This is a genomic window from Pseudomonas sp. SB113 (assembly GCF_040754745.1).
Lineage (GTDB): Bacteria > Pseudomonadota > Gammaproteobacteria > Pseudomonadales > Pseudomonadaceae > Aquipseudomonas > Aquipseudomonas grimontii.
Window position 1 is genome coordinate 113427 of the sequence record NZ_JBFMHW010000012.1, and the last position, 56440, is coordinate 169866.

General features: G+C 57.7%; 49 protein-coding genes, 6 tRNA genes and 4 pseudogenes (2 of these 59 only partly in view). 38 read left to right on the top strand and 21 right to left on the bottom strand.

Annotation, left to right across the window (positions count from 1 at the left end):
* The 5 genes from ribF to ispH all read left to right on the top strand — a co-directional run.
* Nucleotides 1–214: the end of a bifunctional riboflavin kinase/FAD synthetase gene (gene ribF / locus AB1462_RS17460; RefSeq protein WP_167361135.1), read on the top strand. The gene continues 725 nt to the left of window position 1, outside the view; 214 of the gene's 939 nt are visible here — the last part of the coding sequence; its start codon lies off the left edge, out of view; its stop codon occupies nt 212–214.
* A 14-nt stretch (nt 215–228) separates the two neighbouring features.
* A complete protein-coding gene (gene ileS, locus AB1462_RS17465) occupies nt 229–3060 on the top strand; it encodes an isoleucine--tRNA ligase (RefSeq protein ID WP_367247471.1) in 2832 nt (943 codons plus the stop codon).
* Entirely contained in the window at nt 3053–3565 is a 513-nt protein-coding gene (gene lspA, locus AB1462_RS17470; protein ID WP_027606854.1) for a signal peptidase II, read from the top strand. Before ileS ends, lspA begins: the two co-directional genes overlap by 8 nt.
* A 7-nt stretch (nt 3566–3572) precedes the next feature.
* Nucleotides 3573–4010, top strand: coding sequence for an FKBP-type peptidyl-prolyl cis-trans isomerase (fkpB, locus tag AB1462_RS17475; protein WP_186731498.1), 438 nt, complete (start codon nt 3573–3575; stop codon nt 4008–4010).
* Nucleotides 4011–4136: 126 nt separating this feature from the next.
* Nucleotides 4137–5084 carry a 4-hydroxy-3-methylbut-2-enyl diphosphate reductase gene (gene ispH / locus AB1462_RS17480; RefSeq protein WP_090409581.1) on the top strand — a complete coding sequence of 316 codons (948 nt, stop codon included), beginning with the start codon at nt 4137–4139 and terminating at the stop codon, nt 5082–5084.
* Here the strand turns inward: ispH and AB1462_RS17485 are convergent.
* Nucleotides 5038–5619, bottom strand: a complete 582-nt coding sequence (locus AB1462_RS17485; RefSeq protein WP_315337490.1) for a GspH/FimT family pseudopilin — start codon at nt 5617–5619, stop codon at nt 5038–5040. The genes ispH and AB1462_RS17485 overlap by 47 nt on opposite strands.
* A 204-nt stretch (nt 5620–5823) precedes the next feature.
* On the opposite strand from AB1462_RS17485, the gene pilV reads away from it, so the two are divergent.
* The 5 genes from pilV to thiO all read left to right on the top strand — a co-directional run bounded on the left by pilV (nt 5824) and on the right by thiO (nt 9136).
* Entirely contained in the window at nt 5824–6309 is a 486-nt protein-coding gene (gene pilV, locus AB1462_RS17490) for a type IV pilus modification protein PilV (RefSeq protein WP_259192556.1), read from the top strand.
* Nucleotides 6306–7013: a prepilin-type N-terminal cleavage/methylation domain-containing protein gene (locus tag AB1462_RS17495; protein ID WP_367247473.1), complete on the top strand. Its 708-nt coding sequence runs from the start codon at nt 6306–6308 to the stop codon at nt 7011–7013. The genes pilV and AB1462_RS17495 overlap by 4 nt, the downstream gene beginning before the upstream one ends.
* Nucleotides 7014–7020: 7 nt before the next feature.
* Nucleotides 7021–7551 (top strand): PilX N-terminal domain-containing pilus assembly protein, encoded by a 531-nt coding sequence (locus AB1462_RS17500; RefSeq protein ID WP_259192555.1) that lies wholly within the window; start codon nt 7021–7023, stop codon nt 7549–7551.
* Between the two features lie 11 nt (nt 7552–7562).
* Nucleotides 7563–7964 (top strand): type IV pilin protein, encoded by a 402-nt coding sequence (locus tag AB1462_RS17505; protein ID WP_090409572.1) that lies wholly within the window; start codon nt 7563–7565, stop codon nt 7962–7964.
* A gap of 62 nt (nt 7965–8026) precedes the next feature.
* Complete coding sequence (thiO, locus tag AB1462_RS17510) at nt 8027–9136, top strand: glycine oxidase ThiO (protein WP_090409570.1); 1110 nt, start codon at nt 8027–8029, stop codon at nt 9134–9136.
* On the opposite strand, the gene AB1462_RS17515 is transcribed toward thiO, so the two are convergent.
* Both AB1462_RS17515 and AB1462_RS17520 read right to left on the bottom strand, forming a co-directional pair.
* Nucleotides 9123–9356 carry a PP0621 family protein gene (locus AB1462_RS17515; RefSeq protein ID WP_090409568.1) on the bottom strand — a complete coding sequence of 78 codons (234 nt, stop codon included), beginning with the start codon at nt 9354–9356 and terminating at the stop codon, nt 9123–9125. The two genes, thiO and AB1462_RS17515, sit on opposite strands and share 14 nt — an antisense overlap.
* Nucleotides 9357–9482: 126 nt before the next feature.
* Nucleotides 9483–10508, bottom strand: a complete 1026-nt coding sequence (locus AB1462_RS17520) for an outer membrane protein assembly factor BamD (RefSeq protein ID WP_090409566.1) — start codon at nt 10506–10508, stop codon at nt 9483–9485.
* Between the two features lie 149 nt (nt 10509–10657).
* Here AB1462_RS17520 and rluD point away from each other — a divergent pair, with 149 nt between their 5' ends.
* The 7 genes from rluD to AB1462_RS17555 all read left to right on the top strand — a co-directional run bounded on the left by rluD (nt 10658) and on the right by AB1462_RS17555 (nt 15865).
* Nucleotides 10658–11620, top strand: coding sequence for a 23S rRNA pseudouridine(1911/1915/1917) synthase RluD (gene rluD / locus AB1462_RS17525; protein WP_090409564.1), 963 nt, complete (start codon nt 10658–10660; stop codon nt 11618–11620).
* Nucleotides 11617–12342, top strand: a complete 726-nt coding sequence (pgeF, locus tag AB1462_RS17530; protein ID WP_259192548.1) for a peptidoglycan editing factor PgeF — start codon at nt 11617–11619, stop codon at nt 12340–12342. The genes rluD and pgeF overlap by 4 nt, the downstream gene beginning before the upstream one ends.
* Before the next feature lie 146 nt (nt 12343–12488).
* Nucleotides 12489–15053, top strand: coding sequence for an ATP-dependent chaperone ClpB (gene clpB / locus AB1462_RS17535; RefSeq protein ID WP_259192547.1), 2565 nt, complete (start codon nt 12489–12491; stop codon nt 15051–15053).
* A 304-nt stretch (nt 15054–15357) separates the two neighbouring features.
* Nucleotides 15358–15433: transfer RNA gene (locus AB1462_RS17540), tRNA-Asn, on the top strand.
* A gap of 9 nt (nt 15434–15442) precedes the next feature.
* Nucleotides 15443–15519 (top strand) — tRNA-Pro (locus AB1462_RS17545).
* Nucleotides 15520–15524: 5 nt separating this feature from the next.
* Nucleotides 15525–15600 (top strand) — tRNA-Lys (locus AB1462_RS17550).
* A gap of 188 nt (nt 15601–15788) precedes the next feature.
* Nucleotides 15789–15865: transfer RNA gene (locus AB1462_RS17555), tRNA-Pro, on the top strand.
* A gap of 169 nt (nt 15866–16034) precedes the next feature.
* Here AB1462_RS17555 and xerC read toward each other — a convergent pair.
* Nucleotides 16035–17354 (bottom strand): annotated as a pseudogene (gene xerC, locus AB1462_RS17560) (tyrosine recombinase XerC).
* Nucleotides 17355–17451: 97 nt separating this feature from the next.
* Here xerC and AB1462_RS17565 point away from each other — a divergent pair.
* Nucleotides 17452–18075, top strand: a pseudogene (locus tag AB1462_RS17565) (DUF4113 domain-containing protein); the annotation flags it as partial.
* 154 nt (nt 18076–18229) lie between these two features.
* Here the strand turns inward: AB1462_RS17565 and AB1462_RS17570 are convergent.
* From AB1462_RS17570 to AB1462_RS17590, 5 genes and pseudogenes are all read right to left on the bottom strand, one after another.
* On the bottom strand, nt 18230–20224 hold the full coding sequence (locus tag AB1462_RS17570) for a methyl-accepting chemotaxis protein (protein ID WP_367247504.1): 1995 nt from the start codon (nt 20222–20224) through the stop codon (nt 18230–18232).
* A gap of 484 nt (nt 20225–20708) precedes the next feature.
* Nucleotides 20709–20993, bottom strand: a pseudogene (locus AB1462_RS17575) (lytic transglycosylase domain-containing protein); the annotation flags it as partial.
* 26 nt (nt 20994–21019) lie between these two features.
* Entirely contained in the window at nt 21020–21772 is a 753-nt protein-coding gene (locus AB1462_RS17580) for a TIGR03759 family integrating conjugative element protein (RefSeq protein ID WP_367247506.1), read from the bottom strand.
* A 40-nt stretch (nt 21773–21812) separates the two neighbouring features.
* Nucleotides 21813–22529 carry a methyl-accepting chemotaxis protein gene (locus AB1462_RS17585; RefSeq protein ID WP_367247475.1) on the bottom strand — a complete coding sequence of 239 codons (717 nt, stop codon included), beginning with the start codon at nt 22527–22529 and terminating at the stop codon, nt 21813–21815.
* Between the two features lie 389 nt (nt 22530–22918).
* Nucleotides 22919–23899: a helix-turn-helix domain-containing protein gene (locus AB1462_RS17590; RefSeq protein WP_367247477.1), complete on the bottom strand. Its 981-nt coding sequence runs from the start codon at nt 23897–23899 to the stop codon at nt 22919–22921.
* A 518-nt stretch (nt 23900–24417) separates the two neighbouring features.
* Here AB1462_RS17590 and AB1462_RS17595 point away from each other — a divergent pair.
* From AB1462_RS17595 to AB1462_RS17605, 3 genes are all read left to right on the top strand, one after another.
* Nucleotides 24418–24873 (top strand): hypothetical protein, encoded by a 456-nt coding sequence (locus tag AB1462_RS17595; protein WP_367247478.1) that lies wholly within the window; start codon nt 24418–24420, stop codon nt 24871–24873.
* Between the two features lie 76 nt (nt 24874–24949).
* Complete coding sequence (locus AB1462_RS17600) at nt 24950–26590, top strand: methyl-accepting chemotaxis protein (protein ID WP_367247508.1); 1641 nt, start codon at nt 24950–24952, stop codon at nt 26588–26590.
* A 435-nt stretch (nt 26591–27025) separates the two neighbouring features.
* Nucleotides 27026–27577, top strand: a complete 552-nt coding sequence (locus tag AB1462_RS17605; protein WP_367247480.1) for a GNAT family N-acetyltransferase — start codon at nt 27026–27028, stop codon at nt 27575–27577.
* 498 nt (nt 27578–28075) lie between these two features.
* Here AB1462_RS17605 and AB1462_RS17610 read toward each other — a convergent pair.
* A pseudogene (locus AB1462_RS17610) lies at nt 28076–29121 on the bottom strand (helicase-related protein); the annotation flags it as partial.
* 722 nt (nt 29122–29843) lie between these two features.
* Nucleotides 29844–30704 carry a ParA family protein gene (locus AB1462_RS17615; RefSeq protein ID WP_367247481.1) on the bottom strand — a complete coding sequence of 287 codons (861 nt, stop codon included), beginning with the start codon at nt 30702–30704 and terminating at the stop codon, nt 29844–29846.
* Nucleotides 30705–30945: 241 nt separating this feature from the next.
* Between AB1462_RS17615 and AB1462_RS17620 the strand changes: the two genes are divergently transcribed.
* Nucleotides 30946–31022: transfer RNA gene (locus AB1462_RS17620), tRNA-Pro, on the top strand.
* A gap of 132 nt (nt 31023–31154) precedes the next feature.
* Here the strand turns inward: AB1462_RS17620 and AB1462_RS17625 are convergent.
* Genes AB1462_RS17625 through AB1462_RS17635 form a run of 3 tightly spaced genes read right to left on the bottom strand, consistent with a single transcriptional unit; the run spans nt 31155 to nt 33371 of the window.
* Entirely contained in the window at nt 31155–32453 is a 1299-nt protein-coding gene (locus AB1462_RS17625; protein WP_367247483.1) for an NAD(P)/FAD-dependent oxidoreductase, read from the bottom strand.
* Nucleotides 32454–32513: 60 nt separating this feature from the next.
* The gene (locus AB1462_RS17630) at nt 32514–32687 is read right to left on the bottom strand and encodes a DUF3094 family protein (RefSeq protein WP_367247485.1); all 174 of its coding nucleotides are present in this window, start codon (nt 32685–32687) and stop codon (nt 32514–32516) included.
* Nucleotides 32688–32741: 54 nt separating this feature from the next.
* Nucleotides 32742–33371, bottom strand: a complete 630-nt coding sequence (locus tag AB1462_RS17635) for a DUF1780 domain-containing protein (protein WP_032886189.1) — start codon at nt 33369–33371, stop codon at nt 32742–32744.
* A 105-nt stretch (nt 33372–33476) separates the two neighbouring features.
* Between AB1462_RS17635 and AB1462_RS17640 the strand changes: the two genes are divergently transcribed.
* The 3 genes from AB1462_RS17640 to AB1462_RS17650 all read left to right on the top strand — a co-directional run bounded on the left by AB1462_RS17640 (nt 33477) and on the right by AB1462_RS17650 (nt 34921).
* Nucleotides 33477–33944, top strand: coding sequence for an FAD/FMN-containing dehydrogenase (locus tag AB1462_RS17640; protein ID WP_090409553.1), 468 nt, complete (start codon nt 33477–33479; stop codon nt 33942–33944).
* Nucleotides 33941–34630 carry an energy-coupling factor ABC transporter permease gene (locus AB1462_RS17645; protein ID WP_259192543.1) on the top strand — a complete coding sequence of 230 codons (690 nt, stop codon included), beginning with the start codon at nt 33941–33943 and terminating at the stop codon, nt 34628–34630. The genes AB1462_RS17640 and AB1462_RS17645 overlap by 4 nt, the downstream gene beginning before the upstream one ends.
* A gap of 75 nt (nt 34631–34705) precedes the next feature.
* The gene (locus tag AB1462_RS17650; protein ID WP_003171680.1) at nt 34706–34921 is read left to right on the top strand and encodes a hypothetical protein; all 216 of its coding nucleotides are present in this window, start codon (nt 34706–34708) and stop codon (nt 34919–34921) included.
* Here AB1462_RS17650 and yacG read toward each other — a convergent pair.
* The 4 genes from yacG to AB1462_RS17670 are packed head-to-tail and all read right to left on the bottom strand — an operon-like array spanning nt 34918 to nt 37806.
* Nucleotides 34918–35118 carry a DNA gyrase inhibitor YacG gene (gene yacG / locus AB1462_RS17655; RefSeq protein ID WP_027604888.1) on the bottom strand — a complete coding sequence of 67 codons (201 nt, stop codon included), beginning with the start codon at nt 35116–35118 and terminating at the stop codon, nt 34918–34920. The two genes, AB1462_RS17650 and yacG, sit on opposite strands and share 4 nt — an antisense overlap.
* Entirely contained in the window at nt 35115–35738 is a 624-nt protein-coding gene (gene coaE, locus AB1462_RS17660; protein WP_090409548.1) for a dephospho-CoA kinase, read from the bottom strand. The genes yacG and coaE overlap by 4 nt, the downstream gene beginning before the upstream one ends.
* Nucleotides 35735–36601 (bottom strand): A24 family peptidase, encoded by an 867-nt coding sequence (locus AB1462_RS17665; protein ID WP_367247487.1) that lies wholly within the window; start codon nt 36599–36601, stop codon nt 35735–35737. Before AB1462_RS17665 ends, coaE begins: the two co-directional genes overlap by 4 nt.
* Nucleotides 36598–37806 (bottom strand): type II secretion system F family protein, encoded by a 1209-nt coding sequence (locus tag AB1462_RS17670; protein WP_367247489.1) that lies wholly within the window; start codon nt 37804–37806, stop codon nt 36598–36600. Before AB1462_RS17670 ends, AB1462_RS17665 begins: the two co-directional genes overlap by 4 nt.
* A 202-nt stretch (nt 37807–38008) precedes the next feature.
* Here AB1462_RS17670 and AB1462_RS17675 point away from each other — a divergent pair, with 202 nt between their 5' ends.
* The 4 genes from AB1462_RS17675 to AB1462_RS17690 all read left to right on the top strand — a co-directional run bounded on the left by AB1462_RS17675 (nt 38009) and on the right by AB1462_RS17690 (nt 40488).
* Nucleotides 38009–38419: a pilin gene (locus AB1462_RS17675; RefSeq protein ID WP_090410148.1), complete on the top strand. Its 411-nt coding sequence runs from the start codon at nt 38009–38011 to the stop codon at nt 38417–38419.
* Between the two features lie 35 nt (nt 38420–38454).
* On the top strand, nt 38455–39855 hold the full coding sequence (locus AB1462_RS17680) for an O-antigen ligase (protein WP_259192538.1): 1401 nt from the start codon (nt 38455–38457) through the stop codon (nt 39853–39855).
* Between the two features lie 48 nt (nt 39856–39903).
* A tRNA-Thr gene (locus AB1462_RS17685) sits at nt 39904–39976 on the top strand.
* A gap of 206 nt (nt 39977–40182) precedes the next feature.
* Complete coding sequence (locus AB1462_RS17690; RefSeq protein ID WP_027604882.1) at nt 40183–40488, top strand: DUF6388 family protein; 306 nt, start codon at nt 40183–40185, stop codon at nt 40486–40488.
* Between the two features lie 81 nt (nt 40489–40569).
* Here AB1462_RS17690 and nadC read toward each other — a convergent pair whose 3' ends face one another.
* The gene (gene nadC / locus AB1462_RS17695) at nt 40570–41418 is read right to left on the bottom strand and encodes a carboxylating nicotinate-nucleotide diphosphorylase (RefSeq protein ID WP_090409540.1); all 849 of its coding nucleotides are present in this window, start codon (nt 41416–41418) and stop codon (nt 40570–40572) included.
* A gap of 245 nt (nt 41419–41663) precedes the next feature.
* On the opposite strand from nadC, the gene AB1462_RS17700 reads away from it, so the two are divergent.
* From AB1462_RS17700 to AB1462_RS17720, 5 genes are all read left to right on the top strand, one after another.
* Nucleotides 41664–43814, top strand: coding sequence for a DUF1631 domain-containing protein (locus tag AB1462_RS17700; protein WP_090409537.1), 2151 nt, complete (start codon nt 41664–41666; stop codon nt 43812–43814).
* 61 nt (nt 43815–43875) lie between these two features.
* On the top strand, nt 43876–44439 hold the full coding sequence (gene ampD / locus AB1462_RS17705) for a 1,6-anhydro-N-acetylmuramyl-L-alanine amidase AmpD (RefSeq protein ID WP_090409534.1): 564 nt from the start codon (nt 43876–43878) through the stop codon (nt 44437–44439).
* The gene (gene ampE / locus AB1462_RS17710) at nt 44436–45272 is read left to right on the top strand and encodes a regulatory signaling modulator protein AmpE (RefSeq protein ID WP_090409533.1); all 837 of its coding nucleotides are present in this window, start codon (nt 44436–44438) and stop codon (nt 45270–45272) included. The genes ampD and ampE overlap by 4 nt, the downstream gene beginning before the upstream one ends.
* A gap of 181 nt (nt 45273–45453) precedes the next feature.
* On the top strand, nt 45454–47484 hold the full coding sequence (locus AB1462_RS17715) for a methyl-accepting chemotaxis protein (RefSeq protein ID WP_259192534.1): 2031 nt from the start codon (nt 45454–45456) through the stop codon (nt 47482–47484).
* Nucleotides 47485–47610: 126 nt separating this feature from the next.
* Nucleotides 47611–48042 carry a hypothetical protein gene (locus AB1462_RS17720; protein ID WP_259192532.1) on the top strand — a complete coding sequence of 144 codons (432 nt, stop codon included), beginning with the start codon at nt 47611–47613 and terminating at the stop codon, nt 48040–48042.
* Here the strand turns inward: AB1462_RS17720 and AB1462_RS17725 are convergent.
* Both AB1462_RS17725 and cra read right to left on the bottom strand, forming a co-directional pair.
* The gene (locus AB1462_RS17725; RefSeq protein WP_259192531.1) at nt 47989–48765 is read right to left on the bottom strand and encodes a TatD family hydrolase; all 777 of its coding nucleotides are present in this window, start codon (nt 48763–48765) and stop codon (nt 47989–47991) included. The two genes, AB1462_RS17720 and AB1462_RS17725, sit on opposite strands and share 54 nt — an antisense overlap.
* 2 nt (nt 48766–48767) lie before the next feature.
* Nucleotides 48768–49763, bottom strand: coding sequence for a catabolite repressor/activator (gene cra, locus AB1462_RS17730; protein ID WP_090409526.1), 996 nt, complete (start codon nt 49761–49763; stop codon nt 48768–48770).
* A 294-nt stretch (nt 49764–50057) separates the two neighbouring features.
* On the opposite strand from cra, the gene ptsP reads away from it, so the two are divergent.
* The 4 genes from ptsP to AB1462_RS17750 all read left to right on the top strand — a co-directional run.
* Nucleotides 50058–52916, top strand: coding sequence for a phosphoenolpyruvate--protein phosphotransferase (gene ptsP, locus AB1462_RS17735; protein ID WP_090409524.1), 2859 nt, complete (start codon nt 50058–50060; stop codon nt 52914–52916).
* Nucleotides 52917–53837 carry a 1-phosphofructokinase gene (pfkB, locus tag AB1462_RS17740; protein ID WP_367247493.1) on the top strand — a complete coding sequence of 307 codons (921 nt, stop codon included), beginning with the start codon at nt 52917–52919 and terminating at the stop codon, nt 53835–53837.
* A gap of 11 nt (nt 53838–53848) precedes the next feature.
* Nucleotides 53849–55567, top strand: a complete 1719-nt coding sequence (locus tag AB1462_RS17745) for a PTS fructose-like transporter subunit IIB (RefSeq protein WP_315336884.1) — start codon at nt 53849–53851, stop codon at nt 55565–55567.
* A gap of 175 nt (nt 55568–55742) precedes the next feature.
* Nucleotides 55743–56440, top strand: the 5' portion of a protein-coding gene (locus tag AB1462_RS17750; RefSeq protein ID WP_315336882.1) for an aldolase/citrate lyase family protein. Its footprint extends 85 nt past the window's final position; 698 of the gene's 783 nt are visible here — the first part of the coding sequence; its start codon is at nt 55743–55745; its stop codon lies off the right edge, out of view.

Below are 56440 nucleotides of genomic sequence, written 5' to 3' on the forward strand. Positions count from 1 at the left end.
CGTCAGACCCACGGTTGCAGGTGATGGCAAGGCCCACCTGGAAGTTCACCTTTTGGATTTTGCCGGTGATCTGTATGACCGGCGTTTGACGGTGGTTTTCCACCAGAAGCTGCGTGAAGAGCAGCGTTTCGCCTCGCTTGAGGCGTTGAAAACGGCGATCAATGCGGATGTCGCCGCCGCCCGTGCACTAGCCGCACCTAGCGCCCATCGCTAACCGAAGAGCCTTAAATGACCGACTATAAAGCCACGCTAAACCTTCCGGACACCGCCTTCCCAATGAAGGCCGGCCTGCCACAGCGCGAACCGCAGATCCTGCAGCGCTGGGACAGTATTGGCCTGTACGGAAAGTTGCGCGAAATTGGCAAGGATCGTCCGAAATTCGTCCTGCACGACGGCCCTCCTTATGCCAACGGCACGATTCACATCGGTCATGCGCTGAACAAGATTCTCAAGGACATGATCCTGCGCTCGAAAACCCTTTCGGGCTTCGATGCGCCTTATGTCCCGGGCTGGGACTGTCACGGCCTGCCGATCGAACACAAGGTCGAAGTGACCTACGGCAAGAACCTGGGCGCCGATAAAACCCGCGAACTGTGCCGTGCCTACGCTGCCGAGCAGATCGAAGGGCAGAAGTCCGAGTTCATCCGCCTGGGTGTGCTGGGCGAGTGGGACAACCCCTACAAAACCATGAACTTCAAGAACGAGGCCGGTGAAATCCGTGCCTTGGCCGAAATCGTCAAGGGCGGTTTCGTGTTCAAGGGCCTCAAGCCCGTGAACTGGTGCTTCGATTGCGGCTCGGCCCTGGCTGAAGCGGAAGTCGAATACGAAGACAAGAAGTCTTCCACCATCGACGTAGCCTTCCCGATTGCCGACGACGCCAAGCTGGCCCAGGCGTTCGGCCTGGCAAGCCTGAGCAAACCGGCTGCCATCGTGATCTGGACCACCACCCCGTGGACTATCCCCGCCAACCAGGCGCTGAACGTGCACCCGGAATTCACCTACGCCCTGGTGGACGTCGGTGATCGCCTGCTGGTGCTCGCCGAGGAAATGGTCGAAGCGTGCCTCGCTCGCTACGAACTGCAAGGTTCGGTGATCGCCACCACCACCGGTTCCGCGCTGGAGCTGATCAACTTCCGTCATCCGTTCTATGAGCGTCTGTCGCCGGTGTACCTGGCTGACTACGTTGAATTGGGTTCGGGTACTGGCGTGGTTCACTGCTCGCCCGCCTATGGCGTGGACGACTTTGTGATCTGCAAGAAGTACGGCCTGGTCAACGATGACATCATCAACCCGGTGCAAAGCAATGGCGTTTATGTGCCTTCGTTGGAGTTCTTCGGCGGCCAGTTCATCTTCAAGGCCGACCAGCCGATCATCGACAAGCTGCGTGAAGTCGGTGCGCTGATGCAAACCGACACCATCAAGCACAGCTACATGCACTGCTGGCGCCACAAGACTCCGCTGATCTACCGTGCCACGGCGCAGTGGTTCATCGGCATGGACAAAGCGCCAACCAGCGGCGACACCCTGCGTGTGCGCTCGCTCAAGGCCATCGAAGACACCAAGTTCGTCCCGGCCTGGGGCCAGGCGCGCCTGCACTCGATGATCGCCAACCGTCCGGACTGGTGCATCTCCCGTCAACGCAACTGGGGTGTGCCGATCCCGTTCTTCCTTAACAAGGAAAGCGGCGAGCTGCACCCACGCACCGTCGAGCTGATGGAAGTGGTGGCCCAGCGTGTTGAACAGGAAGGCATCGAAGCCTGGTTCAAGCTGGACGCCGCCGAGCTGCTGGGCGACGAAGCACCGCTGTACGACAAGATCAGCGACACCCTCGACGTGTGGTTCGACTCGGGCACCACCCATTGGCACGTACTGCGCGGCTCGCACCCAATGGGACACGAGACCGGCCCACGTGCCGACCTGTACCTGGAAGGCTCCGACCAACACCGTGGCTGGTTCCATTCCTCGTTGCTGACCGGTTGCGCCATCGACGACCACGCCCCGTACCGCGAGCTGCTGACCCACGGCTTCACCGTCGATGAGACGGGCCGCAAGATGTCCAAGTCGCTGAAGAACGTGATCGAGCCGAAAAAGATCAACGACACGCTGGGCGCCGACATCATGCGCCTGTGGGTGGCCTCGACCGACTACTCGGGCGAGATCGCTGTGTCGGACCAGATCCTGGCCCGTAGCGCCGATGCCTACCGCCGTATCCGTAATACCGCGCGCTTCCTGCTGTCGAACCTGACTGGTTTCAACCCGGCCACCGATATCCTGCCGGCCGAGGACATGCTCGCCCTGGACCGTTGGGCCGTGGACCGTACCCTGTTGCTGCAGCGCGAGTTGCAAGAGCACTACGGCGAATACCGCTTCTGGAACGTGTACTCGAAGATCCACAACTTCTGCGTGCAGGAACTGGGTGGTTTCTACCTCGACATCATCAAGGACCGCCAGTACACCACCGGCGCGAACAGCAAGGCCCGCCGTTCGGCGCAGACCGCGCTGTACCATATCTCCGAAGCGCTGGTGCGCTGGATCGCCCCGATCCTGGCCTTCACCGCCGACGAACTGTGGGAATACCTGCCGGGCGAGCGTAACGAGTCCGTCATGCTTAACACCTGGTACGAAGGCTTGACCGAACTGCCGGCCGACTTCGAACTGGGCCGCGAGTACTGGGAAGGCGTCATGGCCGTCAAGGTTGCGGTGAACAAGGAGCTGGAAGTTCAGCGTGCGGCCAAGGCCGTCGGTGGCAACCTCCAGGCCGAAGTCACCCTGTTTGCGGAGGAAGGCCTGACTGCCGACCTGACCAAGCTGAGCAACGAGCTGCGCTTCGTGTTGATCACGTCCACTGCGAGCCTGGCACCGTTTGCCCAGGCACCGGTGGACGCCGTGGCCACCGAAGTACCGGGCCTCAAGCTCAAAGTGGTCAAGTCGGCCTTCCCTAAGTGCGCCCGCTGCTGGCACTGCCGTGAAGACGTCGGGGTGAACCCTGAGCATCCGGAAATCTGCGGTCGTTGCGTCGACAACATCTCCGGTGAAGGCGAGGTTCGCCACTATGCCTAATGCCGCCAGTCGTTTCGGACGTCTGGGCTGGCTCGTACTGAGCGTGCTGGTCCTGGTCATCGACCAGGTCAGCAAGGCTCACTTCGAGGGCTCCCTGGAAATGTTCCAGCAAATCGTGGTGATCCCGGATTATTTCAGCTGGACCCTGGCCTATAACACCGGCGCCGCTTTCAGCTTCCTGGCTGACGGTGGTGGCTGGCAGCGCTGGCTGTTCGCCCTGATCGCCGTGGTGGTCAGTGCGGTGCTCGTGGTCTGGCTCAAGCGCCTGGGCCGCGATGACACCTGGCTGGCCATCGCCTTGGCCTTGGTGCTGGGCGGCGCGCTGGGCAACCTGTACGACCGCATTGCCCTGGGCCATGTGATCGACTTCATCCTGGTGCATTGGCAGAACCGCCATTACTTCCCGGCGTTCAATTTTGCCGACAGCGCCATCACCGTCGGCGCAATCATGCTGGCGCTGGACATGTTCAAAAGTAAGAAAACCGGAGAGACCGTCAATGACTGATCAGGTATTGGCTGAGCAACGCATCGGCCAGAACACGGAAGTCACCTTGCATTTCGCACTGCGCCTGGAGAATGGCGACACGGTCGACAGCACGTTCGACAAAGCCCCGGCGACCTTCAAGGTCGGCGACGGCAACCTGCTGCCGGGTTTCGAAGCGGCCCTGTTCGGTTTCAAGGCCGGCGACAAGCGCAACCTGCAGATCCTGCCGGAAAACGCTTTCGGCCAGCCCAACCCGCAAAACGTGCAGATCATCCCGCGTTCGCAGTTCCAGGACATGGACCTGTCGGAAGGCTTGCTGGTGATTTTCAACGATGCGGCGAATACCGAGCTGCCCGGTGTGGTCAAAACCTTCGATGACGCGCAAGTGACCATCGACTTCAATCACCCGTTGGCCGGTAAAACCTTGACGTTCGACGTTGAAATCATCGACGTTAAAGCACTTTGATCAACGCCCCGATCTAAAATGTGGGAGCGGGCTAGTGTGGGAGGGGGCAAGCCCCTCCCACCTTCGATCTCTATTGTCAGTTCAGAAGCATCAACTCTGACCCAAGCGCCAGACACGAGGCACAGCATGCAAATCAAACTCGCCAACCCCCGTGGCTTCTGCGCCGGCGTGGACCGGGCGATCGAAATCGTCAACCGCGCCCTGGAAGTCTTCGGGCCGCCGATTTATGTGCGCCATGAAGTCGTCCACAACAAGTTCGTGGTCGAAGACCTGCGTGCACGTGGCGCCATCTTTGTCGAAGAGCTGGAGCAGGTGCCGGACGACGTTATCGTTATCTTCAGCGCCCACGGTGTTTCCCAGGCCGTGCGGACCGAAGCGGCTGGGCGCGGCCTGAAAGTATTCGACGCCACCTGTCCGCTGGTTACCAAGGTACATATCGAAGTCGCGCGCTACAGCCGTGACGGTCGTGAATGCATCCTGATCGGCCATGCCGGGCACCCGGAAGTCGAAGGCACCATGGGCCAATACGACGGCAGCAATGGTGGCGCCATCTACCTTGTGGAAGACGAAAAAGACGTCGCCAGCTTGCATGTGCACAACCCTGAGCGTTTGGCGTTCGTGACCCAGACCACCTTGTCCATGGACGACACCAGCCGCGTCATCGACGCGCTGCGCAGCCGCTTCCCTGCCATCGGCGGGCCACGCAAGGACGACATCTGCTATGCCACCCAAAACCGCCAGGATGCAGTCAAGCAACTGGCCGATGAATGCGATGTAGTGCTGGTGGTCGGCAGCCCTAACAGCTCCAACTCCAACCGTTTGCGCGAGTTGGCCGAACGCATGGCTACACCGGCGTACCTGATCGACGGTGCTGAAGATATGCAGCGCAGCTGGTTCGATGGCGTCGAGCGTATTGGCATCACGGCGGGCGCTTCGGCCCCGGAAGTCCTGGTGCGCGGCGTCATCCAGCAGTTGCATGCGTGGGGGGCTACGGGCGCCGATGAGTTGGCCGGTCGTGAAGAGAACATCACTTTCTCCATGCCCAAGGAGCTGCGGGTTCGCTCGCTGCTCTGAATGCCAGGGTGCCGGAGTAACTCCGGCACAACGCCTGTTCGGTTCTATCGCTGCGCAGGCTGATGCGTCCACTGGGCGCCAGCACCACCTGGTGCAGGCTCTGTACCGAGTCCGTGGCGCATATGTGTACAGTGCCAGCACGAAAACCTCCCCCAGCAAATACCGGCTCTCCCAGCCCGCTGAAGCGTACCTGGCTTTTGACCGGTCCATTTCCGACTATCGCTACGCGACCGCTGCCCTGGCGCTCCAGTAACACCGGGTTGTCGTCGTCCAGATGGCCGCGCCCGCTTACATCCAATACGACCCGCCAACCCTGGCTCCAGTCATCGTCCAGTGCGTGGATGACCACCGCTCGGTTACGCGTGATGGCTTCAGTGCGTGCGAAGCGAAGCCCGTTCGTCAGTGATTGCGCCGCGCTTTGTTGCTGCTGTGACTCCAGCAGTCCCATGAAGTTGGGTGTGGCCAGGTGCGCCAGGATGCCGCTCACGATCAGCCCGAGCAGCAGTTCGATCAGGGTGAAACCTCGTTGTTCCATAGGCCGTCCCTCCGTGGACGTGCGTAGATAGCAGGTTGAGACATAGGTATAGCGTCCGGCTCGGAGTGTCGAATGATGGCCTTTATGTCCAAAGTATTTCCCTTTGTTCCGTGACCAGCGCCGGATAAAAACCGCCGCTAGTCTTGGGTCGCCCCGCAGGGTTTTCCTGCTTTTTTTCGGCCTTCGACACGGATGACGCCGGTAATGCTTGTTTGCCTGAAAACCTGTTTCCCCCCGACTTTTCCTCGGTACCAAATCGGCATGACGTTGATCGAAGTGCTGGTGGCGGTGCTGATTCTCGCCGTCGGCCTGTTAGGCGCGGTGACGCTCCAACTCAACGCCCTCAAGTACACCGACAGTTCGAGGATGACCAGCCAGGCCAGTTTCATCGCCTACGATATGCTCGACCGAATTCGCGCCAATTCCGGTGCCGACTACTCATTGCTCCGTGGCGCTCGGGCGCCGGTCGGTACCACGACCACCAGCGTACGTGACCAGGACCTGCATGATTTCGAGGCCAATATTCGCGGTTTTGCCGGGGAGAGCGCCAAAGGCTCGGTGGCGGTCAGTGCAGATGAAGTAACTGTCAGTATCAGTTGGGATGACAGCCGGGGTGCAAACATGCCTGGCGCGCGGGAAACCTTCACCCTGACCAGTCGCATCGACAATGAACCTGGGGTGACGCAATGAAGCATCGGGGTAGAGGTTTCAGCCTGGTGGAATTGTTGCTGGCCCTGGCCGTTGGTTTGGTGCTGGTGCTTGGTGGGAGTCAGGTGCTGATCAGCTCCCGCACGACCCACGCCAGCCAGCAGGCGGCCATGTTGCTGCAGGATGATGCGCGGTTTGTGCTGGGCAAGATGATTCAGGACATTCGCCAGGCGGGTATGTTTGGCTGCTTGGCCACGGCCTTTATCGAGAACGCCCCGCCCGCCTTTGAAAGACCTGTCAGTTGGAATGCCGGGGGCAGTTCAAAGTCGCTGACGCTGGTCACTACCGATGTCGGCGTAGGGGGTGGCAAGCCTGATTGGACAGTGCTCTCCGACTGCACTTCTACCGCTCAAGCCTATGCAGGTAACTCACCTTCGCCTGCTCCTGGGCAGATTCGTTTTGCGATTCGGCAACTGACCTACACCTTCGAGGCGGGCCAGTTGAAGGTCAGCACGCTTGCCGCGCCGGCCAGGACTGTGTTGGTGGATAACGTACGTGCTTTCGATGTCAGTTTCGGCGTGGCTGCCAGGCCGGCATCAGCACAGGTTGTGCGCTATGACGCCATCCCAACCGATGCATCCTTGATCCGCAGCGTACGCATCCGCATGACGCTGCAAGACCCGACGGGACGTGTAAAAGATCAAACCTACAGCGTCGTGGCGGCGTTGCGAAACCGTGTGGGGTAGGGCGGACATGGTGCTTGCTCAGGGTGTTTTTCTGCGGCAGAGGGGGATGGTCCTGCTGATAAGCCTGGTGTTTTTGCTGCTGTTGTCGTTGATCGGCCTGTCTTCGATACAGGGGGCTGTAAGCCAGCAAAAGATCGCCGCTAGCCTGTGGCATCGCAACCAGTCGCTGCAAACCGCAGAAAGTGGTTTGAGGCTGGGAGAGCAAGGTGTGAGGCGAAAGGGGGCTGCTCTGCCGCAATGCCATTCGATCGTCGCCTGTGGGCCACCGGATGAGGCGTCTTCGGTGGTGGGCGCCGGTACCAATCCGGTGTCATCGGTTAACTGGGTTGCCATCAAGGGTGGGCTCTACGGTATCCAATCCCTGGGTCCTGGCGTAGGGCTGCCGCATGTGCCACCGCAAAGCCTGGCAACGTTGTACCGGGTGACAGCGGTCGGGCTCAGTGGCCAATCGCGCACAGTTTTGGAGAGCGTGTATGTGCGGGTAGAGGAGGAAAGTGGCTCGCGTTTTCGGCGGGTTTCGTGGCGGCAACTTCAATAAGGAGCAATGGAATGGGCATGGACAGCCAGGGTTTTACCCTGATCGAGCTATTGATCGCCGTGGCGATTATCGCGTTTCTGGCCGGAATCGCTTACCCCGGGTACACCGGCCATGTGAAAAAGGTCTATCGCGCGGAAATTGTCGCGCTGTTGACTGAGCAAGCTCAGCACCTGGAGCGGTTTTATATGAGGAACGGCACTTTTATTGACGCCAGCGGCGTCAGTACGGGCAATGATCGCTATAGAATCACCGCAGCGTTGAACCCTCAGGATTTCTACCTGGTCGCTACGCCGGGTGCTGATTCGACGATGGCCGGTGACCCTTGCGGTGACTTCAGCTTGGGCAGCAGCGGTGCGCGTGGCAATCCGGGGGCGGCCCCCGAAATGTCGCGCCAGGCATGCTGGGGTCAATGATGAGGGTGCTGGATGATTGGGCGCCCGGTGCGCTTGTTCCTATTTATCGACTGGATCAAATGATGGCTAAGCAACAGCAAGTGGTGATTGTCGGTGGCGGAGTCATCGGCTTGTTGACGGCGTTCAACCTGGCGACCCAGGGGCAGGCTGTGATCCTGTTGGAGCGCGCCGGTGTCGGGCAGGAGTCGTCATGGGCGGGCGGAGGCATTGTTTCGCCACTGTATCCGTGGCGCTATAGCCCGGCGGTCACAGCGTTGGCCCATTGGTCCCAGGATTTTTATCCGCAATTGGCTGAGCGGCTGTTTGCCGCCACCGGTGTCGACCCGGAGGTTCATACCACGGGCTTGTACTGGCTGGACCTGGACGACGAAACCGAGGCGCTGGAGTGGGCCGCTCGTGAAGGCCGGCCTCTGAGCAAAGTGGATGTGTCTGCCGCCCATGATGCGGTTCCTGTCTTGGGGCGTGGGTATTCCCAGGCGATCTATATGGCCAACGTGGCCAACGTGCGCAACCCGCGCCTGGTCAAATCCCTGAAGGCCGCGCTATTGGCTCTGCCTGCCGTGACCGTTCACGAACAGTGCGAAGTGACCGGTTTTATCCTGGATGGCGGCAATGTAGTGGGCGTGGATACGGCCGAGGGGCCGATTCTGGGGGATCAGGTGGTGCTCGCAGCGGGGGCGTGGAGCGGCGAGTTGCTCGGTACGTTGGGCCTGGCGCTGCCGGTGGAGCCGGTCAAGGGGCAGATGATTTTGTACAAATGCGCCTCGGACTTTCTGTCGAGCATGGTCCTGGCCAAAGGGCGTTATGCGATCCCCCGGCGCGACGGCCACATCCTCATCGGCAGCACCCTGGAACATGAGGGGTTCGACAAGACGCCCACCGAAACTGCGCTGGAAAGCCTCAAGGCCTCGGCTGTGGAATTGATTCCCGCCCTGGCCGACGCTGAAGTGGTGGGGCATTGGGCCGGTCTGCGGCCCGGTTCGCCGGAAGGCATTCCCTACATCGGCCGGGTACCCGGCCTCAACGGGCTGTGGCTCAACTGCGGGCATTACCGCAACGGGCTGGTCCTGGCCCCGGCATCGTGTCAGTTATTTGCCGATTTGCTACTGGAGCGTGCGCCGATTATCGACCCGGCACCCTATGCGCCCGAAGGTCGGATCAACGCTGGATAGACTTCGGTCCTTGCTCCAGATGCGCCTGGGTGCAATACCACTCCTCGCGCGAACTTAAGGCGCGATCCTGTGGCAAGTGCACGCCGCAGTGTGCACAACGCACCATCAATGCCGCACCGGGCTCGCTGGTGCGTTGTTGCCTGGCGGTCGGGCTTTTGAATTTGCGCCAGAACCATACCGCGGCAGCAATAACGGCAATCCAGAACAGAAGACGAAGCATGATGGGCGGTTTCTCGATAAGTAATGCGCCAGTTTAGCCAAGGACGTGGCAGGCGCACAGCGCAATAATGCCTACCCATAAAAAAGGAGCCCCGAGGGGCTCCTTTTTTGCGTTGCGTCGGCAGACTCAGTCGAACACGCCGAAGGTCATATAGCTGAACCACGAGCGGTCCTGGTTGTTGCCCAGGGCCTGTGGCTCTTCCTCTTCGATCACGTCGCCGTTCTCGTCGTGCGGCTTGAGGTCCGAAGGAATGGCTTCCTTGGCATCCTGGAATTGCTTCATCACGTCCTGGTTGGCGCGGGTTTCGCCCGGCGGCAACGGTGGGCGCGACTCGATCAGGCCCAGGGTGTACTTGCTCAGCCACGAACGGTTGTCCGCTTCGGCAACCTGAGGCACGAACTGGCCGTCTTTGAGGCTCGGGTGATCAGGGTAGTTGAGCTTCAGGGTTTCCAGGCTGGTGGTGGCCAGCTCGTCCAGGTGCAGACGCTGGTAAGCCTCGGTCATCACCGCCAGGCCGTCACCCACCGAAGGGGTTTCCTGGAAGTTTTCTACGACATAACGACCACGGTTGGCGGCCGCTACATACGCCTGACGCGTCAGGTAGTAGTGGGCCACGTGGATTTCGTAGGAAGCCAGCAGGTTGCGCAGGTAGATCATGCGCTGCTTGGCGTCCGGCGCGTAACGGCTGTTTGGGTAGCGGCTGGTCAGCTGGGCGAACTCGTTGTAGGAGTCGCGGGCAGCGCCCGGGTCACGCTTGGTCATGTCCAGCGGCAGGAAGCGCGCCAGCAGGCCAACATCCTGGTCGAACGAGGTCAGGCCCTTCAAATAGTAGGCATAGTCGACGTTCGGGTGTTGCGGGTGCAGGCGGATGAAACGCTCGGCGGCGGACTTGGCAGCTTCCGGTTCGGCGTTCTTGTAGTTGGCATAGATCAGCTCAAGCTGGGCCTGGTCGGCGTAGCGCCCGAACGGATAGCGCGACTCCAGTGCCTTCAGCTTCGCTGTGGCGCTGGTGTAGCTATTATTGTCCAAGTCTTTCTGTGCCAGTTGGTACAGCTCGACTTCGCTCAGGTTTTCGTCGACGACTTCCTTTGTTGACGAGCAAGCAGCAGTCATGGCGAGGATGGCGATCAGCAGCAGGTGTTTCACTTGCATGGCGGCTTGCGTCCCTATGACGGCCGCTGTCTTGGGCGGGGCCGTCCTGTTATGATGAGCGCCCCGTTGAAAGCCTCGGGGCAAAAGACGCCGTATTTAACCACAAGCGCGCAGCCGAAACCAAAGGCTGTGCCACGCCTAGTCTGAGCATGTCCGATAAAATTGAACTTCGCGCAGAGGTGCCGTCCGAATTGGGCGGCCAACGCCTCGATCAAGTCGCCGCACAATTATTCGCTGAGCACTCGCGCTCGCGCCTTTCCGCCTGGATCAAAGACGGCCGCCTGACTGTGGATGGAGCGGTTATCCGCCCGCGAGACACAGTCCATGGCGGTGCGATTCTTGAGCTGACTGCCGAGCAGGAAGCCCAGGGAGAATGGGTCGCACAGGACATCGAGCTGGACATCGTCTATGAAGACGACGACATCCTGGTCATCAACAAACCCGCAGGCCTGGTGGTTCACCCGGCGGCCGGGCACGCTGATGGCACCTTGCTCAATGCCCTGTTGCACCACATCCCCGACATTATCAACGTACCGCGTTGCGGCATCGTGCACCGTCTGGACAAGGACACCACCGGCTTGATGGTGGTGGCCAAGACCATTCAGGCGCAGACGCAACTGGTTACGCAATTGCAGAGCCGCAGCGTCAGCCGTATCTACGAATGCATCGTGATCGGCGTGGTCGTGGCGGGTGGCAAGATCAACGCCCCGATCGGTCGCCACGGCCAGCAGCGCCAGCGTATGGCGGTGATGGAAGGCGGTAAGCAGGCGGTGAGCCACTACCGTGTGCTCGAGCGTTTCCGTTCCCACACCCATGTGCGGGTCAAGCTGGAAACCGGTCGTACCCACCAGATTCGTGTGCATATGGCCCACATCAACTTCCCGTTGGTGGGCGATCCTGCCTACGGTGGCCGTTTCCGCATTCCTCCAGCGGCGAGCCAGACCATGGTCGAGTCGCTCAAGACGTTCCCGCGCCAGGCGTTGCATGCACGTTTCCTGGAACTGGACCATCCGACGAGCGGTAAGCGCATGAGCTGGGAATCGCCGCTTCCAGACGATTTTGTCTGGCTGCTGTCGCTGCTCAAGCAGGATCGCGAGGCGTTTGTCGGATGAATGACTGGCTGATTCCTGACTGGCCCGCGCCTGTCGGGGTGAAAGCCTGTGTGACTACCCGTACGGGCGGTGTCAGTCTGGCGCCGTTCGACAGTCTCAACTTGGGCGATCACGTCGAGGACAGCCTTGAGGCCGTCCTTGAGAATCGCCGTCGTCTTACCGAAGCCTTCGATATTCAGCCGGCCTGGTTGAGCCAGGTCCATGGTGTGGCCGTGGTCGAGGCCGACCCTGGCCGCGTGGCTGAAGCCGATGGCAGCTGGACCAGCACCCCCGGCATTGCCTGCACCGCGATGACCGCCGATTGCTTGCCCGCATTGTTCTGCAATCGTGTCGGCACGCGGGTCGCCGCAGCCCATGCCGGTTGGCGTGGGCTGGCGGCTGGTGTGTTGGAAGCCGCTTTTGAACGCCTGGATGCCGAGCCTGCCGACGTACTGGTCTGGCTGGGCCCGGCGATCGGCCCGCAAGCCTTCGAAGTCGGCCCGGAAGTGCGTGAAGCCTTCATGCAGCAACTGCCGACAACTGCCGAAGCCTTTGTGCCAAGCCGCAATCCCGGCAAGTTCATGGCCGACATCTATCAGTTGGCACGCCTGCGCCTTGCAGCGCGCGGCATCACCGCTGTTTATGGTGGTGGCTTCTGTACCGTGACCGACCCACGCTTCTTTTCGTACCGGCGCAGCCCTCGCACCGGACGTTTTGCCTCCCTTATCTGGCTTGAGCGCTAGACTCTGCTGATCTGGGTCAATGCTGATCCATATCAACCGCCGCTTGCTTGAATCTTCCAGAATCCACCCCATCTATAAGGGCATCTGGCAGGTTTCTTCATTCAGGATGTTTTATAGCTCCGGCCTGCTCAAAAGGAAGGTGACTAATGCGTATTGATCGTTTAACCAGCAAATTGCAGTTGGCCTTATCGGACTCCCAATCCTTGGCGGTGGGTCTTGATCACCCGGCCATTGAGCCTGCGCACTTGATGCAGGCGCTCCTGGAACAGCAAGGTGGTTCTATCAAGCCCTTGCTGATGCAGGTGGGCTTTGATGTCAGCAGCCTGCGCAAGGAGTTGAGCAAAGAGCTCGACCAACTGCCGAAAATCCAAAACCCAACCGGCGACGTGAATATGTCGCAGGACTTGGCGCGCCTGCTCAACCAGGCCGATCGCCTGGCCCAGCAAAAGGGTGACCAGTTCATCTCCAGCGAACTGGTGCTGCTCGCGGCCATGGACGAGAACAGCAAGCTTGGCAAGTTGCTGCTCGGCCAGGGCGTGAGCAAGAAAGCCCTGGAAAACGCCATCAACAACCTGCGTGGCGGTGACGCGGTTAACGACCCTAATCACGAGGAGTCGCGCCAGGCCCTGGACAAGTACACCGTCGACCTGACCAAGCGCGCCGAAGAAGGCAAGCTTGACCCGGTGATCGGTCGTGATGATGAAATTCGTCGCACCATCCAGGTCCTGCAGCGTCGCACCAAGAACAATCCGGTGTTGATCGGTGAACCTGGCGTGGGTAAAACCGCGATTGCCGAAGGCTTGGCCCAGCGCATCATCAATGGTGAAGTGCCGGACGGTCTTAAAGGCAAGCGCCTGCTGTCCCTGGATATGGGGTCGTTGATCGCCGGTGCGAAGTTCCGCGGTGAGTTCGAAGAGCGCCTGAAATCCCTGCTTAATGAACTGTCGAAGCAGGAAGGGCAGATCATTCTGTTTATCGACGAATTGCACACCATGGTCGGCGCCGGTAAAGGCGAGGGCTCCATGGACGCTGGCAACATGCTCAAGCCAGCCTTGGCGCGGGGCGAGTTGCATTGCGTGGGTGCTACCACGCTTAACGAATATCGCCAGTACATTGAGAAGGACGCGGCCCTTGAGCGTCGTTTCCAGAAAGTCCTGGTGGAAGAGCCGAGCGAAGAGGACACCATCGCGATCCTGCGGGGCCTGAAAGAGCGTTACGAGGTCCACCATAAAGTGGCGATCACCGACGGTGCGATCATTGCGGCGGCCAAATTGAGCCATCGCTACATCACCGACCGTCAATTGCCGGACAAGGCCATCGACTTGATCGACGAAGCGGCCAGCCGCATTCGCATGGAGATCGACTCCAAGCCGGAAGTGCTCGACCGCCTGGACCGTCGCCTGATTCAACTGAAAGTCGAATCCCAGGCCCTTAAGAAAGAAGAGGACGACGCCGCCAAGAAACGCCTGGAAAAACTTCAGGAAGAAATCGTCCGTCTGGAGCGTGAGTATTCGGACCTCGAAGAAATCTGGACCTCGGAAAAGGCCGAAGTACAGGGCTCTGCGCAGATCCAGCAAAAGATCGAGCAGTCGCGCCAGGAGCTGGAAGCCGCACGTCGTAAAGGCGACCTGAACCGTATGGCCGAGTTGCAGTACGGGGTGATCCCGGACCTGGAACGCAGCCTGCAAATGGTCGACCAGCACGGTAAGGCTGAAAATCAGCTGTTGCGCAGCAAGGTGACCGAGGAAGAAATCGCCGAAGTCGTCTCCAAATGGACCGGTATCCCGGTGTCGAAAATGCTCGAAGGCGAGCGTGACAAGCTGCTGAAGATGGAGCACCTGTTGCATCAGCGCGTGATCGGCCAGGAAGAGGCGGTCGTGGCGGTGTCCAACGCGGTACGGCGTTCCCGGGCCGGTTTGTCTGACCCGAACCGTCCGAGCGGCTCGTTCATGTTCCTCGGCCCGACCGGCGTGGGTAAGACCGAGCTGTGCAAGGCATTGGCCGAGTTCCTCTTTGATACTGAAGAGGCCATGGTGCGGATCGATATGTCCGAGTTCATGGAGAAGCACTCGGTGGCTCGCCTGATAGGTGCTCCACCAGGCTATGTGGGCTACGAGGAGGGCGGCTACCTGACCGAAGCCGTGCGGCGTAAGCCTTACTCGGTGATCCTGCTGGATGAGGTCGAGAAGGCTCACCCGGACGTGTTCAACATCTTGCTGCAAGTGCTGGAAGATGGGCGGCTCACGGACAGCCACGGGCGTACGGTGGACTTCCGCAACACGGTGATAGTGATGACCTCCAACCTGGGCTCGGCGCAGATCCAGGAGCTGGTAGGTGATCGTGAGGCTCAGCGTGCTGCTGTAATGGATGCGCTGACCACGCACTTCCGCCCGGAATTCATCAACCGGGTCGACGAAGTGGTGATCTTCGAGCCATTGGCGCGGGATCAGATCGCGGGTATCACCGAGATCCAGCTGGGCCGTCTGCGCGGTCGCCTGGCGGAACGCGAGTTGTCGCTGGAACTGAGTCGCGAGGCGTTGGACAAGCTGATCGCGGTCGGCTACGACCCGGTGTATGGCGCACGGCCTTTAAAACGTGCGATCCAGCGCTGGATCGAGAACCCGCTGGCGCAGTTGATCCTGTCGGGCAGTTTTATGCCGGGCACCAGCGTCGAGGCGACTGTGGAAAACGACGAAATCGTCTTCCACTGAGCCCGGATTGCACTGCAATAAGAGAAGGCCCTGCATCGCAGGGCCTTTTTTTTCGATAGGGCGTTGAACTGTAAGGCAAAGGCTTGTAAAGTGCGCCCCGCAGCATCGTCAGCCCACGGGTTTCTTCTCCCCAAGAAGAAATCAGAAAGAAGCGCAAATCATTGTCTTAAAAGCAATTTAAAGGGTTGACAGGGGTTTTTAAGATTGTAGAATAGCGCGCCTCAGAGACGCTAACGTAGCGATACGGACAGGGTCGAAGAGAAGGTTGCATCGCAGTAAAAGTTGTACATTTGAAATATGTAGTTCCGTGATAGCTCAGTCGGTAGAGCAAATGACTGTTAATCATTGGGTCCCAGGTTCGAGTCCTGGTCACGGAGCCAATTTCAAACCGGGGTATAGCGCAGTCCGGTAGCGCGCCTGCTTTGGGAGCAGGATGTCGGGAGTTCGAATCCCCCTACCCCGACCATATTTGGGTCGTTAGCTCAGTTGGTAGAGCAGTTGGCTTTTAACCAATTGGTCGTAGGTTCGAATCCCACACGACCCACCATTTTTGAGACCAGTTAGCGCTGGAATCAAATCTTAGGATCAGAGGTTGAAGCTCTGATCAAGGCGGTTTTACGGTTTTGAAAAGTGTTACAGCACTTAGATATCGCCGTAGACATGCAGCCGTCTGAGGCGAACAGTAGTTTCGGTTCGTCATGATGTCAATGTGCACCGGTTTCCCGCTGCACATTCCGGGGTATAGCGCAGTCCGGTAGCGCGCCTGCTTTGGGAGCAGGATGTCGGGAGTTCGAATCCCCCTACCCCGACCATATTTAATGAAAAAAGGCGCCTTTATGGCGCCTTTTTTTATGCCTTGCGCAAGGGTGTACCGTTCGTCGGAAATGATCCGGTTGTCGAAATGATGCTTTATTCGGGGCAAGCGAAAGCCTCTGGCCAACCAGAATTCCCCATAGACAGTGGGCTTCAATTATGAGCGTGCTAGGGCGATGCTCGAGAAAATGATGAGCTACGCATTGAATGCTCAGTTGAGGTGCGTTTCCTGAATGTACCGACACCAAGCCCGCTCGCCATTAGCGTCAATAATAGGCTTTGCTCTACTTGATCTACTGGTGGGTCCATAGAGCATGTCATTGACTCGCGATGCAGTTGCGCAGATGCGAGCTCGAGAGCTCTCTGTAGCGTACTTCGGCCAGTCGACTTGGTAGGCCGATCAATGCTGACCTCTGTGCTGCTTGATTGTTTTGGAGGTGGCAGCTTCTTGGGCTCTGGTTGAGCGATTTCCTGTGGATGCACGCCTATCTTGGCGGGTAAGGCGATAGGAGGTGTGCAACTTGGATCAACCCGTCTTACCCGGCTTAGAGCGCCCTGAGCCAAGCTTCGCTCATGCAGAACGGCACGCATATGGTCGTAGTCCGCCTCAATGTAATTCATCGTTGTGGCGAGATTCGAATGATTCAGCAGGCTTTTCGTGAGATGGATGTTTCGCTCCGGCTGCTTCATCAAGTCTGTTGCTAATGTGTGCCTGAAGCGGTGAGGGGTCATGCGCACGCCGATCTTATCGGTGAGCTTGCCGTACATTGACTCCACCTGGCCGATGTTCATTTCCTTGCCATGGTAGTGGCGGGAGAATCTGTTGACGTTGAACAACTGATCATCTGGTGAAAGTCCGATTTTATCGGCCTCCCCCAGTATCCTGGATAAGTGCGGAGCTAGCCCTTCCATAATGGGTAGGAAAAACTCCCGATGGGTTTTCTCTGTTTCACCGCGGACCAAGATCATCTGGTTGCCCCAGTCGATATCTTTGTAGCGAAGGCACAGCAGGGCATTCAGACGTATGCCTGTGTAATAAAACATCTCGAAGACGCTGAGCTAGAACCAGGCAGGTGTTATCTGGCTACGTTCATGAGTACAACGTTCTTGGCCTACAAGGGATTTGAGCCAGTTGCGTGCTCGTTGGATGGCGTCTCCATTGATTGTCTTGCTGGCTCGCTTTGGTGGGATAACGCTGGTTTTCTTGAATGGGTTGATCTTTGTATGGGTCACCAGGCCGTGTTCTATGGCGTAACCCCAAACAGTGCGAAGGTGATTTGAATAGGTGTTCCAGCTACGTTTGGATAATCCATTCTCAAGGACTTTTTTTCGCCATGTCAGAACCGCACGATGATCGATCTCCTCAACTGAGGCAGTTTGGAAATGCTTGAGCAATGCTTTGGTCGAGGCACGATAGATTTTTGCACTGGCAGGTCGTAGATCATGGGCAAAGATGTATTCCTCCGTCAGATTCGAGGGCGTCGTCATTGTGGCGGCTCCGTTACTTCTGACTTCAAAGACAGGCTGATGTTGTCGAAGGGAACCTTAGAGAAGATTGTTTGCGGGTCCGCTCTTGCTTGGCCGCAAATTTAGCGTCGTCCTGGAGAAAACCGTGCGCGAGCTTGCCGGCACCTCGTGCCTAGCCCTGGAAGAGGCGGCACCGGCCAAGCAGGAGATCTGCTGCAGCAGAATGTTCGGTACGCGCCTGGAGACGATTGAGCCGATCCAAGAGGCGGTGGCCACCTACGCGCAGCGGGCTTCGGAGAAGTTACGGGCTCAGCATTCACTGTGCAAAAAGATCCGCGTGAGCATCCGTACCGGCATGTTTAACCCCGGTGAGGCCCGCTACGCTAACGGCGTGGTCGTGGAGCTAACCTACCCTACCAATGACGTGCGTTTGATCACCAAGGTCGCGACACGGGCGGTGGAACGCCTGTTCCGCCCAGGGTTCCGATACAGCAAGGCTGAGATTTTGTTGATGGATCTTCGTCAATCAGGTGAATTCACTGACGATCTGTTCGCGCACACGCAACCAGCTGCAGCGGACAAGGTGATGAACGTTCTCGATGAAATCAACAGCCGGTGGGGCCGTGGAACGTTGCGCGCGGCAGCGGTGCCAGCGGCGCCGGCCTGGGCGATGCGTCGTGAGTTGATGAGCCCGAACTACACCACCAGACTTGATCAGCTCTGGACGGTAAATGCCAATTGAGGCGTCAAAATTGAGGGAGTTTCAGAATGTGCAGTCATTACGAAGCACCGGCGCCGGACACTATCGCCACTAATGCTGGAATTCGGTAGGTGATTTGGCTGGACGGTTACCGGTAATCGGCGTCCGCTACCCGCCCAGAACGTGTAAAAAAAGCTTAAACCTTGAAACGGCTTACGACAGCGATCAGCTTATTATTCGAGGCCGCAAGCGCAGCCGTGCTCTTCTCGCTCTGCATCCCCCCCGCGACCAACTCGTCGACAATATGCTGGACCGCAACCATATTGCTATTGATCTCCTCCGTCACTGCGCTTTGCTCCTCTGCTGCTGTTGCGATCTGGGTGCTGAGGTCATTTATACGCACGACCGAATCAGTCATCTCGTCCAGACCCTCATTGACCTTGGAAGTCTTATCTACCGTAGCCTGACAACGGTCCTTGGTGTGCTCCATAGCCACGACGGCGGCGTCAACGCCGCGCTGCAGTCGGGTTAGCATTTCGTTGATTTCAGAAGTGCTGGCTTGCGTTCTTCCTGCAAGCGCTCTGACCTCATCGGCGACAACGGCAAAGCCTCGGCCCTGTTCTCCGGCGCGAGCTGCTTCGATGGCAGCGTTGAGTGCAAGCAAATTGGTTTGTCCCGCAATCTCGCCTATCACAGCGAGCACGGCATTGATTCGCTGGGCGTCCTGCTCCATCGCACGCACCTTACTGGTCGCATCCTCCACCTCCGAAATCAGCTCGCGAACACTACTCGATGCATCTTCCACCACTATTTTGGAATGCCGCGCCTTTTCGCTGGCAACCTGAGTCATGCTCGCAGTCTGAGCCGCGTTACGGGCCACGTCATTGGCGGTTGAGCTCATCTCTGTAATCGCAGTTACCGCCTGATCTGTTTCGGTCGCATGGCGATTAAGGATGCGATTCGTACCTTGCGATTGTCCTCGTAGCTGTTCTATACCCTGAGCGATGACCGAGGAAGAATCGGACACCTCAGTAATCATTTTTTGCAGATAGATGATGAACCGGTTGATAGACTGACCTACTGCACCAACCTCGTCCTCTTGGCGAATCGCAATGCGCTGGGTCAAATCCGCATCACCGGCCGACAAATTATCGATATTGGCTTTGAGCACTGCTAGACGCTTCATCAGTTGCCTTAGCGCAAACACGATGACTAGCAACATTACTATAACCATTGGGATCTGCAGCGTCGCCAACATCTTGAGCACATTGCTGCTCTGCGCGGTCAACAGCTCTGTAGACTGCGCCACTGCCAGTTGCCAAGGAGTGCCTTCAACAGGGATAAGGAACATGGTGTATTCCTTCCCATTACTGCCAATAAAGGTAGTGCGCAGGGAGCCGGGGGTTTTGAGCATACTTAGCACCGCCGCCGTGAACGGATAGCTGCCCGCCAAATCGCTTAGATTCTTGAGTACGTTGTTACCTGGAATTTCAGGCTGGTTGCTCAGTATCTTGCCGTCGTTTTCAACAATCATCAGCTCGGCATGTAGATCACGTTCTTTCTGCGCTACCAGTTCGTTGAAAAAACCTAATGTAATGTCCACCGTGGCTACGCCGTATGGAGCGCCATCCTTGCTAATCGCCATTGCGCAGTTGGTGCGTGGCTCAGGGCTCGCATCATCACGATAGGCAGCAGCCCAGTTGCACTGGCCTGCCTTCGCTTTTAGCCCGCCGAGATACCAGGGCTGGTCAAAATAGTTTTGTGATTCGGGCGTATTCCAGTGGGTGTTGAGTATAAGTTTGCCGCTCGCGTCTCGGTGAAAAAAGGTACTTTGCTTGGCTAGCCCTACAGTACGTTTGTTAGGAAGTGGCCAGATTCCACCCCCAAAAACCTTAAGCTCACCATATTGGTTGATCATACTGGGTAACAAGCGGTCAATGCTGTCACTGTCGAGTTTAGGAACCACCTCCGTAATCACGCGCTGCTGGGATTGCACCCGGGCCAATTCTCCCTTGATGACCGCACTAATCTCCGCCGCTTCAGTGACAAGTTTACGCTCGTCTGTGCTGGTCAGACCAGGGGTGATAAAGAGTGCAATTCCGGATGCAGTCAATATCGCTACCAGTAAAACGAACCCGATAAAAGTTGCTGCATAGCGTGCTTGAATGGTTTGTAACATGATTAGGAACATCCTCGATGAGGGAGAGTTATATAAAGGCGTATTTATCGGCAGGAGGTTGGGCAAATGGGAGATTTATTCACTCAGACCGTCAAATATCTAAGGCTCGGACAGTTCGAGTCTGCCTTAATATGCTGCAGAGTGATTTGGTTCGGCAAATAATCATTGGATTGTCTAACTGTGGGCTTGTTTTGTATAAAAATATAGCCTCACTACTACCAAGAAGATAGTTTCGTTTCGAGGGAGCGCGAAATTCCTGCGCTTTTATTTAATTCCTGCGCTTTTATTTAATTTCTGCGCTTTTTACGCTCTGTAGGTCACCGAAATGTAAGCGTCCGGAGAAGTCATCTACCCGATCCCTGCGATGACTGGATGTGTACGGCAACGTCTTTCAGCAGGCCTTTGAGTAGGTATTCACCCATCCCTAGCCCGCAAAAACTATATTCGCTAGCTCTTAAATCACTGTCGATTTCTCGGTGGAGACGTCGGTGTTGGCACCGATGTTGGTTTGTCCAAGACCGACGTCGACTCTATTTGGGCCTGCGGTCTGAAGGGCGATGATCAACGCTCTGCAAGCATCGCTGCGTGTCGCAAAGCGATATCCGGCACCGGCGACATTCAACGTCCAGGGCCAGGGGACGATCTGGCCGCGAAGTCGGGTGCCACTCTCTTGCAGTGCTACGGAGTACAACACCTCGGACGGAACGCCAGCAGGCAGGGCAATCAACTGATAGGCCGGTGGCGGAACCTCGGCGCCGTTAGCAGATGCCGCGGTAAGCAGTAGCCCCGCCGTTCAAGCCGCGCGGATTACAGACGGTGCCATTGTCCATTCACCTCGCGTACCACGGCCGGCAGCTCACCGCCGAGTCCAAGGCCAAGCCATCGACCGGCATCGTGATTCAGTGTGATCTGTCGGTTTCGCACGCTGGCCGGTTCGACTCCGGCCAAGATGGCCCAGCGGCGAATTATTTCGTCATCACCTTGACTACCAACGAAATACAGATCAAAGGACTGTTTCTTGTTTTGTAAGTCTTTGACGCGGTCAATACATGCGTTGCAACTGTCTTGAACAAAAACGGCTAGTCGTCCAGTGCCTTTCACAGCACTTAACGCTCTCGAGCCAGGAGCAGATGCAGGGTTGGACGATAATTGGATGACTTTTTCATTGGGGTAAAGACGTGCGAAGGCTTGGTCATAGGCCCTCTGGTACGCCAGTTCCTTATCGATACGCTGTCGCTCGGCTCGCACCTGCAGCTCTGCATAGCGTCGGCGCTCCCCCTCCGACTTCGCTTCGATGCCAAGTGCTGTCAGAGGATCCAGGCCTGGCGAATAGATTCCGCGAGGACCCTCCATCAGAGTTTGAAAACGGGACCATTCTTGGGGGGTTAATCCCCACTCGCGGGCGATTTCTGTCTGACTGGCCCCTTGAGAAGAGGTGTGAACTTCACTGTTCTGACTGTGCGAGATCGACGTTGATTGCCCCGAGGCCGCATTACAGCCGTGTGCAAACGCGAAGCTGGCCAAGCCTGCAATGAAACTCAAAATGTTCCTCGGCTTCATTGTTTTCGAGGAAGTGGTAGGGGAGTGCATAAAGGAGGTCCTATTGCGCGACAGTTACGGTTTGAGGTGTTCCGGCCACGTCAAAGCGTGCGGATCTTCCGTCCAGAGCGTTGAGGCGCCAGGCGGTGCCCGCCACAGCGTCACCAGGTCGGATTAGGTAAATTTGATTCAACTGCGTGCTGCCAGGCGGTGCTACGGACAAAAAGCGTTCTCCGCCGCGATACTCGATACCGACAACGGTAAAAGGGGGGGGGTGCGGTGTGACAATGGTGGTAGCGGGCGGTACTTGCCTCTTGGGTTGGCGGGCAACGGGCTTAGGATTGGGCTTGAGGGGAGCAGCAGTGGTTTGTTTGATTCGTGATTGACTGAGTTCTAGAAGACGGCTCTCGAGTGTTTCAAAGTTGGCTTTGAGGACTACCAATTCATCAGTAGAGGCAGCATTTTGAGAGATTTCTTGCGCTGACTCCATCGCTTGCTTTGCGTACGCTTGTGCGGCATCAATGCGATTCGACAAAGCCTGTTGCCCGGCTCGGAAGTCTTCATTGGTGACCAGGTGTATGCCGACTACCGTGTCCAGTCGCTCATCGACTTTGCCCAGTCGCGTCAACAACGCATCGAGCGACTCTTTGTCTGCAGTCGCAGCCAAGCTGGTGCTGAGTTGGGAGAGTTGATGATGCTCATAGCCCAGCATGGCCGCCAGAGCGATTAGGCAGGCGACAAGTATTGAAGCGGTTCCAGATGGGCGTGATAGATTCATGGGTATCCTCGCGCGAAAACCAGAACACCCTCTCAGACCTTACGGTTAAACGCAGTAGAAAATACATATTCCAATACACATGGTTTTTTCGTCTGCCAGCCCTCAATGCCTCCTTGGATAGACGCTAATCTTCGTTAATTATTTTCTGAAGGATTCCTGCGAGCTAACGGAGCAGAGTAAGAAAACTACCAGGCAGACTTATATTACATTGACTGGTTGCGTAAATTACAATATCTGACCTACTTCCACTTTCAGCTTGTCGCTCACAACTCGGATAAGCCAAAGTTTTTGAAGTTGCAACTTCATGCAGGCCACGGGGGATGACCTGCATGTTTTATATTGTTAAGTCTAATTTCTTAAGCACTCTATTGCTTCAAGATAAACTATTGTCAGTCTAACAATAGACTTGACGCGCGCAGTAGCTTGTTGGAGTCCTGAGGATGCTCAGAAAATCTTAATGAATAATATTTGCAAAAAAGGTAGTAGTTTGAGAAGCCGCAAGCAAAAGCGATTTGTTTAGTGGTCAAAAGCAAACTAGAGTCAAAAATCATTTTCCTAGCGTTAAGAAGTCGGACTTCACGTATGTAACTGTTAATTGTAGTTCCTTGGTATTTTTTGAACCCCGCCTGCAGACCTCGTATACTAATATTGGCTTGCGTAGAAAGTTGATGACTGGTTAGCGCTTCTGAATAGTGTGAGTCAATATATTCGATAGTGCTCTTAATGCTATGTGGTTTAGGTATGACAGCACTGTCAGGTGAACGCACTAACTGAGAGTAGTTGTTTTCAATATTGTAAATGGCGAAGCTAATCAGGCTTTCTTTGAGGTGGGAGAGAAATGGACCTTCAGCTAAGCAATAATTTCCTGAGAGCGATAATGCAGTGTCGGCAAGATTAGCTAAAAACCTTCCTACCCAATCAGCAGTAATAGAGTTCTTAAAATGTATTTTTGACTTGGGGGGGTGATCAAGCAAGGTTTTCAAGCACTGAAATATATCTTCATGCTGAATAAAGATGGTAGTGTAATTAGACATAGGGGAAAACTTCGAAAAAATGAGATCTCTTTGATCAATCACGAAAACAGAGCCTATCCTCGACTCATATTTGTTTTTCGGTGTGCCCCAAGTTAATCGTCCGGCGTCAAGTGTTTGTATTAATAACCCGTCAAACTCAGGCTTTTGTTCGAAACTCCAACCTGTCAAACTTGAAGAGCGACTGACACTAGTATTACCAATTTTGCACGTTGCTGTAGAATAATCAAATTTGTTCGAAGATTTAATTATGTCAATTTTGCAGCGAAATTTGCTGAAGAATTCACTTGCTGAATCTTCTGTAGATAATCTACATGCAGAGAAAATCGCATCGTTCATTTTCTATAGCTCAAAGCCTTAGTGAGTTCTTAGGTAATATTCAAGATGGTTGCGTGTCAATTAAATTTTTGTTAAGAAACGAAGAAAATTGTTGCATGGTGTTGAAATCATATCCGCTCGAAAAGGCATGGTTTTTGGATCCAGTTTTACAGAGTTTTTTCAAAGAAAAACTCTTGCATGACGTGATTTCGATAATGCAACTCAGCCGTGTTTGCACAAGCGCGCACTCGTTCCAGCATTGCATAGGAAGGAGTAAGGGGCGCCTTAAAATGCTTCAGATCGAACAGGTAATTCAAAAAAAGCGCAAAATTAAAAAAAACGCAAAAATATTATTCCTCTGTCGCAATGACATACGCTGAAGTGGTTTAGTCTCACTGCAATGCCAGAGAACGAAAATTTTAAAGAAATTGTCTGACACAATTATTCTCGTACCTAGCCTTATAGATGTATTGGATGCTTTTTAATCAGTCAATGTCATCTGTGCGCAAAAAAATTACTTAATATATTGGTCCTGCTTGATGAGGCTTTTTACTGTGGATATACAGTGCTGTGAGAATACAGTTCAGCAATTTATTGATTTGTCGAAAGACTTTTCTACACATGTGAATTCGGCATTGATCACTGTGAAAAGTTTGGAGGTGGCATATCACCAGATTGAGTTAGCTGTATCGAAAACTCATGATGATATTGATGTTGACAACGTAGTCAGACGTAGGTTGATGCATAAAATTGCACGCAGAGATATGAATCAAGTGCTGGAACAGACGTTGCTAATGGAAAAACTTCTAGCGGAAAGCATTAAGCTTCTAATCCAGAATGTTGAGGCCGCGTTAAGTCTTACAAACTACATTGACAATTGTAAGGGTTATAATGCGGCCGAGTACAACATTGCAAAGACTGAGGTTGTTGCGAAACTTGAAGTTTTAAAAGGTGTGGAGCGAGGCATTCTTAAGTCTGACCGACTCAGTCAATAGGTTTCTATATGCATGTTCATGCATGCCGAACTCAATAGTAGCCTATAAGGCATTTTTTAAAAAGAGTAGCACATATATGTCAGTAATAAAGAACATGAAATTAAAGTCGAAGTTACTATCAGCATTTGGCACATGTGCAGTCATTACGATTGTAATGGCTATTTTGGGCCAATCCGGCCTTTCCAAGCTGAATGCTGAGGTAGACAATATCGTTGGGAATCTTGTAGTGTCTGTGGGACTCGTCCAGCAAACCAGTACAAATACTGTCGCCACCAATCGTGATCTTTACAAAGCTATTGCTTTAGCATCTACAAGCTCGAGTGGAGATCAGCTAGAGTCACTTTTTCAAACTTATAAAAATAATAAAGCGCAAGCTGAAGAGTCATATAAAAAATACCGAGCAACACCAATGGAGCAAGATGAGAGGACGGCCGCATCGAATTACGATAGCGACTGGCCTGCTTATACCAAAGCTGTTGAAAGTAGTTTTGCAGCGCTAAGAAAGGGGGACATTGAACTCGCAAAACAAATCACTTTAACTGATGTGTCGGAGCAATATGTTAAAGTAAATAAAGATATTGGTGATATTTTTGCATCCAACTCCCGCCAGATGGCTCAATCTAGGCAGAGTATCAGTGAGGTGTATTCGGATCTTACTTGGACGCGGGCTGTAGGTTGCCTTATTGCAGTTATGCTCGCTATTGGATTGGGTGTGTTTATGACGAAATTAATCACAAATCCTATATACAAGTCCGTAGCAGGAGCGAGTCGAGTAGCTAAGGGAGACCTAACGCAAGTTATCGAGTACAGTAGTACAGATGAAACCGGCCAGCTTTTGCAGTCTCTTTCAAATATGCAAGATAATCTTATCGGAACTGTCCGTCAGATTGCAGATGCCGCCGCTCAGTTGGCATCCGCGGCTGAGGAGCTAACAGCTGTTACAGACGACAGTACTCGAGGTCTCGCAACTCAGAACGGTGAGATCCAGCAAGCAGCAACTGCGGTGACAGAGATGACTGCCGCAGTCGAAGAAGTAGCTCGCAACGCTGTAAGTACATCTATGATTTCAAGTCAGACAGCTGATGAAGCTAGCAAGGGTCAAAAGCAGGTCCAACAAGCAGTAGCTGGCATTGATAGCGTTACCATCGTAATTACTGATTCCACCAAACTTGTAGAAGACTTAGCCTCCCAAATACATGAGATAACTAAAGTTTTAGACGTTATCCGAGGAATAGCTGAGCAAACCAATCTTCTTGCATTGAATGCCGCTATCGAAGCAGCTCGTGCTGGTGAGCAGGGTAGAGGTTTCGCAGTTGTTGCCGATGAGGTACGAGCCCTAGCACATAGGACTCAGGCATCAACTGGAGAAATTGAGCTTATGATCAGTCGGGTACGTGATGGTGCCGATGAGGCTGTCAGCGCTATGGGTAAGAGCCGCAGTCTTGTATTGAGCACTCAGTCTTTAGCGACTGAAGCAGGATTAGCGCTGGAGAGAATCAGTGAAGGTGTGAATAAAATAAATGAACAAAACTTAGTAATTGCAAGCGCAGCTGAAGAGCAAGCACAAGTTGCTAGAGAAATCGACCGGAATCTTGTTAACATACAGGACTTATCTTCTCAGACCGCAGCTGGAGCAAATCAAACTAGCGCCTCGAGTCAGGAACTATCGAAACTGGCAATATCATTCAACAAGCTTGTTGGTCACTTTAAATTATAACGCAGCGATTTAATCGCGTTTGCAGGTTGACGCAGATCATGATCCGTCGCGGCAAGTTGTTTTGACCCGTTGATAAAATTTTATTAGGTATTTACCACCAGTCTCAAATTCAATCGTGTGTTTTGAGTGTAATTTCTTTAGAGGGAATAATATTTATTTCCTCGCTAGGAGGCCATGATCGCATATAGATATATGAGGGATTTAACCATTGTACTACGCATTAACTATTGCTCATTGCTTTTCGTCTAATTGAGGTGGGTTATGGGTATGATCTCTCCAAGGCTCTCAATTAAATATAGTTCTTGGTGGTGTTAATTGGTGTCCGGAAATTTTTGTTAGGTTGATCAATTAACGACTTTTTATGGAGTGCCTTAAGCAATACTTGATAAGTACTAACAAATTATCTAGCCACGAGTTCTCAGGAGAATAGAAAGTATGTCGATTTTTGAGCCGATTCGCGTTTTTATCCAAACGCGTGCGTCAAAGGTTTTAGATAAGCAGGCTGCTTGTGTGCATTTAATAAATCGTCGACAAACCTCCCAGCGAGATCATTTTGTTTTTCCAGGTATTGAATATTTGGATGATATTGAAATGGGTGAAAATTACGTCGGCTACATAAATTACTGCATCAACCCGCTCGGTGATCGGCTTTACATCAATATGATCGAAGTCATTCCAGCGTTGCAGGGAAAGGGTATAGGCTTGGGCGCACTGTGGCATCTGTGGTGTAAGCACCGGTTACCGATTGTGCCGCTATATCAATACAATTCATCCGATAAATTTTGGTGCAGGGCTCGCCGGCGATTTGCAGCAGCCGACGCAGTAATCACGCAGGATCTGCGCAGCAACATGCATGTGGAACTGGAAAAGCAGCGATGGCGACACCTGGTTCAAGAAACTTTACACGAACGCCTGATCCTAGAACTCAAAGCATCTCCGGAGTGGCCCAAGATCCAAGAGCGTTTTGAAACCTGGAAAGACCTATAACTTCGTTCACTGCCCGAACGCTGATTTTTATAATTTTAATTAACGATAGCCTCGCTAATAAGATAGACTTAAAAATATCATCCTTTGAAGGGGGTGGACGTTTGCGCTTCTATCGAGGCGTACAGATGCGCTCATTACATCAGCTTTTACAGTGAACGATGTCAGCACGGTCCTAGTGGGCGATTTGGAAAAAGGCAGAGAAATTGCTGTCTACCGACTGTGCGATTAATTTTTTGAGGCGGCAAAGTTGAACTCGTACATTTGGCGAGTGTGACAGTTTTTTACTAAGCGTATCCTGGTGGTAGGGATGCACACTACGCCAAAGGCAGAGGCTAAATCGACCAATGGGGGTTTCGCTTATTCCCAGGTCAAAATTCAACTATGTGGATAGCTGGCTAACTCTTTGCAGGATGCCGAGTCAGTTTGATCAAACTGAATGCCGTTTTTGGTAAGTTGCCTTAATGTGATGAAAAAGGCTACCCGGAGGTAGCCTTGAGGTCATACAGCAATCAATTGTCTAGCAAGCGCCATCTCTACCGAATCCCCATCCTGGTTTAACGAATCGAGACCAGACTCTGGAACGTCTCCCGACGTACTCTGTGACACAGCGATCTTCTTGGCCATTAGTTGCAGGCAGGTAACCTGGGAGCTACCTGCGTAGCCAAAAAAAACCACCGGCCCGGCATTTTTTGCCCGATTCGCCACGAGCGCCGAGCTGCCTGTTGGAGGGTGTAGACGTTGTATCCTGTCTGTAGGAACGCAATGGTCGGAAAGTCGAGCAGATCTAGGCCGGTCTTAACCAGCTCCGGATTAGTGATCAGCACGTCGATGCCCCGATCAACCTGGCCGAGGATCCAGTCCTCGCGCCTGGCCGTTTCGACCGAGGCGCAAAGAACTGCAACCTTTAATCCAGCCTGTTCCAACAAATTCTTCAGCCTGCTAGTGGTGTCCCGCGTTCCGGTGTACACAGAGTAAGCCAAAACTTTACGGTTTTTGGATTTCTCCGAAAGGCATAGATCCAGCAGTGCCCGTTCTTTTGGCATGAGTTCCTTTGCTCCAAAGATCGAAGAAACAAATGCCAATGTGTCTCTGGAACGGGGGTGTTTTACAACTTCCGGTCGGAAACAACAGTCAGGCCAAGCCAGCAGCACGTTGAGCACGACCCCCAGAAGGGTAGTGTCTCGGCGAGCCAATGCCTGGCGAAGTTCCTGGGTCAGCTTTCCGGCCAACTGCTGATAGGCCTCAGCCTGTTCTGCAGACATGGTTATGTCGATAAACTCCTCTTGGTAGTCGGGCAGGATGTTCCCGCCGATGTCTTTGAGCTTCAGAAAGACTGTGAACGGCAGTACGAAACGATGAATACCTTTAGGTCCAAACCCTGGGGTTTTTACCGAACGTACCGAGAGCTTTTTTCCCTTGGCTGTTTTGTGAGACACGTTGTCTCGCTCGGTGTAAATATCCTTCAATACACCATGGTCGCGCATGAAAGACATGGCCGCGGGTGCCATGCTGCCGCGTGCGTTTGGTCGGTAACCATCCTCGAGCCTCTGACCACAGGCGAAGTGTTTCTTCCTCATCAGCAGAGAGGTGAGTCCGGGCAAGACTGTCCGCAACCTTCTGTTTCAAGGCATCAAGACGGTCTTGAACACTTGAGCCATCGTCGTAAGCAATCTCTTGCTCTACGGATTGCACAACGTCGTTACGCAGAGAGAGAACCGTGCTTATCCAGAAAGCACTTGGGCTGGTCCAGCCAATAAGCTTTCGAGTTCTGGCAGGCGACAGGTAATCACGGAGCCTGAGATTGAACTCCCTAGGTGAATAACCATTCCTGAAAACGTCTGCGCGATTGAGCGTCAGCGCTGTTTTAAGAATATCTAGGAGAGGGTCCAAAGCCGTTGACTCAGGAACAAAAGGTTCTAGATATGTTTCAGCTACCAGGCGTTTGGCTTCGGCATATCGACTTTGCTGACGGCGTTTGGCTTGGCTTTCGTCGCGGCCGCGCTTTTCCTTCGCGTGCTTAATGTTCGAGTTCACTGACTCGATAAGCTTCGCGGCGTCCTGCAAAAGCTGAAACTGTTCAACGCTCAACTGAGCGCCAATCCGACCGGGTAAATGGCAACCGCGTGTCAGGGCTCGGATTTCTCGTGCGGTTCCACTGAGCTTGGCTTGTAAGCTGCGCAATTGCTGAGCGCTGTAGTACTTGCCAACCTCTAGAATGAGATCTGCAGTAATACTGCGGGCGTCGGTAATGGAGGGCTTCGCCATTTCAACGACCCTCCCTCACCAAGTTGGCTACCTTTTCCTCGGTCATGGCCTCGAAGCGGTCACGCCATTCTGGGAAAAGCTCAATGGCCAAACGACGGATGACGACTAGGGCTGCCGGGGATATTCGATTTGAAGGCTGTCGGTATTCCAGGCGGTGTACTGGGACGCCCAGGGAAGAACCGCTCCGAAACACCACTGCGCTGGGAACGACGCTATCCAGAACGTTGATTTCGTGATTGCCCTGGAAAATTTCCCGTACCGACTGCTCGATCATTTGCGCGTCAGTGGTTTGGTCGAGATTGTTGACGACGATCCGCACTGGAGGGATTTTCATGCCCAGGCGCCCATAGGCGCGGAGGCCGTCCAACATCTGCATGGTTCCCCGGCTGAACTCCCGAGCAGCGAGCATATTGGGCGGAAGCGGGGATATGACCAAATCTGAGGCTAGGACCACCATTTCGAGCATGGCCGATCTTGCACCTTGGGTGTCAATCAGTACCAGGTCGAAATGATCTTTGAACGCCGGCATCAGGTTGGCGAGTCGCAACCGTCCGTCAGGTGCTTGCAGGAGCAGGCTGTTCAGTTGGTTGTTGATGTCGTTGGAAATGACAAGCGACAGGTTTGGTATCGCGGTGCTGGATATGATCTTGGCTGATTCGGTGATATTGAATGCCAGCAGGTCGTAGATGCCGCCCTGAGCTTCATCGACCAATTGGTAATACGAGGAGAGTGAGGGCTGTGCAGGATCTAGGTCGATGAGGAGCACGCGCAGCCCTGCATCCGCACAAAAAGCGCCGAGGTTGGCCTCGATGGTGGTTTTGCCTACGCCGCCTTTGGTCGAAACGACCGCAGAGATTTTCATGGTTTGGAGCCTCTAATGTGGGTTCATTAGAGGCTGCGAGGCCACGGAAACAGCTATGTGTAGCGAACACGATCCTGAGCTTTGAAGCACTAGAACCAATTGTCTTTTAACCAATTGGTCGTAGGTTCGAATCCCACACGACCCACCATTTTTGAGACCAGTTAACGCTGGAATCGAATCTTAAGATCAGAGGCCAAAAGCGCTGATCGAAGAAGGCGACTGAAAGGTCGCCTTTTTTTTCCGGGGTATAGCGCAGTCCGGTAGCGCGCCTGCTTTGGGAGCAGGATGTCAGGAGTTCGAATCCCCTTACCCCGACCATATTAAAAATCCTCGTATCGAAAGATACGGGGATTTTTTTTGTCTGAAATTATCTTAAATCCAATAAAAAACTAATGTGGGAGGGAGCAAGTCCCTTCCCACATTGAACGGGGCCCGTCAGGGGCCCTGTTGTCAGTGAAGTTTCAGGCGCGGTTCAGTCCCGCGTCCAATCTTGCTGCCCAGCATCAGCATCGCCGTGCGGAAGAAGCCATACAGCGCCATCTGGTGCATGCGGTACAGCGACACGTAGAACATCCGCGCCAGCCAGCCCTCCAGCATCACGCTGCCGGTCAGGTTGCCCATCAGGTTACCCACCGCCGAGAATCGTGACAGCGAGATCAGCGACCCATAGTCGGTGTACTTGTACGATGGCAGGTCCTTGCCTTCGATACGCAGTTTCAGCGACTTGGCCAGCAACGAGGCCTGTTGGTGCGCGGCCTGGGCGCGTGGCGGTACATTGCGGTCGCTGTCCGGTTGCGGGCAGGCGGCGCAGTCGCCAAAGGCGAAGATGTTTTCATCGCGAGTGGTTTGCAGCGTTGGCAGCACTTGCAGTTGATTGATGCGGTTTGTTTCCAGGCCATCGATGTCCTTGAGGAAGCCCGGTGCACGAATCCCTGCGGCCCACACCTTGAGGCTGGCAGGAATCACCTGGCCACTGCTGGTGATCAGTGCGTCGGCGTTCACTTCGCTGACCGCTGAGTTGGTCAGTACCGTCACCCCGAGCTTCTCCAGGGTTTTATGCACAGGCCCGCCAATCCGCTCCGGCAGGGCAGGCAGTACACGTGGGCCTGCTTCGATCAGGGTGATGTGCATGTTTTCCGGCTTGATGCGATCCAGGCCGTATGCCGCCAGTTCGTGGGCCGCGTTATGCAGCTCTGCGGCCAGCTCGACGCCCGTTGCACCCGCACCAACGATGGCGACGCTGATCTTTTCCACAGCATCGGTCTGCCCGGCATGGGCGCGCAGGTAGTGGTTGAGCAACTGTTGGTGGAAGCGCTCGGCCTGCTTTCGGGTATCAAGGAACAGGCAGTGCTGTGCCGCGCCCTCGGTGCCGAAATCATTGGTGGTGCTGCCCACTGCAATCACCAGGCTGTCATAGCCCAGCACGCGCGCAGGCACCAATTCGCGGCCTTCTTCGTCGAGGGTGGCGGCCAGCTGGATTTTCTTCTGTTCACGGTCGAGCCCGCTCATGCGCCCCAGCTGGAACTCGAAGTGGTTCCATTTGGCCTGGGCGACGTAATTGAGTTCGTCTTCCGAGGAGTTCAGTGAGCCGGCAGCCACTTCGTGCAGCAAAGGCTTCCAGATATGGGTGAGGTTGGCATCCACCAGCGTGATGCTGGCGGTGCCGCGCTTGCCCAGAGTCTTACCCAGGCGGGTAGCCAACTCCAGACCGCCGGCGCCGCCGCCGACGATAATAATACGATGGGTCATGGGGGTATCTCGCAAGGCTAAAGGAAATCGGAGCAGTTACCCCCGCGAGCGCCAGGCAGCTCATAGCGTCAGGTAACTCAAAAGGCGGCTCAGCAGGCCGAGCCCGATCACCACCACCAGCACCACACCAATGAGCAGCCACGGCCGGAAAGGCTTGCGCTCGACTCGGTTTTGGGAGAGTTGCAGGTACTCTTCGACATGCTGTTGGTCGTCGGGGTTCAGGCGGCTGGTCATATAAGGCCTCGTCAGGTAGACGTTGCAAAGGGGCGCCACGTTACAGTCAGGGGATCAGAGGCTGATGCCCACATCGAACACTATGCTGCGCCCCAGGTTGTTGCGCAAGAAATCCGGCGCGTCCGGGTGGGCGAACAGCACCCGTGCAAATGTCGGCCCCACCAGCGACAGCGAGCGCCAGCCCTGGCGCAAGTATTCGGTGGGGGGTGGAAAGTGGCTGTTGAGGTCGAGCACTTCACGCTTGAGGCTGGTGAATGCGACAAGGTCCAATTCGCCCAGGTCCATCCCGCGCTCTTTGTAGTTGTGGGCCTTCTTGCGCAACGTGGGCGCCAGGCGCAGCAGGAACTCATGGGCCGGGATGCGCCGAGGCTTGGCTTCGCGCCGCACCAGTTGGCTCAGGGAGAATGCACTGCGTCGGCGCAGCAGTTCGTCACGCCATTCGTCGTTCAGTCGTCGCCCTTCATCGAGGACGAAAAAAACCTCGAAACTGGCATCGCGAAACAGCACGTCGGGCGGTTCTTGCCCGGCGGCGTGAAACTCTTCGGCGCGATAGGGCACATTCAAGCCTTGCAGCAGGCGCTGGCAGACCCAACGCTCACGCTCCCATTTGCGGGCATTGGACAGGAACGCATTGGCTTGTTCGGCTGCTACGGTGAGCAGGCGCAAATAATCTGAGTCATCCATGCTTGCAGCTTAGCGTCCAAATGATGACCGCAGGAAGTCCCGCTGCAAAAGCCAGGGTGTAGACTGGCCTTTCAAGCGTAATTCCCCCCTTATGAGGAGCGTACAGTGAAGTTTCTTGTGGTGCTGTTGCTGAGTCTTTTACCAGTATGGGCACAGGCTGTTGAAGTGGGCGAGCGCGTCGCTCCCTGGACCTTGCTCGATCAATTCGACCAAGCCTATACCCTCGATAACCAGGCGCAGATTCTGTTGGTGGCGCGCAGCATGGATGCGGCCAAGCTGGTAGACGCGGCGCTGCAAGGCCAGCCTAAAGGCTACCTCGAAGCGCGGCATGCAGTGTTCGTCGCGGACATCCAGCGCATGCCTCGACTGATCGCCAAATTGTTCGCGGTACCTGCCATGCAATCCTACAACTACCGGGTCATGCTGGACCGTGAGGCGCGTATCGCCCCACGTTACCCCGCAGCGGCGGATAAAGTGCTGTGGCTGCAGCTGGATAACGGTACGTTGGTTTCTCAACATGAATACGGCACTGCTGCCGAACTGCGCCAGGCCCTGGAGCAGGTGAAGCCGTGATCAGCGCCGCAGTGCTGGCGCCCACAACCCTCGGCATCGGCTGGCTGTTGTATGCGCCGGTGCTGTTATGGGCGATCCTGCGCTCGCCCTGGGTCGAGTTGTTTGCCGACCGGCGGCGCCAGCATTTGCTATTCGGTACGGTGTTCGCACTGTTCATGTTGTGGCTGGTACGACGGGATTTCGACACCGGTGTGTCCTACCACTTTATCGGTATGACCGCCGTAACCCTGCTGCTGGATTGGCCCCTGGCCATCGTCGGTGGTTTTGCCGCCCAGTTCGGGTTAATGCTGCTTGGGCGCCAGGACTTGGCAGCCCTTGGCATCAACGGCCTGCTGCTGATCGTGCTGCCGGTGCTGGTCACCGAAGGTTGTGCGCTTGTGGTCGAGCGAGCCCAGCCGCGCAATCCCTTCGTGTATATCTTCTGCTCCGGTTTTTTTGCTGCCGCGCTGTCGGCCTTGTTTTGCCTGCTGCTGGGGCTGGGGTTGCTGTGGTTCGACGGTCGTTTTGCCATGCCGGAATGGCTGGAGGATTTCGTCGGCTACCTGTGGTTGATCATCTTCCCAGAAGCCTTTATCAACGGCATGGTGATCAGCGCCCTGGTGGTGTTTTGCCCGGAATGGCTGGAGACGTTCAACCGCACACGCTACCTCTCGGCACCCTGGAAGGATGACGAATCGCGGCGTTGACCCAGATCAAATCCCGAGCAGCCGAGCGGGCCCATGCTCTGCAAAATTTTCCTAGGCAAGGCGGGAGCACGAATCATGAGTGTGTACGAGTGGGCAAGGCAGGAGTTGCGCAGAAGCCAGGATGCGGCACAGGAAATCGGTTTCGACCCAGGCTTGACCCTGCGCGCGATGCTCAGTGCGGTAGTGCAGCAGAGCAAGGGCGTACGCAGTTTTGAAGACCTGGCCGACGAGCTGCAATACCTTGCAGAGAACCTCGACGACCAGCAGGAATACGCCTTTATGCGGCCTTAGTGGCGCGGCGGTAAATCTTCGGAAAACAGCTCGTCTTCGGCATCCGGAGCCACGGGAATCTTGTGTTCCTCAGCGGCCCAGGCGCCCAGGTCGATGAGTTTGCAACGGTCCGAGCAGAACGGCCGGTTGGGGTTGGCTGCATTCCATTCCACGGGTGCGCCGCAGGTTGGGCAGTCGACGGTCAAGGGTTGGCTCATGATCGGCCTCCACGCAAAGTAAGGTAAAAGTGGTGCAGTCGCTCGACCTCGCTGTGCAGCCAAGCGAGGTCCTGGTCATTGACCAGCACGTCATCGGCATGGTTCAGGCGGTCTTCACGGCTGGACTGGGCCTTGAGGATCGCCTGAACCTGTTGTTCGCTGATGCCGTCGCGCTGCAGGGTACGCTGAATCTGCAGCGATTGCGGCACGTCGATCACCAGGATGCGCTGGGTCATGCTGTACTGGCCGGATTCGATCAGCAGCGGTGACACCAGGATCGCATAAGGCGACCGGGCGCGAGCCAGGTGACTACGAATCTCTTCGCCAATCAGCGGGTGCAGCAGGGCTTCCAGCCAGCGGCGCTCTTCGGGCACCTCAAAGATCAGCTTGCGCAGCGCGGCGCGGTCCAATTGGCCGTCAGGCTGCAATACCCCAGCACCAAAATGCTCGGCGATGCGGGCCAGTGCCGGCCGGCCGGGTTCGACCACCCAGCGCGCGGCGTGATCGGCGTCCACGACGTCAATGCCCAGGTCGATAAAGTGCTGGGCGGCCGCACTTTTCCCGCTGCCGATGCCGCCAGTGAGGCCAAGAATCCAGGGTGTTGCAACAGGAGTGGTCATCTGAAACCGACAGACTGCAAATAGAAGTCGGTTATTTGACCACCCCAGAGCAATGCAATCCAGCCGGCAATTGCCAAGTACGGACCAAACGGCATCGGCGTGGACGCCTGGGTCTTGCGCAGGCGCATCAGTATCAACCCGACAAACACCCCCACCAGCGACGACATCAACAGCGTCATCGGCAATATCTGCCAGCCACCCCACGCGCCGAGCATGGCCAGTAACTTGAAATCACCGTGGCCCATGCCATCTTTGCCGGTGACCAGCTTGAATAGCCAGAACACGCTCCACAGGCTCATGTAGCCGATCACGGTGCCCCATAGCGCGTCGGGTAATGTCGTCAGTAATCCAAAGCTGTTGGCGATCAGCCCCAGCCACAGCAATGGCAGCACCAGCACATCCGGCAGCAACTGGTGGTCTGCGTCGATCAGGCTCATTGCCAGCAACCCCCAACTCAACACCAGCACCGCTGCGGCTTGCCAGCCAAAGCCGAAATGCCAGGCGACCCATGCCGAGATCAACCCACATGCGAGTTCGGTGAAAGGGTAGCGGGGGCTGATGGCTCCCTGGCAGTGGGCACAGCGGCCCCTGAGCATCAGGTAGCTGAGCAGTGGGATATTTTCCCACGGCCGGATTGGATGATCACAGTGCGGGCAGCATGAGTTGGGGTGCATCAGGTTGTAGGTCGGCCCGTCAGGTTCGGAAGGTAGACCGAGCGCCTCATGGGCCTGGGCACGCCATTCCCGTTCGAGCATTTTAGGCAGGCGCCAGACCAGCACGTTGAGGAAGCTGCCGAGGATGAGCCCCAGTACCAACGCTATGGCGACAAAAGCCCATGGATGCTCGTTCAGCAGCACGCTCAAAATGCGCTCCCTAATTGGAAGACCGGCAGGTACATGGCGATGACCAGCGCGCCGACAATCCCCCCCAGGACCATCATGATCAACGGCTCCATCAGGCTGGTGAGGTTGTCGACCTGGTTGTCCACGTCCGTCTCATAGTGGTTGGCGACCTTTTCCAGCATGTGTTCCAGGGTGCCCGACTCTTCGCCGATCGCCGTCATCTGGATCGCCATGCCGGGAAACAGACCGCTGTTGGTCATGGATTGATTCAGTTGCATTCCTGTGGATACATCGTGACGCATATGTTCGATTGCCTGTTTGAACGGGCCATTTCCCACGGCGCCGGCGACTGAATCCAATGCCTGTACCAGTGGAACACCGGCGGCAAAGGTAGTCGAGAGCGTGCGGGCGTAAAGGGCCACGGCGGATTTTGTCAGCAGTTTGCCTGCCAGGGGCGCTTTCAACAAACCGGTGTCCAGCCAGTAGCGAAAGCCCGACGATTTCCGATAGGCCTGGCGCAGCCCAGCGGCTCCCGCGACTATGCCCAACACCAGCATCCACCATGCGTGCTGCATGAACGCCGACCAGGCGATCACATATAAGGTAAATGCCGGCAGTTTGCTGTCGACTCCGGCGAACAGGGCCTGGAACTGCGGCACCACGTGGACCAGCAGTATGCCGGTGACCAGGCTGGCAACCACCAGGACTGCAATGGGGTACGTCATGGCCTTTTTGATCCTGGCCTTGAGCTGCTGACTTTTTTCCCGGTGGATCGCCACCCTTTCCAACAGAGTCTCAAGCGCCCCGGCCTGTTCGCCGGCTGCCACCAGGTTGCAGTACAACTCATCGAAATAACGTGGTTGTTTGCGTAATGCTTCAGCCAGGCTGCTGCCGGCAGCGATCGCCTGTTTAAGCCCCTGCACGCGTTCACGCACAGCGCGATTGTCGACGCCTTCGCTGATGATGTCGAAGGCTTGCAGCAGTGGAACCCCAGCCTTCAGCAGCATAGCCAGTTGGCGCGTGAACAGCGTGATGTCAGCCGCTTTGACTGATGGGGCGAGGCTTGGCAGCAGCGGGGATTGCTTGCGCACACGGCCGGGGCTGATCCCTTGCTGGCGCAGTTGCGCCTTGACCAGGGCAGGGTTGTGCCCCTTGGTTTGCCCGGACACCCTGCGCCCTTTGCGGTTGATGCCTTCCCAGGCGTAAATCGTTGAAGCGTCGTTCATGTCGCGGTTCCGCATACAGGCTGTCGAATATTTATAGCTTAGTCAGGTGACGGATTCGGGCATGCCGATGGCGCAGGATAAAAATGTCAGAATGTGCGTCTTGAGCGCGATTGACCGCTTGCGGGTGAGTACACTGGCGCCGTTGCAAAAACGGGGTGCAGGACGCGCCTTGTCATGAGTTCTATTCTGGAGAGTGAATGTGATACGTCAGAAAGGCTTTACCTTGATCGAGTTGTTGATCGTCGTAGCAATCATCGGCATTTTGGCCACGATCGGCCTGCCCATGTACACCACACACCAGGCCAAGGCTAAGTTCACTGCCGGCCTGGCTGAAGTTGCCGCGTTGAAGGCCGGTTACGAAGACACTATCAACCAGGGCACCGTACCTACCTTGGCCTTGATCGGCGGCACCAGCCCCACCGCCAACTGCAAGATCGACGTGGCAGGCGACGTGGCCACGGGAGCCGGCTCCATCAGCTGCGAAATACTCGACGCGCCGGCACCGGTGCTGGGCAAGACCATCAGCCTGACGCGCAGCGCCACCGGCTGGAAGTGCACGACTACCGCTGAAGCGAAATATGTCGGCAAGGGCTGCGGCGCCGACGGGGCATAACTGCTAAACCATCCACAGGGAAGTAGAGGTGGCCGATGGCGTTATCCGTACAGCAGCGAGGCGGTGTTTTCCTGATAGCAGCGGTGTGCCTGTTGACTGTCGGGATTTGCGCACCGTTCGGTGGGCATGATCTACAGCGTGTAATGCAAATTGCCATCGGGTTTTGCGCGGTGCTGTATGGGTTATCAGTTACCTCCACTGAGCCCTGGGTGGACAGGCCCACGGCCTGGGGAGTAGCGCTGGTTGTCGGGCTGGGTCTGCTGTCTTCGGCGCTGGCCCATCAGCCGCTGTGGGCGCTCACCGAAGTGGCGCTGTTTGTCGGCTGCGCGGCGATCGCCGTCGCCTTTACTCTGCTTCGCCGCCATGGCGGCGAGTCTTTGGATCGCGTGCTGATCCTGGTTGTGGTGTTGCTGTGCCTGATCAAGTCGGTCCAGTATCTGTATGCCGGTACGCATGCGCTCACCAGTGGCGAGCGCATGCTGGACCTTGACCGGCTGCTGACCGGCTTTTCCAACAAGCGTTTCTACGGTCAGTTTCAGACGTTTACCCTGCCCTTGCTGGCGCTGCCCTTGCTGATCCCCAATCTCTCCCGAGCCCTGCGCGGTGCGGTGTTTACGTTGCTGTGTGTCTGGTGGCTGATCGCAATTAGCGGCGGTACGCGGGGCACCTGGCTCGGTATGGGCGTGGCAGGCGTGGTGTTGGCGGTGCTCGGGCCTTGGGGCCGTCGCTGGCTGGGCTGGCAGTTGGCCGCAGCGTTGGTTGGGCTGTTGCTGTATTGGCTGATATTCACGGTGCTGGCGGATTACCTGGGCATTGAGCTCTCCAGTGGTGCCAGTGATCGCCTTACCACCTCGCTGTCGGGGCGCGGCCCGATCTGGTGGCAGGCGTGGCACATGCTTGTCGAGCGGCCGTGGCTCGGTTTCGGGCCGATGCATTTTGCCGATATTGCCAACAAGATTGCCGCTCACCCCCATCAGGCGGTTCTGCAGTGGGCCAGCGAATGGGGTGTGCCGTCGGCTCTGTGCGTGGCGGTTTTGGCATGGCGAGGCGGCTGGGCCACGTTGGCAGTGCTGCGCGCGCGAGCGCTGTCTGCCGAGCGTGTTGACCTGCTGCGTTTGTGCCTGTTTGCAGCGTTGATCGGTGCGCTGGTGCAGTCCATGGTCGATGGTGTGATCGTGATACCCAACTCCCAGGTCTGGTTGGCGCTGGTGGTGGGCTGGCTGATGGCGCTGCATGTGTCGCGCACGCCAGCAAGTGCTGCGCTGCCGTTGGCCCGGAACCTATGGAAAGCCTTGGGGGTGTTGGCCGTTGGTCTGTTGGTGTTTATCGCGATGCGCGATGTGCCTCATATCCAGCAAGCCCAGCAGCAGTACCTGGACGGCGAAGGCAGTCACCTGCAACCACGCTTCTGGGCTCAGGGGGTCATTGCCCGTTGAAGGGCGCAAGTTGCCGGACGCCCGATGCGGTGCTAGCTTTAGCCCACCGCCCGTGTAGCTCAGTTGGTAGAGCAGCGCACTCGTAACGCGAAGGTCGCAGGTTCGATTCCTGTCTCGGGCAAAAAGGCACTACTGTTTTAAGGGCGGTGTTTTAAGGGCGGTGTTTTAAGGCCAGTGTTTTAGCGGCAGTGTTTCAAAGGAAATGTTTTCAGATGATCCCAGAATGGTTCTGAAGGCCAGACGAGTTGGCACTTGTGCCCACTCTTTTGTATCTGCGCAACCTTGATGACCCAGATGCATCCCCATTCCTCGATCTAAGAGAACAACATGACCACGACTGAAATGACCCAGGAAGTTCGGCACCAAGCAGCCCTCGAAAAATACCTTGAGGAATCGCCGCAGCTTAAAGAAGAGATCAAGGACCTGAGCGCCGATGATCAGCGCGACCAGATCCAGTGGGCTTTCGAGGACGAGGCCGAGAGCCAGGGCTTCCAGCCTTGGGAACTGACCCTCAAGTACACCTCGACGCCGGAAGAATTTGAAGCGGCACGGCTGGCCCTGCACAAGGAGGCGGCCGAGGTGCTGGGTGTCGAATGGGAAGAGTATTGCGAGATGAACGACCTGGTCGTTTAGACGCTGCTGCAAGTTTCAAGCTGCAAGCTGCAAGTTGGAACGCAGCCCTCTTGCAGCTTGAAGCTCACCGCTTGCCTCTCCTCAGATACTGAGGCGCATCGACAAATCCACCGCCTTCACATCCTTGGTCATCGCACCAATGGAAATGTAGTCCACCCCTGTCTCGGCGATAGGCAGCAGGGTGTTTTCATTGATCCCGCCGCTGGCTTCCAGCTTGGCCTTGCCGCCGTTCAGGCGCACGGCTTCACGCATATCTTCCAGGCTCAACTCATCGAGCATGATGATGTCGGCGCCCGCCGCCAGCGCCTCGCGCAGTTCGTCCAGGCTCTCCACTTCGATTTCCACCGGCTTGCCGGGTGCGATCTTGTGGGCGGCGCTGATGGCTTGGGCAATTCCGCCGCAGGCAGCGATGTGGTTTTCCTTGATCAGGAACGCGTCATACAAACCGATGCGGTGGTTATGGCAGCCACCGCAGGTCACCGCGTATTTCTGCGCCAGGCGCAGACCGGGCAGGGTTTTTCGAGTGTCCAGCAGCTTGACCTGGGTGCTGGCGACAAAATCCGCCAGGAACCGGGCGCGGGTGGCGACTCCGGACAGCAACTGCAGGAAGTTCAGGGCAGAGCGTTCGCCACTGAGCAGCGAACGCGCCGGGCCTTCCAGGTGGAACAGTGCCTGATTGGGGCTGACACGCTCGCCGTCGGCCACCTGCCAGTGCACGGCGACCCTTGGGTCCAGTTGGCGGAATACTGCATCCACCCACGCCGTGCCGGCGATGACGGCGGCGTCGCGGGTAATGATGGTGGCCGTGGCCAGCCGTTCGGCCGGGATCAACTGCGCGGTGATGTCGCCGCTGCCGATGTCTTCCAGCAGCGCGCGGCGCACGTTGGCTTCGATTTCGGCGGTGAGGTCGGCAAGACGGAGGTTCGGCATAACAGGCTCCACAAACAAAGTGTCCCGATTATAGGGGCTGCGTGCGTTCGAACCCAGGCTCACCACTCATTTACAGCGCAATGTCAGAGTTTGCTGGCGCAACGGCACTCATTTGCAAGATAATCTCGCGCCTTGCAATTGGCGTCATAGCTTTGACGTACTGGTGATGGGCGGTTATCCACAGTGCTTATTGGGCCTGTACCCGATCTTTCCCCAACTCTTTACCGCCGTTTCAGGAGGCCAGGATGCACAATGACGGAAAGGTGGTGCCAATCAACAAGGCACAAGCCACGCCATCGCCGCTCGCGCGCCTGCCGGTGGTGTTGCTGCAGGTTCGCGACAAGGCGGCGCAGCAGTTGCAGCAGGGTTTGCAGGAACTGTTCGATAACGCCGACGACACTTTGTTCGAAATGGCCGACAAGGCCCGCAACAACGTGGACCACCATATCTTTTTTGAAGCCATGCGCGACTTGCGCCTCAAGCGCAAGAATTTCGAGCGGGTGTTCATGGAGCGGCTGTTCGAAGCCTTTGGAAACCTGGGGCAGGCGGGGCGTACTGAGCTTCAGTTGGTGCCGGTGGTGTCTTATGAGGCGGCCTCAGGCACGTCCAGGGATGACTTGGAAAAAGCCGTGGCACTTGAGGCCATGCTTGGCCGGGTGCGCCACCGCGACGGCCTGGCGCTGTCGCAACTCACTGCACGCTTAAGTGTCTTGCTCGGCAATCGCCTGGATGACCGTGAGAACCCCCTGGGCCCGGCGCTGCTGTGCGAGTTCTTCCTGCGTGCCGGGCGTAGTCTGGGCGTGGAGATCCGCGTCAAGCTGATCATGCTCAAGCTGTTTGAAAAGTACGTACTCAGTGACGCTGACCAACTGTACGGTGAGGCCAATCAACTGCTGGCCGCGACCGGCGTGTTGCCGGAACTCAAGGCCGCGCCATCCCGTCGTCCCTGTGGCCGTGCCACGCGTGATCATCATCGCGAAGAGGTATTGCCGAGCGTCGACCAACCGATCGACGAAAATGGCCTGCAAGCCTTTACCGCCTTGCAGGCGTTGTTGACCGCCGTGCGCGGTAGCGTGTCGCCTACGCTTGAAGCCAGCGCCGAACCCCAGCCTATCGCCACCCGCGATCTGCTGCGCCTGTTGTCCCATTTGCAGCAGTACGTCCCGGAGCCGGAAGCCGAGGATGATTTCGACCTGCGTAACCAACTCGAGCAGTTGCTCACCCGTGTCAGCGTCAAGAGTGGCAAGTCGCGGGTGGTGGAGGATGCGGACGAAGATGTGATCAACCTGATCGCCCTGCTGTTCGAATTTATCCTCAATGACCGCACGGTGCCGGACGCCTTCAAGGTCTTGATCGGCCGCCTGCAGATCCCGATGCTGAAAGTGGCGGTGCTGGACAAGAGCTTTTTCAGTCGGCCCGGCCACCCGGCTCGGCGCCTGTTGAATGAAATCGCTACGACAGCCATGGGCTGGAGCCCCGTCGATGACTTCCAGCGCGACAGCCTGTACCTGCGCATAGAGCAGGTGGTTCAGCGGTTGCTGAATGAGTTTGTGGAAGACCCGGCGATTTTTTCCCAATTGCTTACCGAATTCACTGCATTCACCGCCGATGAGCGTCGGCGCAGCGCGCTGCTTGAGCAGCATACCCGCGATGCTGAAGAGGGGCGCGTGCGCACGGAAGCGGCGCGTGCGCGGGTGGCCGAGGTACTGAATCGGCGGATGCTGGGCAAGGTTTTGCCGCAGGCGGTGGTGCAGTTCCTGCAACAGGCCTGGAGCCAGGTGCTGTTGCTGGCCAGCCTCAAGCACGGCGAGCAGTCGGTGCAATGGCAAGCAGCGCTGCGCACCATGGATGAGCTGATCTGGAGTGTCAGCCTGCAGGCAGACACTGAAGCCGGGGTGCACTTGTTGGAGCAGTTGCCGGGGTTGCTCAAGGCACTGCGTGACGGGTTGACCAGCGCTGCATTCGACCCCTTCAGCACGCGTGATTTTTTTGTTCGCTTGCAGACCCTTCACGTCCAGCCGCCCGAGGGTGGCGATGGATGGCTCGAAGTGCGTGAGCCCTTTGTGTTCAACACACTGCCGCTCGATTCGGTCGAGGGCCTGCCGGAGGATGATCCGGACCTGCTCAAGGTGCACCAACTGCGAGTCGGCGACTGGTTCGTGTTCCAGCAGGGCCAGGCAGGCACCCTGCGGTGCAAGCTGACGGCGATCATGGTACCGACCAATACCTATATTTTTGTCGGCCGCACGGGGCTCAAAGTCCTGGAGAAGAGTGCCGGCCAACTGGCGATGGCATTCAAGCGTGGCGCGCTGCATAGCCTGGACGATGAACCGCTGTTCGAGCGGGCGCTGGCGGCGGTGGTGGGTAAGCTGCGTCAACTCAATCGCGGCAAGTGATCGCAACCACGGGGTCGAACGCGGCATACTGGTCACACTTAGTCACGTTCAAGGATCCTGTATGCAGTTGGACCCCGCCAGTGGTTGGTGCCAGGGCATTCGCCATTGCCCTTCACCCAACTTCAACGAGCGCCCGACAGGCGAAATCTCACTGTTGGTGGTGCATAACATCAGCCTGCCACCCGCGCAGTTCGCGACTGGAAAAGTGCAGGAGTTTTTTCAGAACCGCCTGGACGTCACGGAACATCCTTACTTTGAAGGGATTGCCGACCTACGGGTGTCTGCGCATTTTCTGATTGAGCGTGACGGCACGGTGACGCAATTTGTGTCCTGTATCGACCGGGCCTGGCATGCCGGGGTCTCGTGCTTCGAAGGGCGTGAGACGTGCAATGACTTTTCCCTGGGGATAGAGCTTGAGGGCACGGATGATTTGCCGTTCACCACCCCCCAGTATGTGTCGCTGATCGACCTGACCCGTCAGTTGCTGGCAGCCTATCCAGGTATTACGCCGCAGCGTATTTGTGGCCATAGCGACATCGCTCCGGGGCGCAAGACCGATCCCGGCCCCGCTTTTGATTGGACGCGCTTTCGCAGCGCCCTGCAGGATGGAGGACATGCACGATGAGTTTCCTGGTGTTGGTGTTGGCGGTGTGGATCGAGAAGTTCTCGGCCATGCGCCAGAGGTTGCAGCGTGATGGTGGCTGGTTGCGCGAATTGGCCAAGTTGGAATCTAGCCCGCGTTTGGGCAAGCAGCCTTGGCTGATTCTGGCCCTGCTGGTGCTGCTGCCGGTAGCGTTGCTGGCGTTGTTGCTGCTGGTGCTGGAGCCGGTGGCCTATGGTTTGTTGGCGCTGCCGGTGCACCTGCTGGTAGTGATCTACAGCCTGGGCCGTGGCGATCTATTGGCTGGATTGGGGCCATTTCGCGATGCCTGGCGCCGTGGCGACCTGCAGGCTGCCGAACATGTGGCCGAGCGCGACCTGAAGCTGGGCGCCGACAGCGGCGAGCAACTGTTGGAGCGCGTCCAGGGCCATCTGTTGTGGCAGGCCTACCAGAGCTTTTTTGCGGTGATTTTCTGGTACTTCCTGTTGGGGCCGGTCGCCGCGCTGGCTTATCGACTCTTGGCGCTTGCCAGTGAGCATAGCCAGAACCCTCTGGTGGCTGAGCGCGCCGGGCAACTGCGTCACGCGTTTGACTGGTTGCCGGTGCGCTTGCTGGCGGCCAGTTTTGCGCTGGTGGGCAACTTCGTCGCGGTCAGCCGGGTAATGCTTCACGAGCTGCTGAGCTGGGACATCAGCGCCGCGCAACTGGTGGAGAAAGTCGGCCTGGTCGCCGCTGAAATCCCGCCTCCGGCCGTGGGTGCCGACGGCATCAATAGCCTGGATCGCCTGTGGGAACTGCTGCTGCGTGCGGCGGTGCTGTGGTATGCCGGGTTCGCCATCTGGACGGTGTTGCCCTGATTGCTCCGATAAGCGGGCTTGTCCCGCGCCGGGCTGCCCAGCAGCCCCCTGCAATCTTGGCTCGTTAACTTTACGTTACAAAACTCCCTTTCAAATTGAGCTATACAGACAGAGCGCCAAATAGTGGCTTTCTGCCGCCGCCCTGCGCCTCAATAAAAATAAAAGAAAGGGGAGGTCACCTGTGAAGAGCTTGCTCTATCCCGCCGTCGCGCTGATGAACCGTCTTAGCTTCGGCATGAAGTTCAGCCTGATCAGCGTGCTGTTCCTGCTGCCGATGCTGGCCACCAACTATTACCTGGTGCGTGATTCCTGGCGCGAGTTCCAGGGCACCCGTGTCGAGCTGCAAAGCCTGGATTTGCTCGGCAGCAGCCTGGTGCTGCGCCGTGACTTGGAAACCCTCAATAACCAGGTGCAGATCAACGCAACCCTCGGCCAGTCGGGGAAGGCTGCTGACCTTGAGGGCAAGATCAGCGCCTTGGAGCAGAGCGTGCTCGCCCGTCTGCAAAGCCTCAACCCGATGGCTACCGAGCCTGACCAAATCGCGGCCTTTGAAGGTAAGCGCGACGAACTGATCGCGGCCTTCCAGGCCCAGCAACAGGAAAGCTCGCTGCAAAGCAAAAGTGCGTTGATCGGCAAGTTGCTCAACAAGGCACAGATGCTCAGCCAGATCATTGCCAGCCAGTCCGGCTTGAGCCGCGACCCCCAGAGTGACTTGCGCCAGCTCAGCGAACTGATCACCAGCGTCACCCCGCAAGTCACCCAGATCTTGGGGGAGGGCCGGGCGATGGGCGCCTATTCCCTTGGCCAGGGTTTTCTCAATTCATCTTCCAGTACCCGCTTCGACGAACTGCTGCAACAGTTGGAAAAGCTCCAGGCCGAATACGGCTTGAAATTGCAGGACGCCCTGGGCGCCAGCAAAGCCGCTCACGCGGCACTCGACAGCCCGGCCAAGGCCAGCAATGCCAGCCTCAAGCAGGGCAGTGAGCTGTTTGAAGAACAGGTGGTGATGGCCGAAACCCTTGACGCACCCTGGCAGGGTTTCTATGACAGCGTCAGCCAATTGATGGACCACACCTATCAGCTCGATGACGCCACCCTGACGTTTCTCGGGCAGCAGCTGGAGCAGCGCCTGGCGCAGAACCGTACGCACATGGTGCTGCTGGTCTCGGCGCTGACGGCGGTGTTTTTGCTGATCTTCTATCTGTATGCGGGGTTCTACGCGTCTACGCGCACCACGTTGCGGCGCCTGGGGGCGATGATGGACAAGGTGGCTGCCGGCGACATGACCGTTACCTTTGTCGCCCACAGCCGCGATGAGTTGGGCGATTTGGGCCAGGTGTTCAACGGCACCGTGGCGAAGATCCATGATTTGATCGAGCGCGTGGGGCACACCGTCAGCCAGGTCGAATTGCAGGCCGGCCAAGTGGAAACCGTTTCGGCCCGGAGCAATGAGGCGGTCTCAGGCCAGCGCATGCAGATTGAGCAGGTGGCGACGGCCATGAACCAAATGTCGTCCACCGCCCAGGAGGTGGCGCGCAGTGCCGCGGCGGCGGTCAGCAGTGCCCACAGCGTCAACGATGAAACCGTCAACGGTCGCGGCCTGGTGCAATCCCAGCAGGGCAGCATTGCGCGGCTGGCCTCTGAGATCGACCAGTCGGTAAGGGTGATCAACCAGTTGGCTACCGACAGCCAGTCCATCAGCGGCGTCCTGGAGGTGATCAAAAGCATCGCCGAGCAAACCAATCTGCTGGCACTCAATGCTGCCATCGAGGCCGCACGGGCCGGTGAGCAGGGGCGCGGCTTTGCCGTGGTGGCCGACGAGGTGAGAACCCTGGCCCGGCGTACCCAGCATTCCACCGAAGAAATCGAACAAATGATCAGCCGCCTGCACAGTGGCGTGGCAGCGGCCGTGAAGGCCATGGGCACCAGCCATGAAATGGCCAACGGTACCGTGGAGCAGTCGGATAAGGTCCAGCAGGCCTTGGAAAATATCCTCGGTGCCGTCGGCATGATCGTCGACCAGAATCAGCAGATCGCTGCGGCTGTGGAGCAGCAGACCGCCGTGGCCCACGACATCGACCAGAATATCGTCGAAATCAATCGTGCCGGCGAACATGCTGCCCAAGGTGCGCATCAGACTGAAGCGGCGAGCCGGCAGCTATCGATCCAGGTGATTGAGTTGAAGCAACTGATCGGGGCCTTTCGTGTGTAAGACAGTGGCGTAGGATTGGTCTTCTATCGATGTAGTGCCTGTCTTGAATTCCCGGAGTGCCTTTTTTGCGCGCGTGAATAAGTGAAAATTTGTTTCACTCAATTCAGGTCCAGGGGAGGCACGACGATGACCACTGCAGTCGGCATCAAGGGGCACTGCGCCCATTGCGACATCACGTTTGAACTCAAGCCTTGGCAGTTGAATGCCATCGCCATCGAAGAACCCTTTGATTGCCCGTATTGCCAGCGCGTCCTGGAGTTGAACTGCCCCCGGCAGTTGCGCCATTTCAAGGCGCTGGACCACTGGGCACTGGTACGCCCGAGCATGGCCGTGCTGACCTGCGTGGTGTTGATCGTGGCGCTGGTGGCGGAGTGGGTGGGCCTGATCAGTGTGGTCGGGCAACTCAATGTGTCACTGGTGGTGCTGCTGGTGCATTTTCTGGTGTTGCGCTATGCCCGTCATCGGCAGCGAATGACCTTGAACCTGCAAGCGGTTACTCCGGCACTACCAATTGAACAGCTCGCACGCATTGCGTGTACTCGCCTCGGCCAGCAATAGAGGGCTGGTGCCCATGCGCTCGGCCAGGGCGGTGCAGATCGCCGGCAGGTGCGCCGGGCTATTGCGCTGGCCCGGGTACATGGCCGGCGCCATGTCGGGGGCGTCGGTTTCCAGCACCACCGCGCTCAGCGGCAGTTGTGCCAGCACCTTGTGCATACGCAGGGCCTGGGGCCATGTGGCTGCGCCGCCCAGGCCGAGCTTGAACCCCAGCTTGATGTATTCGTGGGCTTCTTCCCGGCTGCCGGCAAACGCGTGGATGATACCGCCCCGTGGCAGGCGGATGCGTTTGAGCGTGGCGATTACGGCAGCGTGGCTACGGCGTACGTGCAGCAGCGCCGGCAGTTGGAAGTCCATCGCCAATTTGAGTTGGGCCTCGAACAGGCTTTGCTGGCGCTCGCGATCCAGTTGTTCAAGAAAGTAATCCAGGCCGATTTCACCCACCGCGCAGAGCTGTCGATGGCCGTGCAGGCGCGTCAGCCAGTCGCCCAACTCCGTCAGGTCGGTGGGCTTGTGGTCATCGAGATACACCGGGTGCAGGCCAAAGGCTGCGAACAAACCCGCATCCGCCTGCACCAGATCCCACAGCCGCTGCCAATTCTGCTGATACACCCCCAACACCACCATGCGCCGCACGTCTAATGCACGGCTGTGGGCGAGGACTTCCCGGCGATCGCTGTCGAACTCCGGGAAATCCAGGTGGGTGTGGGTGTCGATCAGCTCCACGCTCAGGCCTCGTGGATACGCTGCTTGAAGGTCCGGCCGATGGCGTGCACGCCCGGTTGGTACTGCTCTTCTTCAATGGCTGCCAGGGCCAGGCGCAGGGCGGTGTCGGCAATCAGCTGATGTTGCTGGGCCATTGCGTTGACCGGCAGCGGTAGAAAGTCCAGCAACTGGGTGTCACCAAAGGTGCCCAGGCGCAGCGGTCGCGACTTGAGCGGGAAGTCATGCAGTGCGTCGAACACGCCTTGCAGCAACACGTAGGAAGTGGTCACCAGTGCGTCAGGCAGGTGCCCCAGTTGATGTAGAAGTTGCACCATCAACTGTCGGCCGCAGTCACGGCTGAAGGCTTCGCCGTGTTCGACGATCACCTCACCAGTGAAGCCTTGCAGCGCTTCACGGAAACCGGCGGCGCGCTCCTGGCTGATACTCAGCTCGGGCCGCGCGCCGATCAGCACGATCTGCTTGGGCAAGGGCTGCAGCAGGCTGCTGGTCAGCTGCTGGCAGGCCTGACGGTCGTCGCTGACCACCGAGCAGAAGTGTTCCGGCTCCATCACCCGGTCGATGGCGATCACCGGCAAGCCCTTTGCTTGCAGCTCACGGTAGCTGTCATCACCGGCGGGCAGGCAGCTGGCCACGAACAACGCATCGCAGCGGCGAGCGCGGAACAGTTGCAGCAATTGACGCTCGCTGCCGGCCTCGTCGTCGGAACTGGCAATCAGCAATTGATAGCCGCGCGCGCGCGCGCCTTGTTCCAATAGCTTGGCGATCCGTGCGTAACTGGGGTTTTCCAGGTCGGGCAGGATAAAGCCCAAGGTGCGCGTGTGCCGGCTGCGCAGCCCGGCGGCCTGGGGGTTGGGCGTGAAGCCATGGGCTTCAACCACGGCACGCACCCGCTCGACGGTAGCGTTGCTGATGCGTTGCTGTTCGGCTTTGCCATTGATGACATAGCTGGCGGTGGTCACGGACACACCGGCGAGACGCGCGATATCACTGAGTTTCAAACCGGGATTTCCTTGTTTTTTGGAGCTTGCCCCGACATTTTGTCCAATCGTAACCGATTCCTGCACACGACTATTGTCTCAGCTCAAATGCCGAGTGGTCCTTCAAGGATGCACAATTAACGCGTAATCTGCCTTAAATTCTAGATTAAACGTTTCAGCCAGCGTATTTTTACGACGTTCGCGACTGAGTGCCTACTGCCAATTGACTGCTCAGTCAGTTACTTTCGAACGCCCTTACACTGTTTTATTCAAAACAATACCTAGTGCGTCCATCGCACTAACTAGGAGAACGGCATGCTTGAGCTCACTGTAGAGCAGATATCCATGGGCCAGGTGGCTGTGGATAAATCTGCCGCCCTGCACCTGCTCGCAGACAAACTGGTGGCCGATGGCCTGGTCGCCGAGGGGTATCTCAGCGGCTTGCAAGCCCGTGAAGCCCAAGGCTCGACGTTTCTTGGCCAAGGTATTGCCATCCCCCACGGCACCCCCGAAACCCGCGACCAAGTGTTTTCCACCGGTGTGCGCCTGTTGCAGTTCCCCGAAGGGGTGGACTGGGGCGATGGGCAGATTGTGTACCTGGCCATTGGTATTGCCGCCAAATCCGATGAACACCTGCGCCTGCTGCAACTGCTCACCCGCGCCCTCGGTGAAACCGACCTGGGCCAGGCGCTGCGCCGCGCCGGCACGGCTGAAGCGTTGCTGAAACTGCTGCAAGGCGCACCCCAGGAGCTGGCGCTGGACGCGCAGATGATCAGCCTGGGCGTGTCTGCCGATGACTTCGAAGAGCTGGTCTGGAGAGGCGCACGCCTGCTGCGTCAGGCCGATTGTGTGAGCAATGGGTTTGCCGCCGTGTTGCAGCAGGTCGATGCGCTGCCGCTGGGTGATGGCCTGTGGTGGCTGCATAGCGAGCAGACCGTCAAGCGCCCGGGCCTGGCGTTTGTCACCCCCGACAAACCCATGCGCTACCTCGGCCAGCCCCTTAACGGTCTGTTCTGCCTGGCCAGCCTGGGTGAAGCCCATCAGGCCTTGCTCGAACGCTTGTGCGCCTTGTTGATTGAAGGTCGTGGCCAGGAATTGGGGCGCGCCACCAGCAGTCGCGCGGTGCTCGAAGTGCTCGGCGGCGAACTGCCACCTGACTGGCCCAGCGCCCGCATCACCCTGGCTAACGCCCACGGCCTGCACGCGCGGCCGGCGAAGATCCTCGCGCAATTGGCAAAAAGTTTTGACGGCGACATCCGTGTGCGCATCGTCGATGGCCCGGTGGGCGCAGTGTCGGTGAAGAGCCTGAGCAAGTTGCTCAGCCTTGGCGCCCGGCGTGGCCAGGTGCTGGAGTTTGTCGCCGAGCCAACCATTGCCGGTGATGCGCTGCCCGCGTTGTTGGCGGCGGTCGAGGAAGGCTTGGGCGAAGAGGTCGAGCCACTGCCGACCGTCAGCGCGCAGCCCGAACCCCTCGACATTGCTCCGGTGCTCAGCGCACCGCCGACCGGCAGCCAGATCCAGGCCATCGCTGCCGCGCCTGGCATCGCCATAGGCCCTGCGCATATCCAGATCCAGCAGGTGTTCGACTATCCCCTGCGCGGCGAGTCCTCGGCCATTGAGCGCCAGCGCCTGCAGGACGCCTTGGCCGATGTACGCCGGGACATCCAGGGCCTGATCGAACGCAGCCAATCCAAAGCCATCCGCGAGATTTTCATCACCCACCAGGAAATGCTCGACGACCCGGAACTCACCGATGAAGTCGACACCCGTCTCAAGCAAGGTGAAAGCGCACAAGCGGCGTGGATGAGCGTGATCGAAGCCGCCGCCAAGCAGCAGGAGTCGTTGCAGGATGCCTTGCTCGCCGAGCGCGCCGCCGACTTGCGCGACATCGGTCGCCGGGTGCTGGCGCAATTGTGCGGCGTCGAAACCGCCCAGGAGCCGAGCGAACCCTACATCCTGGTGATGGACGAAGTCGGTCCTTCCGACGTCGCGCGCCTGGACCCGGCCCGCGTCGCCGGCATCCTCACTGCCCGTGGCGGCGCAACGGCCCACAGCGCCATCGTCGCCCGTGCCCTGGGTATTCCGGCGTTGGTCGGCGCCGGCCCGGCGGTGTTGCTGCTGGCCGCCGGTACGCCGTTGCTGCTGGATGGCCAGCGGGGTCGCCTGCATGTAGACGCCGACGCGGCCACCCTGCAACGCGCCACCGTTGAGCGTGATACCCGTGAGCAACGCTTGCAAGCCGCCTCGGCCCAGCGCCACGAACCGGCGCTGACCCGTGATGGTCACGCCGTGGAAGTGTTCGCCAATATCGGCGAAAGCGCCGGTGTGGCCAGCGCGGTGGAGCAGGGCGCCGAAGGCATCGGCTTGCTGCGCACCGAACTGATTTTCATGGCTCACCCGCAAGCCCCTGACGAAGCCACCCAGGAAGCCGAATACCGCCGCGTCCTCGATGGCCTCGGGGGCCGTCCGCTGGTGGTGCGCACCCTCGATGTGGGCGGCGACAAACCGCTGCCGTATTGGCCGATTGCCGAGGAAGAAAACCCCTTCCTCGGCGTACGCGGTATTCGCCTGACCCTGCAACGCCCGCAGATCATGGAAGCGCAATTACGCGCGCTGTTGCGCTCGGCGGATAATCGCCCGTTGCGCATCATGTTCCCCATGGTCGGCAGCGTGGATGAGTGGCGTGCGGCGCGGGATATGACCGAACGCCTGCGCCTGGAAATCCCGGTGGCCGACCTGCAATTGGGCATCATGATCGAAATCCCGTCGGCGGCCTTGCTCGCGCCGGTGCTGGCCAAGGAAGTGGACTTCTTCAGTGTCGGCACCAACGACCTGACCCAGTACACCCTGGCTATCGACCGTGGCCACCCGACCTTGTCGGCCCAGGCCGATGGCCTGCACCCGGCGGTACTGCAACTGATCGACATCACCGTGCGCGCGGCCCATGCCCACGGCAAATGGGTCGGTGTGTGCGGCGAACTGGCGGCAGACCCGCTGGCGGTGCCGGTGCTGATCGGCCTGGGTGTGGATGAGTTGAGCGTGTCGGCCCGCAGCATTCCCGAAGTGAAGGCGCGGGTGCGTGAATTCAGTCTGAGCGAGGCCCAGGGCCTGGCGCAAAAAGCACTGGTGGTGGGCTCGCCCGCCGAAGTGCGTGCCCTTGTGGAGGCCGTGTAGATGGCAAGGATTCTGACCCTGACGCTGAACCCGGCGTTGGACCTGACGGTGCGCCTGGCGCGCCTGGAACCGGGTGAAGTCAACCGCAGTGAAACCCTGCTCACCCATGCCGCCGGCAAAGGCGTGAATGTGGCGCAAGTCTTGGCCGACCTGGGTCATCAAGTGACGGTGGGCGGCTTTCTCGGTGAGGACAATCCCCAAGCCTTCGAGGCGCTGATCGCACAACGTGGTTTTGCCGACGTGTTTATCCGCGTGCCCGGCGAAACCCGCAGCAATATCAAGATTGCCGAGCAGGACGGCCGGGTCACCGATATCAATGCGCCGGGGCCGTTGGTCAGTGAGCAGGCGCAGCAAGCGTTGCTCGACCAATTGACGCGCAGTGCGCCGGGCCACGATGCGGTGGTCGTCGCTGGCAGCTTGCCGTGTGGCGTCAGCCCGCAGTGGTTGCAGGGGCTGTTGGAACACCTGAAGCGTCTGGGCTTGAAAGTCGCCCTGGACACCAGCGGCGAGGCGCTGCGTGCCGGTCTCAAGGCGGCCCCGTGGTTGATCAAACCCAATACCGAAGAGCTCGCCGATGCCCTGGGCAATGCCAACAACGTCATCAGCCAACTGCATCAGCAGGGTGTTGAACATGTGGTCGTCTCCGACGGTGCCGCGGGCGTGAGCTGGTACAGCCGGGCTACGACCCTGCATGCCACGCCGCCCAAGGTCACGGTGGCCAGTACGGTCGGTGCGGGCGATTCGTTGCTGGCCGGCATGCTCCACGGCTTGCTCAGTGGCGAGGCACCGGAACACACCCTGCGCCGCGCCACGGCAATCGCCGCCATGGCGGTGACACAGATCGGTTTTGGCATCGGCGACGCTGCGCAGTTGGCGCGTCTTGAAAGCGGCGTCGCTGTACGCCCGCTGACAGAACAATAAGAGGGTTTGTCATGAAGTTAGCCATTGTTACTGCCTGCCCGAACGGCATGGTCACCAGTGTGCTGTGCGCCCGCTTGTTGGACGCCGCCGCACAGCGCCAGGGCTGGAGCACCAGCGTCGAGGTGGTGGATGTGCAGCGCCCGGAGCGCCAGTTGTCCCAGGCCACCATCGACGATGCCGAATGGGTGTTGCTGGTCACCAGCACTGCGGTGGATATGCAGCGGTTTGTCGGCAAGCGGGTGTTCCAGAGCACACCGGCCCAGGCGCTGGCGGATGTCGAAGCGGTGTTGCGCCGGGGCGCTGAAGAGGCCCAGGAGTATGTCGCCAGCCAAGCACAGGCTGCGTCGAAGCATGCCCCGCGTATCGTCGCGATTACCGCCTGCCCGACCGGCGTGGCGCATACCTTCATGGCCGCCGAAGCCTTGCAGCAGACGGCCAAGCGCCTGGGCTATGACTTGCAGGTCGAGACCCAGGGCTCGGTCGGTGCGCGCACGCCGTTGAGCCCGGAGGCCATCGCCGAGGCCGACGTGGTCCTGCTGGCGGCCGATATCGAAGTCGCTACCGAGCGCTTCGCCGGCAAGAAGATCTACCGTTGCGGCACCGGTATTGCACTCAAGCAATCCGAGGCGACCCTCAACAAAGCCCTGGCCGAAGGCGCAGTGGAAAGTGCGGCCAGCGGTACCGTGGCCAAGAAAGAAAAAACCGGCGTCTACAAACACCTGCTGACCGGTGTGTCGTTCATGTTGCCGATGGTGGTGGCGGGCGGGTTGCTGATCGCCTTGTCGTTCGTGTTTGGCATTCATGCGTTTGAACAGGAAGGCACCCTGGCCGCTGCGCTGAAAACCGTCGGCGACCGCGCCTTTATGCTGATGGTGCCGTTGCTGGCGGGTTACATCGCTTACTCGATTGCCGACCGCCCGGGGATTGCTCCCGGCATGATCGGTGGTCTGTTGGCGGGCACGTTGGGAGCCGGTTTTATCGGCGGCATCTTCGCCGGTTTTCTCGCCGGCTACTGCGTCAAGCTGATCACCCGTGCGGTGAAGTTGCCGCAGAGCCTGGAGGCCCTCAAGCCGATCCTGATCATCCCGTTGCTGGCGAGCCTGTTCACGGGCTTGGCGATGATTTACCTGGTGGGGCCGCCGGTGGCGCGCATGCTCACAGGCCTGACCGATTTTCTCGCGACCATGGGCACCACCAATGCGGTGCTGCTGGGCATCTTGTTGGGCGGCATGATGTGTGTCGATCTGGGCGGGCCGATCAACAAGGCGGCGTATGCGTTTTCCGTCGGCTTGCTGGCGGCGCAGAGCGGCGCACCGATGGCCGCGACCATGGCGGCCGGCATGGTGCCGCCGATCGGCATGGGCATCGCCACGTTCCTGGCGCGACGCAAGTTCGCCCAGACTGAACGCGAGGCCGGCAAGGCGGCGATGATTCTGGGCATGTGCTTTATCTCCGAAGGCGCGATTCCGTTTGCCGCCAAGGACCCGTTGCGAGTGATCCCGTCCAGCATCGCCGGTGGCGCGTTGACAGGGGCGTTGTCGATGTACTTCGGTTGCAAACTTGCCGCCCCGCATGGCGGCCTGTTTGTGTTGATCATTCCGAACGCGATGAACCACGCGCTGCTGTACTTGCTGGCGATTGTCGCCGGTAGCCTGCTGACGGGCCTGGTGTACGCGCTGATCAAGCGTCCGGAAGCCATCGAGCTGGCGGTCAGCCCTGTGAAAGCCTGATCCATTCGCACCTGCTTTCAGCGGATTGGAACAACCGAGCGGTGAACGCCTGAGAAATGGAATGACCATTTCGTAGCCGGGCATTCACGCTCGGCAAATGCGCAAAAAAGTACCCCTGGCGTCTGCCTACCATAGGCCTGCGATACCCATCGCATTACGACGCCAGGAGCCTGCCATGCCCAATTCCATTAAACACCACCTCTTGCATTCGATACCCTCTGTGGGGTGCTGGCTGACACTTGCCAGCCCTGCGGTCACCGAGCTGCTTGCCCACTGCGGGTTTGACTGGCTGGTCATCGATACGGAGCACGGTCCAGGCGATGTCCAGGATGTCGCCGCGCAATTGCGTGCTATCGACGCCGCCAACGCGCAGGGCGCAAGGGTCACCGGCGCCGTGCGGGTGACGGCCAACGACGCTGCCCAGGTCAAGCGTGTGATGGATTGCGGGGCGCAGACCCTGGTGTTTCCCAACATCGACAATGCAGCCCAGGCGCAGGCAGCCGTGGCCTCCATGCGCTTCCCGCCAAGCGGGGTCAGGGGCGTTGCCGCGATGGTCAGGGCCGGGCGGTATGGGCTGGACGCTCACTACGTCGAATCAGCCAACAGCCAGGCCTGCGCCATTATCCAGATCGAGTCGGCCGTCGCTGTCGAGCATATCGACAGCATCGCCCAGGTCGAGGGCGTGGATTGCCTGTTCATCGGCACCGCTGATCTTTGCGCGAGCATGGGCTTGCTCGGGCAACCCGGTCATCACACGGTCACGCAGGCGATCGACCAGGTGCTCGAGGCCGGCCGCAGATACTCCAAGGCCGTGGGGATCTTTGCGACGTGCGTCGAGCAGGCCTGCCATTACCGTGAACGGGGCGTGACCTT

Coding starts and splice junctions, on each gene's coding strand:
- pfkB (WP_367247493.1), top strand. CDS start 52,917: ATGGCAAGGATTCTGACCCTGACGCTGAACCCGGCGTTGGACCTGACG.
- AB1462_RS17590 (WP_367247477.1), bottom strand. CDS start 23,899: ATGAACGATGCGATTTTCTCTGCATGTAGATTATCTACAGAAGATTCA.
- AB1462_RS17690 (WP_027604882.1), top strand. CDS start 40,183: ATGACCACGACTGAAATGACCCAGGAAGTTCGGCACCAAGCAGCCCTC.
- ileS (WP_367247471.1), top strand. CDS start 229: ATGACCGACTATAAAGCCACGCTAAACCTTCCGGACACCGCCTTCCCA.
- AB1462_RS17630 (WP_367247485.1), bottom strand. CDS start 32,687: ATGACCAGCCGCCTGAACCCCGACGACCAACAGCATGTCGAAGAGTAC.
- clpB (WP_259192547.1), top strand. CDS start 12,489: ATGCGTATTGATCGTTTAACCAGCAAATTGCAGTTGGCCTTATCGGAC.
- AB1462_RS17580 (WP_367247506.1), bottom strand. CDS start 21,772: ATGAAGCCGAGGAACATTTTGAGTTTCATTGCAGGCTTGGCCAGCTTC.
- AB1462_RS17635 (WP_032886189.1), bottom strand. CDS start 33,371: ATGGATGACTCAGATTATTTGCGCCTGCTCACCGTAGCAGCCGAACAA.
- ampE (WP_090409533.1), top strand. CDS start 44,436: ATGAGTTTCCTGGTGTTGGTGTTGGCGGTGTGGATCGAGAAGTTCTCG.
- AB1462_RS17570 (WP_367247504.1), bottom strand. CDS start 20,224: ATGTTCCTAATCATGTTACAAACCATTCAAGCACGCTATGCAGCAACT.
- coaE (WP_090409548.1), bottom strand. CDS start 35,738: ATGACCACTCCTGTTGCAACACCCTGGATTCTTGGCCTCACTGGCGGC.
- AB1462_RS17585 (WP_367247475.1), bottom strand. CDS start 22,529: ATGAATCTATCACGCCCATCTGGAACCGCTTCAATACTTGTCGCCTGC.
- AB1462_RS17495 (WP_367247473.1), top strand. CDS start 6,306: ATGAAGCATCGGGGTAGAGGTTTCAGCCTGGTGGAATTGTTGCTGGCC.
- AB1462_RS17515 (WP_090409568.1), bottom strand. CDS start 9,356: ATGCTTCGTCTTCTGTTCTGGATTGCCGTTATTGCTGCCGCGGTATGG.
- ptsP (WP_090409524.1), top strand. CDS start 50,058: ATGCTTGAGCTCACTGTAGAGCAGATATCCATGGGCCAGGTGGCTGTG.
- ispH (WP_090409581.1), top strand. CDS start 4,137: ATGCAAATCAAACTCGCCAACCCCCGTGGCTTCTGCGCCGGCGTGGAC.
- AB1462_RS17680 (WP_259192538.1), top strand. CDS start 38,455: ATGGCGTTATCCGTACAGCAGCGAGGCGGTGTTTTCCTGATAGCAGCG.
- AB1462_RS17600 (WP_367247508.1), top strand. CDS start 24,950: ATGTCAGTAATAAAGAACATGAAATTAAAGTCGAAGTTACTATCAGCA.
- AB1462_RS17700 (WP_090409537.1), top strand. CDS start 41,664: ATGCACAATGACGGAAAGGTGGTGCCAATCAACAAGGCACAAGCCACG.
- AB1462_RS17605 (WP_367247480.1), top strand. CDS start 27,026: ATGTCGATTTTTGAGCCGATTCGCGTTTTTATCCAAACGCGTGCGTCA.
- AB1462_RS17625 (WP_367247483.1), bottom strand. CDS start 32,453: ATGACCCATCGTATTATTATCGTCGGCGGCGGCGCCGGCGGTCTGGAG.
- ampD (WP_090409534.1), top strand. CDS start 43,876: ATGCAGTTGGACCCCGCCAGTGGTTGGTGCCAGGGCATTCGCCATTGC.
- AB1462_RS17595 (WP_367247478.1), top strand. CDS start 24,418: ATGAGGCTTTTTACTGTGGATATACAGTGCTGTGAGAATACAGTTCAG.
- rluD (WP_090409564.1), top strand. CDS start 10,658: ATGTCCGATAAAATTGAACTTCGCGCAGAGGTGCCGTCCGAATTGGGC.
- AB1462_RS17670 (WP_367247489.1), bottom strand. CDS start 37,806: ATGAACGACGCTTCAACGATTTACGCCTGGGAAGGCATCAACCGCAAA.
- AB1462_RS17485 (WP_315337490.1), bottom strand. CDS start 5,619: ATGGAACAACGAGGTTTCACCCTGATCGAACTGCTGCTCGGGCTGATC.
- AB1462_RS17520 (WP_090409566.1), bottom strand. CDS start 10,508: ATGCAAGTGAAACACCTGCTGCTGATCGCCATCCTCGCCATGACTGCT.
- AB1462_RS17500 (WP_259192555.1), top strand. CDS start 7,021: ATGGTGCTTGCTCAGGGTGTTTTTCTGCGGCAGAGGGGGATGGTCCTG.
- lspA (WP_027606854.1), top strand. CDS start 3,053: ATGCCTAATGCCGCCAGTCGTTTCGGACGTCTGGGCTGGCTCGTACTG.
- thiO (WP_090409570.1), top strand. CDS start 8,027: ATGGCTAAGCAACAGCAAGTGGTGATTGTCGGTGGCGGAGTCATCGGC.
- AB1462_RS17650 (WP_003171680.1), top strand. CDS start 34,706: ATGAGTGTGTACGAGTGGGCAAGGCAGGAGTTGCGCAGAAGCCAGGAT.
- AB1462_RS17745 (WP_315336884.1), top strand. CDS start 53,849: ATGAAGTTAGCCATTGTTACTGCCTGCCCGAACGGCATGGTCACCAGT.
- yacG (WP_027604888.1), bottom strand. CDS start 35,118: ATGAGCCAACCCTTGACCGTCGACTGCCCAACCTGCGGCGCACCCGTG.
- AB1462_RS17615 (WP_367247481.1), bottom strand. CDS start 30,704: ATGAAAATCTCTGCGGTCGTTTCGACCAAAGGCGGCGTAGGCAAAACC.
- pilV (WP_259192556.1), top strand. CDS start 5,824: ATGCTTGTTTGCCTGAAAACCTGTTTCCCCCCGACTTTTCCTCGGTAC.
- pgeF (WP_259192548.1), top strand. CDS start 11,617: ATGAATGACTGGCTGATTCCTGACTGGCCCGCGCCTGTCGGGGTGAAA.
- nadC (WP_090409540.1), bottom strand. CDS start 41,418: ATGCCGAACCTCCGTCTTGCCGACCTCACCGCCGAAATCGAAGCCAAC.
- AB1462_RS17505 (WP_090409572.1), top strand. CDS start 7,563: ATGGGCATGGACAGCCAGGGTTTTACCCTGATCGAGCTATTGATCGCC.
- AB1462_RS17720 (WP_259192532.1), top strand. CDS start 47,611: ATGACCACTGCAGTCGGCATCAAGGGGCACTGCGCCCATTGCGACATC.